Consider the following 45121-nt stretch of genomic DNA (forward strand, 5'->3'; position numbering starts at 1 on the left):
CCCTCCGCCCGAGCCCGCCGGCCCCCGGGCCTCGCTGCACGCCCGCGGCGGCGGCCACGGCCCGGGCCGCGCCGGCGCGGCCGGCGGTCACACCGTGCAGGTCACCCAGCCCCCCGCGCTCGGCGACCCGCTCGCCCTGGCCCGGGCGCTGCGTCCGCTGCGGAGGCTGACCGAAGCCCCCGGCGAGCCGGTCCTGGACGAGGAGGCGACCGCCGAGGCCACCGCCGAGACGGGCATCGTGTTCCCGGTCCGCAGGCCCGCCCGGCAGCCGCACTTCTCGCTCGACCTGCTGGTGGACACCGGTGCCACCATGGCCGTCTGGCACCGCCTCGGCGGCGAGCTGAGCGCCCTGCTGGAACGCCACGGGGCCTTCGCCGACGTGCGCGGCTGGGCGCTCGGGACGGATGCGGAGGTACCGACGCTCGCACCGTTGCGCCGCTCGCACCGCCGCCGTCCGGCCGCCTCCCCCACCGCCCGGACCGGCTGGGACCGGCCGCTCAAGGACCCGACCGGCCGCCGCATCCTGCTCGTCCTCACCGACGGCGTCGGCCCGGCCTGGTACGGGGACGAACTGCCCGCCTTCCTGGCCGCCGCCGCGGCCGTCCGCCCGACGGCGGCGCTCCAGGTGCTGCCCCGGCGGCTGTGGCACCGCACCGCGCTGCGCACCGCCCCCGTGGAGGCGCGGGCGTCCGGCGCGGGCCGGCCGGTCCCGGCCTTCCGCTCGGAGGCCGCGCTGCCCGGCATCCCGCGCGGCGCCCGGGGCGCCGACCGGCGGGTCCGGGTCCGCTGGCTGCCCGTCCTGGAGGTCGACGCCGACTGGCTCGCCCCCTGGGCCGGACTCACCGCCGGCCGCACCTCCGGCTGGACCCCGATGCTGGCCGCCCCGCTCGACGCCGAGCTCCGCCCGCAGCGGCCGGCCGGCCCCGCCGAGGACCCGGCCACGCCCGCCGAGCGCGTCGCCCGCTTCCGGGCCGGCGGCTCGCCGACGGCGTACCGGCTGGCCTGCCACCTGTCGGCGGCGCCGCTGAGCCTGCCGGTGATGCGGCTGGTGCAGCAGGCCACCGTCCCGGAGTCCAGGCAGAGGGACCTGGCGGAGCTGTTCGTCTCCGGCCTCCTCGAACCGCGCGGGGAGGCCGCCGCGGACCCGGACGAGCAGGTCTACGACTTCCGGCCCGGCGTGCGCGAGGAGCTGCTCGCCGAGCTGACCCGCACCGAGTCCGTGCACGTACTGGCGGACATCGTCGCCAAGGTGTCCGGCCGGGTCGCCGCGACCTTCGGCGGGACGCTCGACTTCCGCGCCCTGGCCACGGTCGGCGGGGACGGCGCGGCGCTGCCGGAACAGAGCCTGCCGTTCGCCGAGGTGGCGGTGGCGGTCCTGGCCGGCGCGGGCGGCCGGCACGCGGAGGTCGCGGCGCGGCTGGCCGGGGCACTGGAACGCGCGCCGCGCGGCGGACCGGCGGCCCCTCCGGCCCCTCCGGCCCTCAGGATGGACGTGCTGACCCCGGTGCCGCCCGTCCAGAGCCCGCCCGATCCCCCGGCCATGATCGGCCGCCGCCGCGAGCTGGCCGCGCTGGTGACGGCGTTCTCGCCCGACCGGGCCGTTTCGGCGCCGGAACGCCCCGCTGTGGTGGTCCTCGCCGGGAGCCCCGGCATGGGGCGCCGTCGGCTCGTCCAGGAATACCTCCGCGCCCACGGCGGACGGCACTCGTTCGTCCACCGGATCGACGCCCGTCGGCCCGGGACGCTCCAGGAGGGGCTGGACCGGCTCTGGCAGGCCGTCGCCCCGTCCGGCGCCCTGTTCGACGAGTCCTCCCTCGACCCGTTGTGGGAGCGGCTGGCGCTGCACCGGGACTGGCTCGTCGTCCTCGACGGCGTCCCCAGGGGCGCCTGGTCGAACGACGCCCGGCTGCCGTTCTTCCTGCCCCAACACGGCCGGGGCTGCGTCATCGTCACGACCGAGGCCGTCGGCGCCCGGCAGAACCGGGCCGCCGCGACCGTCCCGGTGCTCGCGCTCAGCGAGGAGGAGGTGTGGGAGGAGCTGACGGGGCGGCTGGGCGGGTCCTACGACCCCGACGACCACCGGCAGGAGCGGGCGCTCCGGCGCCTGGCCCGACGGCTGCCCCGCGTCCCGAGCCAGCTCGCCGCACGCAACCTGGAGGCGGAGCTGGCGTCCGCGCTGGTGGAGGCCGGCTCCCCGTACGACGAGGGAGTCTTCTCCGGACCCGTGATCCAGGCCGATCAGGTGCGCATCTACGCTCCGGAGCCCCCGTCCATGGCCGGTCTGCCCGCGAGGTCCGGCGCCTTCACCGGTCGCGAGGAGGAAGTCGACGAGCTGATCCGGTTCCTGACACCCGTCGAACCGGGCGCCCGCCCTTTCCGGACGGCTCTGGTCTCCGGTCTGCCCGGCGTCGGAAAGTCGGAGCTCGCCGTCCAGGCCGCGAGCGAGGTCCTGCACCGCGGGTGGTACCCCGGCGGAGTCCTGTACCTCGATCTGGCCGGCAACCGGAGCGATTCGGCGCTCACCACCGAGCAGGCCCTGGACGCCCTGATCCGCTCCCTCAGTGTCGCCCCCTCGGGTGCCAGGGCGAACCTCCAGTACGAGATCGCCCGCTACCAGACCGGTCTCGCCTCGCACGCGCGGCGGTACGGGCCCGTCCTCATGGTCCTCGACAACGCGGCGAGCGCCGCCCAGGTCGCGCCGCTGCTTCCGGTCGACGGCCATGTCACCACCCTCGTCACCTCGCGGAGCACCCTCCCGCTGGACGCCCGGCTGATCGACGTGGGCGTGCTGTCCCCGGACGCCTCGCTCCGACTCCTGGGGAACCGCCTGCGGTGGCTGCGGGGGAACGACACGCGGATCACCGACGCCCCCGACCAGGCCGAGGCCCTGGCCGCGCTGTGCGGCGGACTGCCACTCGCCCTCGCCATCTGCGCCGACCTGCTGGCCGACACCCCCACCCGTCCGCTGAGGTCCCTGGTCGAGCGCCTGAGCGATCCCCGCGTGCGGCTCGATGTCCTCAGCCGCGACGGCCGAAGCGTGCGGGCGGCGCTCGACCTGCACTTCCGGGACCTCCCGGACGACCAGGCCCGGCTCTTCCGGCTGCTCGCCGTGTTCCCCCACCCCGAGGTGACCACGGAGGCCGCCGCCAGCCTCGCGAGCCTCGATGTCCGGCGAACCGAGGACCTGCTCGCCGAACTCGCCCGCACCCACCTCATCGACGCCCCGACCTGGGGCCGCTGGTCCGTCCACCCGCTGGTCACGCTCTACGCCATCGGCCTGCGCCCGGCGCACGACGACAACCCGGACCACGCCGTCGAGCGCCTGGTGGCGCACTACCGCTCGACGACGGAGGCCGCCGTCCACTACCTCGACCACGGGTTCACCGGCCGCTTCCGAGCGGTCGAGGAGATCGTCGCCTGGCTGGAGGCGGAGCGTCCCGTCCTGCTCCCGCTGGTCCGCTTCGCCGCCTTCACCCTCGCGATGCCGCTGACCACGCTCCTGACCCGGGTACGCCGGTTCGACAACCTGGCCGTCGTGGTGGACACCATGCTGGACCTCCTCCGCCGGGACGGCGATCGAGACGACGAGGCATGGTTCCTGGCGCATCTCCGGTTCGAACTGGACGGTGTCCGGCGATGGCCCGACGAGGTTCCCGAGGACCAACGCCCCGCTTTCGACCGGCTGGTCCGGCTCGGCGACGAGGCGCGGACGTCCGAGGCGCTGCACGTGTCCCTGCACCTGGCGGGAGGCAACGCCGGAGCGGCGCGCCGGATGGTGGCGGAGGTGCTGCTGGACATCGTGGGCGACCTCGCCGCCATCGACCTCGGCGCCGGTCTCCGGTTCACGGTCTCCGATTCGCCCGACCCCCTGAAGACGGCCGCCACCGTCGTCATGGAGCTGTGGCAGCGCCTGCGCGCGCTTCCTCCCGTCAGAAGGGCGCTCGGCCTGGCCATCTCCTCGGGCCCCCATCGCGGCGAGGCCCCCGGGGTGCGGGAACTGACCGCCCGGCTCGACGGCACGCCGTACTCCCCGAACACGCCCATCGCCGCGCTCGTCGTCTCCAAGGGCGTCATGGAGATGGTGCGCCGGCGGATCACAGCCGCCCAGGCCGTCTTCACGCCGGTCGCCGACGGGGAGGCGTACCTGTACACCGGCGGTGTCCGCCTCCTCCTCCTGCACCTCGCCCGCTCCGCGGCCGGGAACGCCGGCGGCCCCCGGCCGGGGCGGGACGGACCAACCGATGTCAGTGGCGTCTGATCCACTGTCCCTGCACCGGAACCACCGAGCAGACAGGAGCCGCCGGCCATGGGCGTGCTGACCGACTACTTCCGCGCGGCCGACGACCGCGCCGTCCTCGCCGCACTCGACGACGCCGAGGGCGGGCCGCTGGTCGGGGGCGCACGGGCGGCGTTCGACGGGGTCGAGACCAAGGGCGTCGACCCGGTCGTCGTGCTGGGGCAGCTGATAGCCGTCGCCCGGCGGGTGGAGTGGGGGGTCGGCCTGGTCGGCGAGACGCCGGTGTGGCCGACCACGCCGCCACCCGGCCGGGAGGGGCCTGCGGACGAGGACGACCCCTGGGCGACCGGGCCGTGGGTGATGCGCCTCGACCGGCCGGCTCGGGACACCCTCGCGGACCTGCCCGCGGAGGAGGTCCCGGACGTCAGCGCCCGGTGGGCGGCGGCGGCCGAGGAACTCCCGGACGCGGACGGCGATGACCTGCGGCCGCTGATCGAGCAGCTGTCCGGACTCGCCCGCCGGGCCCGCGAGGCGGGTGAGGACCTCTACTGCTGGACGTGCCTGTAGGGCGCCCGATACTTCACCAGGAGAAATATTCAGGTCCGCGCAGGCGCTGTCCCCGGAATGCGCGCGGGAAGGGCCCGCGCGGTCGAGGAACGGTCGAGAACAGGAGCTGCCCCGTGCGCGTCGAGGTCTGGAGCGACATCAACTGCCCGTGGTGCTACATCGGCAAGGCGCGGTTCGAGAAGGCCCTGGAGGCGTTCCCCCACCGGGAGGACGTCGAGGTGGTCCACCGGTCGTTCGAGCTCGACACCCGGGCCCCGTACCAGGCGCGGGCGGTGCTGCCGGTGATCGCCGCCAAGTACGGGATCGGGCTGGAACAGGCGGCGGCCGCCGAGCGGCGGATCGCCGACACCGCGCGGGCGGAGGGCCTCGCCTACCACGGCGAGGGGCGCGACGGCGCGAACACCTTCGACATGCACCGGATGCTCCACTTCGCCGCCGGGCACGGACGGCAGGCGGCGCTGCTGGACCTGCTCTACCGGGCCAACTTCGCCGAGGAGGCCTCGGCCTTCGCACCGGGGCGGCTGCTGGAACTGGCCGTCGAGGCCGGGCTGGGCGGCGCGGAGGCGGCGCGGGTGCTGGCCGACCGGTCGGCGTACGCGGACGCGGTGCGCGAGGACGAGGCGACGGCGAGCGCGATGGGCGCCACCGGTGTGCCGTTCTTCGTGTTCGACCGCCGCCTCGGGGTCTCGGGCGCCCAGCCGGCCGAGACCTTCACGGCGGCGCTGACGCAGGCCTGGGACAGCCGGACGGTCCTGCCGCTGGTCGGCATCGGGGAGGCCACCGGAGAGGCCTGCGGCCCGGACGGTTGCGAGGTGCCGCAGCACTGAGGGCGGGCGGATGCGCCATGCTGGCCCCATGAGTACCGCGACAGTGGTGGGCGGCGGGCCCAACGGCCTGGCCGCCGCCGTACGGCTGGCGCGGGCCGGGGTGCGGGTGACCGTGCTGGAGGCCGCCGGGGAGGTGGGCGGCGGGGCGCGCAGCGGCGAGGCGATCGTGCCCGGGCTGCTGCACGACCACTGCTCGGCCGTGCACCCGATGACCGTCGGCTCGCCGTTCCTGCGCGGCCTCGGACTGGAGCGCTTCGGGCTGGAGTTCCGGCTGCCGGAGGTCGACTGCGCGCACCCGCTGGACGACGGCACGGCCGGCGTCCTCCACCGCTCCGTCGCGGACACCGCCGCCGGGCTGGGCGGGGCGGACGGCGCGCGGTGGCGGCGGCTGTTCGAGGGGCCGGTCGCGGGGTACGACCGGCTCGCCGACGACATCATGGGCCCGCTGCTGCGCCTCCCCCGCCATCCACTGCGGCTCACCCGGTTCGGGCTGCCCGCCCTGCTCCCGGCCGCCGCCCTGGCCCGGACGTTCTCGGGCGAGCAGGCGCGGGCCCTGTTCGGCGGGGCGGCGGCGCACGCGTTCCAGCCCCTGCACCGGCCGCTGAGCGCCGCGATCGGACTGGGGCTGCTGACCTCGGGGCACCGGTACGGCTGGGCCGTGGCCGCCGGCGGTTCGGGGGCGATCACCCGGGCGCTGGTCGCGCTGCTCACCGAGTCGGGCGGCACGGTCGAGACCGGGGTGCGGGTCCGCTCGGCCGACCGGCTCCCGCCGGCCGACCTCGTCCTGTACGACCTCGCGCCCGGCGCCGTCGCCGACATCCTCGGCGACCGGCTTCCGCCCCGGACCGCCCGCGCCTACCGCCGCTTCCGGCACGGTCCCGGCGCGTTCAAGGTCGACTTCGCGGTGGAGGGCGGTGTGCCGTGGAGGTCCGAACCCGCCCGCCGCGCCGGCACCGTCCACCTCGGCGGGACCTTCCCCGAACTCGCGGCCACCGAGCGTGCCGTCGCCGCCGGGCGGATGCCGCGGCGCCCGTTCGTCCTGGTCGGCCAGCAGTACCTGGCCGACCCGCAGCGCTCCGTCGGCGACGTCCACCCGCTGTGGACCTACGCCCATGTGCCGAACGGCTTCACCGGCGACGCCACCGAGGCGATCACCGCCCAGATCGAACGCTTCGCCCCCGGCTTCCGCGACCGGATCATCGGCCTGGCCGTCCGCCGCCCGGCCGACTTCGCCGCCGACAACCCCAACTTCGTCGGCGGCGACATCATGACCGGTGCCAAGGACGTCCCCCAACTCCTGTTCGGCCCCCGCCCCACCCTCCACCCCTATGCCACCGGGCTCCCCGGCCACTACCTCTGCTCCGCCGCGACCCCACCCGGCCCCGGCGTCCACGGCATGTGCGGCGCCAACGCCGCCGAAGCGGCCCTGCGGTGGCTGCGCCGCACGAGCTGACGAGGGCCGACGAGAGTTGACGAGGGCTGTCAGGGCCTGACGGACAGCGGCCGGGGCAGCAGCCCCAGTACCGGCTCCGCCGCCGGCCCGGGCCGTGCCCGACCTCGTCGGGCGCCGTCGCCGACCGCGCATCGAACCGTGCCTCACGCCCCCGAGGACCTCACTGCCCACGCGCCCCCCGCGGCGGGGGCTGGGCCGAATGCGTGTATCGGTCTCTTGACTGGCGTCATGGAAGCGCGATACTTGCCTCACTCCCGCTCGCCCGATGAGGTGGCCCGCCCATGGAGCTCTCTCCCTCTGCGCATGTGGACACGTTCTGTCGCGACAACCTTCCGCCGCTCGACGAGTGGCCCGAATTCCTCTTCGAACTACCGGAGTTGGCATATCCGGACCGGCTGAACTGCGCGCACGAGCTGCTCGACGCGACGATCGAGCGGTACGGGCCGGAGCGCCGGTGCCTGGTGACACCGGACGGGCAGTGGACGTACGGCGAGCTGCGCGAGCGCGCGGACGCGGTGGCCCGGCTGCTGGTCGGGCGGCTCGGGGTGGTCCCCGGGAACCGGGTGCTGCTGCGCGGACCCAACGCGCCGTGGCTGGTGGCCTGTTGGCTCGGGGTGCTGAAGGCCGGCGGGGTGGCGGTGACCACCATGCCGCTGCTGCGGGCGGGCGAGCTCACCGCGATGTGCCAGATCGCCCGGCCGGTGGTGGCGCTCTGTGACCACCGGTTCCTGGTGGAACTGGAGCGGGCCGAGACCCCGGGACTGGTCGTGGTGCCCTACGACGGCGCCGGGCCCGAGGGGCTGGACCGCGGCGACCGCTTCACCGCCGTGCCGACGGCCGCCGACGACGTCGCGCTGATCGCCTTCACCTCCGGCACCACCGGCCGCCCCAAGGCGACGATGCACTTCCACCGGGACGTGCTCGCCAACGCCGACACCTTCTCCCGCCATCTGCTGCGACCCACCCCCGAGGACCTGTTCGGCGGCACCCCGCCGCTCGCCTTCACCTTCGGGCTCGGCGGCCTGGTGGTCTTCCCCCTGCGGGCCGGCGCCGCGGCGCTGCTGCTGGAGCAGACCACGCCCGAACAGCTCGCCGAGCAGGTCCACCGGCACGGGGTGAGCGTGCTGTTCACCGCGCCGACCGCCTACCGGGCGATCCTCGCCGCCGGGCTGGCCGAGCGGCTGACGGGGGTGCGGCGCTGCGTGTCGGCGGGCGAGCACCTGCCGGCGGGCGTCTGGCGGGCGTTCCGGGCGGCCACCGGGCAGCGCCTGATCGACGGCATCGGGGCGACCGAGCTGCTGCACGTGTTCATCTCCGCCGCCGACGCCGACATCCGCCCCGGCGCGACCGGCCTGCCGGTGCCCGGCTACCGGGCGGCGATACTGGACGACCGGGGCCGGCCGGTGCCCGACGGCAAGCCCGGGCGGCTCGCCGTGAAGGGGCCGACCGGCTGCCGCTACCTGCACGACCGGCGCCAGCGCGAGTACGTCCGGGGCGGCTGGAACCTCACCGGTGACACCTATGTGCGCGACGCCGACGGCTACTTCTGGTACCAGGCGCGCAATGACGACATGATCGTCTCGGCCGGCTACAACATCGCCGGGCCCGAGGTCGAGCAGGTGCTCGCCGAGCACCCGGACGTCGCCGACTGCGCGGTGGTCGGCGCGCCGGACGAGCGGCGCGGCACCGTGGTCACGGCGTTCGTGGTGCTGCGCGCGGGGGCGACGGCCGGCCCGGGGGCGGTCCGGGCGCTCCAGGAGCACGTCAAGCGGACCATCGCACCGTACAAGTACCCGCGCCGGGTGGAGTTCGTCGAGGCGCTGCCGCGGACCGCGACCGGGAAGCTGGCGCGCGCCGAGCTGCGCCGCCGGGCGGCGGCCGCGCCCACGCCGGCCCCGGTCCCGGCCAGCGTGACCACCGAGCGGCGGGTCGAGTGGTCGGACACCGACGCGGCCGGGCACTACCACTTCTCGGCCGTCCAGCGCTGGGCCGAGGCGGCCGAGGCGACGCTGCTGCGCCGGCTCGGCCTCGACGGACTGTTCGGGCGGATCCCCCGGGTGCACTTCGAGGCGGACTACCGCGAGCGGCTCTGGTTCGGCGACGTGGTCCGCACCGAGCTGCGGGTCGAACGCGTCGGCGGCTCCTCGCTGCACTACGCGTTCGAGGTGCACGGGCCGCACGGCCTGGCCGCCAGCGGGCGGATGTCGGTGGTGCACGCCGCCCCGCACGCCGAGGGCACCGAGCCCTGGCCGGAGCCGGTGCGCCACGCGCTGGCCGGCGCCGGGCGCCAGGAGCCGGAGGTGATCCGGTGACCGGTGGCGCCGGCCGCGTCGCGGTGATCGGCGCCGGCCCCGGCGGGCTGTACTTCGCCGCGCTGGCCCGGCAGTCGGCGCCCGGGCGGGAGATCACCGTCTTCGAACGGGACGGCCGCGACGACGAGTTCGGCTTCGGGGTGGTCTTCTCCGACGAGACGCTGGACGGCATCGCCCAGGCCGACCCCCGGGTGTTCGCCGCGATGAGCGCGGAGTTCGCCCGCTGGAGCGACATCGACGTCCGCCACGCCGGGCAGGTGCGCACCTGCGGCGGGCACGGCTTCGCCGCCCTGGACCGCAACCGGCTGCGCGCGATCCTGCAGCGCCGCTGCGCCGAACTGGCGGTGGACGTGCGCTACCGCACCCCCGCCCCGCCGGTCGGGCGGCTCGCCGAGGAGTACGACCTGGTGGTCGCGGCCGACGGCGTCAACTCGGCGACCAGGACGGCGTACCCGGACGCCTTCCGGCCGGAGCTGGACGAGCGGCCCAGCCGCTACATGTGGCTCGCCACCGACAAGGTCTTCGACGCCTTCACCTTCATCGTCGAGCGCTTCGACTTCGGCGTGCTCCAGGTGCACGCCTACCCGTACAGCGCCGAGCGCTCGACGTTCATCGTGGAGCTGGCCGAGGAGCCCTGGCGGCGGGCGGGCTTCGAGGCCCTGGCCGCACGGGGGTTCGCGCGCGGCGAGAGCGACACGGCGAGCGTGCGGCGCTGCGCGGAGCTGCTCGCCGGACACCTGGAGGGGCACCGGCTGATCCCGAACGCCTCCCGCTGGATCCGGTTCACCACGGTGCGCAACGCCCGCTGGCGGCACCGGAACCTGGTGCTGCTCGGCGACGCGGCGCACACCGCGCACTTCTCGATCGGCTCGGGCACCAAGCTGGCCCTGGAGGACGCCCTGGCGCTCGCCGCGAGCCTTGGCGAACAGCCCACCCTGGAGGGCGCGTTGGCGGCGTACGAGGCGGAGCGCCGACCGGTGGTGGAGTCCGCCCAGCGGGCCGCGCAGGCGAGCCTGGAGTGGTTCGAGACGATCGGGCGGCGCACCGGCCAGGGCCCGGACCAGTTCGCGTTCAACCTGCTCACCCGCAGCCGCCGGGTCACCTACGGGAACCTGCGGGCGCGCGACCCCGGCTTCGTCGCGGCGGTGGATACGGCGGTCACGGGCGCACCGGAGGCGATCGGCACCCCGCCCATGTTCCGGCCGCTGAAGCTGGCGGCGCTGGAGCTGCGCAACCGGGTGGTGGTGCCGCCGCTGGCCACCTTCACCGCCGTCGACGCGCTGCCGAGCGCCTTCGACCGGGCGCAGCTGACCGCGCACGCGCTCGGCGGCGCCGGGCTGGTGATCGCCGGGATGACCGCCGTCACCCCGGAGGGCCGGGCCACCGACCGCTGCCCGGGCCTGTGGAGCGATCCGCAGGAGGCGGCCTGGCGCGAACTCGTCGACGCGGTGCGGGCGGTGAGCGACACCCCGCTCGGCATCCAGCTGACCCACGCCGGCCGCCGGGCCTCGCGGGCGGTGCCGGGGCCGGACGGCACCGGGCCGCCGCTCGCCGAGGGCGGCTGGCCGGTGCTCGCCGCCTCGCCGCTGCCGTGGGACGCCGGCGGCCCGCTGCCGCACGAGGCGAACGCCGTCCAACTCGATTCCGTCACGGCCGACTTCGCGGCTTCGGCGGAGCGCGCCGCGCGGGCCGGCTTCGACGTGCTGGAGCTCCAGTTCGGCCACGGCCACTTGCTCTCCGGCTTCCTGTCACCGCTCACCAACCGGCGCACCGACGGCTACGGCGGGCCGCTCGCCCAGCGGCTTCGGCTGCCGCTGGAGGTGCTGGCGGCGGTCCGCGCGGTCTGGCCGGCCGGGCGGCCGCTGCTGGTGCGGATCTCGGCGTGCGACTGGGCGCCGGGCGGCACCGGCGAGGCGGAGGCCGTCGCGATCTGCCGGGCGCTCGCCGACGGCGGCGCGGACGCGGTGGACGTCTCCACCGGCGAGGTGGTGGCGCACCAGCGGCCGCCGTACGGGCGCGGCTACCAGACGCCGTTCGCCGAACTGGTGCGTGCCGCCACCGGCCTGCCGACCGTAGCGGTCGGCGCGATCTCCCACCACGACGACGCCGACTCGGTGCTGCTGGCCGGGCGGGCGGACCTGGTGGCGGTCGGCCGGGCCCACCTGTACGACCCGCTGTGGACGCTGCACGCCGCCGCCGAGCAGGGCTACGCGGGCCCCGGCGCGCACCGGCCCGAGCCGTGGGCGGCGGGCAGCCGCCGGCCGCCCGGGCCGGGGAGCGACCGGGTGGCGCCCCGGCTGCGGCTGGTGCGCGAGCCCGCCCCGCCCGTCCACCGCCGCTGGCGCCCCGGACCCGCCGACCGGCCCGTCCCCGCCAGGAACCCCGAGGAGGAGCGATGACCGAGCCCGTGGCCGCCGCGCTGCGGCTGCCCCGCTTCACCGCCGCCGCCGTCCAGGCCGCGCCCGTCTTCCTGGACACCGCCGCCACCGTCGACAAGGCGGTCGCGCTGATCCACGAGGCGGCCGGCCACGGCGCCTCCCTGGTCGTCTTCCCCGAGGTGTTCGTCCCCGGCTACCCGTACTGGAACTGGACGATGAACCCGGTGCAGGGCTCGCCCTGGTTCGAGCGGCTCTACCGCGCCTCGGTGGACGTGCCCGGCCCGTACGTGGACACGCTGCGCGTCGCCGCCCGACGGGCCGGGGTGGTGCTGGTGATCGGCGTCAACGAACGCGGCCCGCACAGCCTGGGGGCGCTGTACAACACCCTGCTGGTGATCGACGCCGACGGCGAACTGATCGGCAAGCACCGCAAGCTGGTACCGACCTGGGCCGAGAAGCTGACCTGGACGCCCGGGGACGGCAGCACCCTGCGCGTGCACCGCACGGCCCTCGGCCCGCTCGGCGCGCTCGCCTGCGGCGAGAACACCAACCCGCTCGCCCGCTTCGCCCTCCTCGCCCAGGGCGAACTCGTGCACGCCGCGGCCTACATCGCCCTGCCCGTCGCCCCCGCGGACTACGACATGGCGGAGGCGATCGCGCTGCGCGCCGCCGCGCACTGCTTCGAGGGCAAGGTGTTCACAGTGGTCGCCTGTTCCGCCCTCTCCCCCGGGATCGCCGAGGCGATCGCCGGCGACGACCCCCGGGTGCGCGAGCAACTCGCCCGCCCGCGCAGCGCGTTGTCCGGCGTCTTCGGACCCGACGGACGCCCGGTGACCGAGCCGCTGGTCGACGAGGAGGGCATCGTCTACGCCGGGATCGACCTCGGCCGCTGCGTCCAGCCCAAGCAGATGCACGACATCGTCGGCCACTACAACCGCTTCGACGTCTTCCGGCTGCACGTGGACAACCGCCCGCTGCGCCCGCTCACGCTCGACGACCAGCACCCCCCGAAGGAGGAGGAATGACCGGCAGGAACGACCACGACGACGCCCGGATCGGCCGGGCCAGGGTCACCGACAACCCCGAACTCGCCGCCTACTACGAGGAGCTGGCCAAGGTCGACGCGGGCGCGCTGTGGACCGTGGCCAATGAGATCGAGCCCTGGTACCCGCAGCCGAGGTCGGTGCCGGTGCTCTGGCGCTACGCCGACCTGCGCCCGCTGGTCCGCAAGGCCCTCCCGCTGGTCAGGGCGGACGACGCCGGACGCCGGGTGGTCATGCTGGTCAACCCCGGCCGCCGCGAACTCAGCGCCGCCGTCGGCCTGCTGTACACCGGCCTGCAGATCATGGGCCCCGGCGAGGCGATGACCGCACACCGCCACCAGGCCTCCGCGCTGCGCTTCGTCCACGAGGGCACCGGCGCCTGGACGATCGTCGACGGCCAGAAGCTCAAGGTCGGCCCGCGCGACTTCGCCATCACGCCCAACGGCACCTGGCACGAGCACGGCAACGAGTCCGGCGACGCCCCGGTGATCTGGCAGGACGGCCTGGACATCCCGCTGGTCAACATGCTCGACGCCAACTTCTACGAAGTGCACCCGGAGCTGTACCAGCGGCCCGGCGAGGTCGCCAACTCCTCGCTGCTCACCTACGGCGGCAACCTGCTGCCGTACGGCGTCGAGAAGTGGACCCGCCCCTACTCCCCGCTGCTCGGCTGGCCCTGGGAGCCCAGCTACCACGCGCTCACCCGGCTCGCCCGCGCCACCGAGGGGTCGCCCTGGGACGGGGTGATCATGGAGTACACCAACCCGGTCACCGGCGGACCGGTGATGCCCACCATGGGCGCCCACCTCCAGCTGCTGCGCCCCGGCCAGGCCACCCGCGCCCACCGGCACACCGGCTCCGTGGTCTACACGGCGGCCAAGGGGCGCGGCGTCTCGGTGATCGCCGGACGGAGCTTCACCTGGCGGCAGGGCGACATCTTCGTGGTGCCGTCCTGGGCCTGGCACGAGCACGCGAACCTCGACCCCGGCGACGACGCCTGCCTGTTCTCCTTCAACGACTTCCCGGTGATGCACTCGCTCGGCCTGTACCGCGAGGAGGCCTACCCGGACGACGACGGCCACCAGCCCACCCCCGCCCCGTGACCAGGAGCCCGTTCCCATGCGCCTGTTGACCTACCACGCCCCCGGCACCGACCGCCCGCGCCTCGGCGCCCTGCTCGACGGGGACCGCGTCGCCGACCTGTCCGGGCTCGCCGAGGCCGCCGGCGCCGACCTGCCCGGCGACCTGCTGGGGCTGATCCGCGCCGGGGACCGGGCCCTGGCCACCGCCGGCGCGCTGGTCGCCGGGGCCGCCGAGGACCCGGCCGCACTGCCCGGGCTCGCCCGGCTCACGCTGGCGGCGCCGCTGCGCCCCGGCAAGATCATCGGCGTCGGCCTCAACTACGTCGAGCACGTCGCCGAGTCGCACCGCACCCTGGACACCGACCGCGAACTGCCGGACCGCCCGGTGCTGTTCAGCAAGCCCTCCACCGCCGTCACCGGCCCCGGCGGCCCGATCCCGCACAACGCCGACCTCACCGAGCAGCTCGACTGGGAGTGCGAACTCGCCGTGGTCATCGGCGCGCCCGCCTTCCGGGTCGCCGAGGCCGACGCCTGGCGGCACGTCTTCGGCTACAGCATCGTCAACGACATCAGCGCCCGCGACCAGCGCCGCTCCGGCCAGTGGTTCTTCTCCAAGGGCCAGGACGGCTACGCGCCGTTCGGCCCGGTCGTGGTGACCGCCGACGAGATCCCCGACCCGCAGCGGCTCGACCTCTCGCTGCGCGTCAACGGCGAACTGCGGCAGTCCTCCAACACCCGCCACATGCTGTTCGGCATCGCCCGGCTGATCGCCGACATCTCCTCCGGCGTCACCCTGGAGCCCGGGGACGTGATCGCCACCGGCTCGCCCTCCGGCGTCGGCGCGGGGATGGTGCCGCCGCAGTTCCTCCAGCCGGGTGACGTCGTCGAGGCCACCATCGAGGGCATCGGCACCCTCGCCAACCCGGTGATCGACTCCCGCTGAGCCCTCACCCACCCCACGGAAGGACCGCCCCGCCATGGCCACCAGCTACCGGATCGGCCAGATCGTCCCGAGCTCCAACGTCACCATGGAAACCGAGGTGCCCGCCCTGCTGCGGGCCCGCGAACGGGTCGCGCCCGAGCGGTTCACCTTCCACTCCAGCCGGATGCGGATGACCAGGGTCACGCCCGAGCAGCTGCGCACCATGGACGCCGAGTCCGACCGGTGCGCGGCCGAACTCGCCGACGCCCGGGTCGACGTGCTCGGCTACGCCTGCCTGGTCGCGGTGATGAGCGCCGGCACCGGCTACCACCGGGAGGCCGAACAGCGGCTGCACCGGCGCACCGTGGAGAACGGCGCGCCCGCACCGGTCGTCACCAGCGCCGGCGCCCTGGTGGCCGGGCTGCACGCGCTCGGCGCCCGCCGGGTCGCCCTGGTCACCCCCTACCTGCGGCCGCTGGCCCGCACGGTCGTCGACTACCTAGGCCAGGAGGGCATCGAGGTGGTCGACCACGCGGCGCTGGAGATCGCCGACAACCTGGACGTCGCCGCCCACGACCCGGCGAAGCTCCCGGCGATCGCCGCCGGGCTCGCCCACGCCCGGGCCGACGCGGTGGTGCTGTCGGCGTGCGTGCAGATGCCCTCCCTGTCGGCCGTCGAGGAAGCCGAGCAGCGGCTGGGCAAGCCGGTCGTCTCCGCCGCGATCTGCACCGCCCACCAGCTGCTGCGCGCCCTCGGCCTGCCGGCCCACGCCCCCGGCGCGGGCCACCTGCTCTCCGGCGCCTTCGCAGAGGCCTGACCCAGGGCCTGACCCGAGCCCGGCCCAGGACGCGGAAGGGCGCGCCGCCGCTATGATCACCACGAGTTGCCGGGGAGGAGGCCCACATGCCCACCGTGTCGGAGAACGCGCCCCGGCCGAGCTCGCTGATCCACACCGTCTACGGCGAGTTCGTCCGCCGCCTCGGCGGCTGGATATCGATCGCCGACCTGATCGCCCTGATGGCCGAGCTGGACGTCGACGCCCCCGCCGTCCGCTCGGCCATCTCGCGTCTCAAGAAGGCCGGCACCCTCCTCCAGGAGCGCCGCGACGGCACCGGCTACCGGCTCTCCCCCGCGATGGAGCCGGTGTTCGAAGAGGGCGACCGGCGGATCTTCCACAGCCTGGAGCCCGCCGCGCTCGCCGACGGCTGGGTGGTGGCGGTCTTCTCGGTGCCCGAGTCCGAGCGCGCCCACCGCCACACCCTGCGCTCCCGGCTCAGCTGGCTCGGCTTCGGCAACGCCGCCCCCGGTGTCTGGCTGGCCCCCGCCCGGCTGCTGCCGGACGCCCGTCGGCTGCTGTCCCGGCTCGGCCTCGACGGCTACGTCCACCTGTTCCTGTCCGCCGAGTACGCGGGCTTCACCGATCTGCGCACGGCCGTCGCCGCCTGGTGGGACTTCCCCGCCATCGAGGCCCAGTACGCGGCGTTCACCGACGCCTGGCGGCCGGCCGCCGCCCGTCTTCGCGAGCGCGGCGGCGCACCCGACCCGGCCGAGGCGTTCCGCGCCTACGTCCCGATGCTCACCCAGTGGCGCCGGCTGCCCTACCTCGACCCCGGCCTGCCCGAGCCGCTGCTGCCCGCCGACTGGAACGCCGTCGCGGCGCGGGCCGTCTTCACCGAGCTGCACGACCGGCTGGCCGGCCCCGGTCTGCGACACGTCGAGAAGGTCACCGGCCTGCCGGCCGCCGCCCACCACCAGGAGCCGTGATGACCCCTCCGCCCGCCGACCTGCTGGTGCGCGCCGCCGCCGTGCACACCCTCGTCCCCGGCGAGCCGCCGCAGCGGGCGATCGCCGTCACCGGCGACCGGGTCACCGCCCTGTCCCCCGACCCGCACGGCCTGGACGCGCTGGCCGGACCGGCCACCGAGGTCGTCGACGCGCCGCGCGCCACCGTGCTGCCGGCCTTCGACGACACCCACACCCATCTGGTCCTGGCCGGCCACAGCGTGCACGGCGTCCCCGTCCACCGGGCCGCCGACCTGCCCGGCTTCCTCGCCCTGATCCGCGAGCGCGCCGCCCGCACCCCCGCCGGGGAGTGGATCCGCACCACCGTCAACTGGCAGGAGGTGAACCTGGCCGAGCAGCGGATGCCCACCACCGGCGAGCTGGACGCCGCCACCGCCGACCACCCGGTGCTGGTCCGCCGCGGTGCCTACAACATGGTGCTCAACTCGGCGGCGCTGCGGCTCGCCGGGATCACCGCCGACACCCCCGAGCCGCCCGGCGGGGTGATCGAGCGCGACGCGGACGGCCGCCTCACCGGGCGGCTGATCAACCTGGCCACCGGACTCGTCGAGCGCGTCCTGCCGCGGCCCGGGCTCGCCGAGCGGATCGACGGCCTGCGCGCCGCCTCCGCCGACTACGCGGCCACCGGGATCGGCACCGTCCGCGACTGCCTGGTCCCGGTCGAGGACCTGGACGTGCTGCGCGCCGCCCGCGACGAGGGCGCGCTCGCCGTCCGGGTCCGGGCGCTGGTCTCCGGCTTCGCCGTCCGCACCCCGGAGGAGGTGGACGGCCTGCTCGACCGGATCGGCGCCTGGCGCGCGGCCGGCCACGAGGACGACCGGCTCTCCGTCTGGGGCGTCAAGTTCGGCATCGACGGCGGCTTCGAGGCGGGCGCGCTGGAGGAGCCGTACGAGGGCCGGCCCTGCTACCACGGGCGGCTGCTGTGGGAGGCGAAGGAACTGGCCGACGCCGTCGACCGGGTCGTCGGGCGCGGGCTGCGGGTCGGCGTGCACGCCTGGGGCGACCGCGGGCTGCGCACCCTGCTCGACGTGTACCAGGACGTGCTCGCGCGCCGCCCCGGGCTGCCCGAGGGCACCCTCGTGGTCGAGCACGGCGGCCTCGCCCGTCCGGAGCAGCGGGCCCGGGCCGTCGCCCTCGGCGTGCCGGTGACCGTCCAGCACCCGCTGCTGCACGACGGCGCGCTCACCCAGCAGCGGGCCTGGGGCGCGGAGCGCACCGCCGCGCTGTTCCCGCTGCGCGAATGGCTCGACGAGGGCGCGCGGCTCTCCGCGGGCTCGGACTTCCCGGTCGGCCCGTACGGCGCGATGCTCTCGGTCTGGGGCATGACCACCCGCCGGACGGTGGCCGGGGTGCTCGGCGCCGAGCACGCGATCGGGCGGGCCGAGGCGATCGCCCTGCACACCGTGAACGCCGCCCGGCTGACGGGCGAGAGCGCCGGGCGCGGCGCGCTGCGCCCGGGCGCGCTCGCCGATCTGACGCTGTGGCCCGCCGACCCGCTGAGCTGCCCGGTCGACGAGCTGCGGGACCTGCTGCCCGAGCGCACCGTGGTCGGCGGCCGGACGGTGCACCGGCGCCGCGCTCAGGCCTGAGCGGGGCGCACCTCCTGGAGCAGCCCCCAAGTGAAGTCCGCCGTGCAGGCGCGGGGGCGGCCGTCGGAACCCGGCGCGGTGAAGTCCAGCCGGAACCGGGTCGGCGCGCTGCCCTCACGCGGCACGGCGGGCGGGAACGCCTCCCCCACGTCGGCCACCACGCAGCTCCACGGCGTCAGGTCGGCGAGCGTGCGCAGCACGGGCGGCGGGCTGCCGGGCGCCCGTACCAGCCAGGCGTTCAGCTCGGCGCCGCCCGGACCGGTGAGCACCTCGAAGCGCAGTCCGGGCCAGAGCGGCAGGCTCCACTGCCGCGCGGTGCAGGCCAGGTCCCCGATCCGCCGCGCCGCTCGCGCCGCCGGTGCGCCGAGCACGGCGGTGTAGCGCCGCCCGCCGGACGGGAACCCCGGCGCGCGCACCATCGCCTGCCACCGCTTGTTCGCCTCCCGCAGGTCCGCCCGGGTCGCTCCCAGCCGCCGCACCGCGTCCTCGACCGACTCCGGTCGGAAGTCCGCCATCCGCCGCAGCAGCACCAGCTGGAACTCCCTCGCTCCGAACCCTTGGACCACCCCGGCAGGCTACCCCGCCCGGCGGCACCCCGCGCGGCGCGAGAGGGTGTACGGGGGCGCCGCCCCCGGGCGTGCGAAACGGTGCGTGAGCGCCCTTTCGCCACCGCTCCGGCGGTCGTACGGTCGCAACCGGCCGACCGTTTCCGACCGCCGCTCCCCCTCCAGGAGGGCCCATGGAACCCCGCTGCCCCTACACCCACGCCCTCGACACCCTCGGCACCGATCTGCACGCCGAGGCCGCCCACCTGCGCACCCACGGCCCGGCGGTCCGGGTCGGGCTCCCGGGCGGCGTGCTCGCCTGGTCGGTGACCCGAGCCGACGTCGCCAAGCGGCTGCTCACCGACCCCCGGATCGCCAAGAACGCCCGCCGGCACTGGCCCGACTGGATCGAGGGCCGGGTCGGCCCGGACTGGCCGCTGGCCAGTTGGGTCGCCGTGGAGTCGATGTTCACCAGCGACGGCGCGGACCACCACCGCCTGCGCGCCCTGACCGCGCCCGCGTTCGGCCCCCGCCGGGTGGAGGCGCTGCGCCCCCGGGTGCGGGCGATCACCGCCGCCCTGGTCGAGGGGCTGCGCGGGGCCGCGCCCGGCGAGACCGTCGACCTGCACGCCCGCCTCTCCTACCCGTTGCCGACCACGCTGATCTGCGACCTGTTCGGCGTCCCCGAGGAGCAGCGGCCGGAGGTGCGGCGGGTGGTCGACGGCGTGCTGGCGACCGACGCCACCCCCGAGCACGCCAAGGCGGTGCTCGACGACCTGTTCGCCGCCATGGCGCGGCTGGCCGCCACCAAGCGGGCGGAGCCGGGCGAGGACATGACCAGCGAACTGATCGCCACCCGCGACGCCCAGGGCTCCCGGCTCAGCGAGCACGAACTGGTCTCCACCCTGATCCTGATGATCGGCGCCGGGTCGGAGACCACCGTCAACCTCATCGACCACGCGGTGGCGCTGCTGCTGTCCCACCCCGGGCAGCTGGCGCTGATCCGCTCCGGCGAGGCGGCCTGGCGCGACGCCATCGAGGAGACACTGCGCCTGGAGGCACCGGTGATGCACCTGCCGCTGTACTTCGCCGCCGAGGACGTCGACCTGGGCGAGGGCGTGCTGATCCGGGCCGGCGAGCCGGTGCTCTTCGCCTTCGGCGCGGCCGGGCGCGACCCGGGGCTGCACCCCGACCGGCCGGAGGAGTTCGACCTCACCCGGCCCGACAAGGCCCACCTGGCGTTCGGCCACGGCCGCCACTACTGCCTGGGCGCGGTGCTCGGCACGATGGAGGCCGAGGAAGCCCTCGATGCCCTGTTCGCCGCCTTCCCCGACGTCGAACTCGCGGTACGCCCCGAGGAGTTGCTCCCCCAGGAGTCGTTCATCGTGAACGCCCTGCGGTCGCTGCCGGTCCGGCTCGCCCCGGCGGGCGGATAGGAGCGGCGGACGGTCGGGACCGGCGGACGGTCGGGACCGGCGGACAGGCCGGTGTCAGTGGCGCCGTCTACCGTACGCCCATGGACGACCGCATCCCTTCCGTACGCCTGGAGCCCTGGTCCGAGCGGGACGCCGCCCTGCTGCGCGCCCTCAACGCGCCGGAGCTGATGGCGCACCTCGGCGGCCCGGAGACCGAGGAGCAGTTGGACCGCCGCCACCGGCGGTACGTCGAGCTCGGTGCCCGGCCGGCGTCCGCGGGGCGGATGTTCCGGATCGTGCTGCTGCCGGAGGGCGCGGCGGCGGGCAGCATCGGCTTCTGGGAGCGCGAGGAGGAGGGCGGGACGGTGTACGAGACGGGCTGGACGGTGCTGCCGGGCTTCCAGGGCCGGGGGGTGGCGAAGGCCGCCACCCGCGCGGTGGTGGCCGAGGCGCGCGCCGCCGGGCTCCACCGCCATCTGCACGCCTTCCCGTCGGTGGACAACGCCGCGTCCAACGCGGTGTGCCGCGGCGCGGGCTTCGAACTGCTGGGCGCACGGGACTTCGAGTACCCGCCGGGCCGTCCGATGCGCTGCAACGACTGGCGGTTCGACCTCCGGCGGCCCTGACCCGGGGCCGGCCCGGCCCGGAGCCGACCGGGAGCGCCGGGGCGCCCCGGGCCCGGTGGGCGGGCCGGGGCGCCCGGGTGGGGCGGGGATCAGACGGTGCCGTTGCGGCGACGCAGCAGGACGACGCCGGCGGCGGTGGCCAGGGCCGCCGCTCCGCCGACGGCGGCGACCTGCGGGTTGATCATCGACACGGCCTCGGCCGGCTCGGCGCCGCCGCACTCGGCGTGGCCGATGGTCAGGTCCGCGGCGTTGAGGATCGGCAGCAGGCTGATCCGGACGGCGTTGACGCTCAGCACGCCGTTGGCGTCGGTGGTCTGCTCGTTGAGCAGGACGGTGCCGACGCCGGGGATGTCGATCCCGGTGTTGGGCGCGGCTCCGGCCTGGAGGTTGATCGCGGGGAGCAGCGGGAGCTTGACGCTGCCGCCCGCGATGAGGCCGGAGCCGGTGGCACCGGCCGGGGTGGCGGTGCAGGTCGAGTTGACGCCGGTGAGCGAGACGGTGGCGACGCCCAGGTCTATGCCGAGCGAGTCGATCGTGGCGGAGGCGCCCGAGGTACCGGCCTGCGGGTCGCCCGAGGTGGTGGCGGTGAGCAGCGCGTTGCTGGCGAAGGGCCCGATGTTGATGCCGGCCAGGGTCTCGGTGCCGCCCGTGGGGTAGGTGGAGGCGGGCGTCGGGGCGACGGCCACCATGCCGGCGACGGCGTCGGCGGCGACGACGTAGGCCTTGGCCTCGGGCGCGGAGAGGGCGGCCCAGGCCGGGCTCGCGGTGCAGACCAACGCGGCGGTGACGGCCGCGCCGGCGAGCAGCCGGGTGCGGGTACGACGAGAGGTCATGGTGGTGGGGCCTTTCGTGGGACGGGCAGGGAGGTGAGGTGGGGACGGGGCTCACCGGACCCGGCGGGCCGCGGGCGGACCGGCGGGCGCTCATGCGGCCGGCTCGCCGACGACGGCCGGGACGGGCCCGGCGGGTGCGGCGGGTGCGGCGGGTGCCAGGCCGGGAGCGGGTGCCGGGGCGGCGGCAACCCGGGCCGTCTTGTGCCAGGAGTTGCGCCGGAGCAGCACCCGCCAGGCGGCGCGGACGGCGACCAGGTAGGTCGTGGCGGCGTACAGGGCCAGTGCGAGCCCGTACCCGAACGCGGCCCGCCGGCCGATGCCCGGCTCGCAGCGCCGCCGGTACAGCGGCCCCCAGACGGCGAACTCGCCGACGCCCAGCAGCAGGTAGAGCGCCAGGAGCAGGGCGCCGCCCTGCCGCAGGAAGGCGAGCACGAACTCCGGGTAGAGCACGAGGTTGTAGCCGAAGGCCGCGATCGGCACGGTGTACACCACCAGGCCGACCAGTTGCAGCCACGGCTGGCTCATGAAGTACAGCACCTCCAGGAAGCCCGCGGTGCCGAAGGCCCGTGAGCCCCAGATCTCCCGGAGGTAGCGGGTGCACTGCATCGAGCCCTGTGCCCAGCGCACCCGCTGGGTGACCAGCTGCCGGGTGCTCCACAGCGCCTCCTGGTCGACCCAGGCGTCGGTGGTGTAGCCGTTGCGCCAGCCGGCCAGCATCAGCCGCAGGCCCAGTTCGTAGTCCTCCAGCAGGGCCTTGCCCCACGGCCGCCCGCCGCCGCGGTCCACCGCGCGCAGGGCGGAGAGCCGGGTGAACTGGCCGTTGCCGCCGACGTTGACGGTCCCGGTGCGGCGCCGGGTGATCTGCATGGCGGATATCGGTCCGCGGAACTCGATGTCCTGGAGGCGGGCCAGCAGCCGGGCCCGCCGGTTGGCGAACGCGCCTCGGCCGGGCAGCGGCCGGGCCACGTCGCGGTTGGACATCCGCACCTCGACCTGGACCGCCCCGATGCCGGGGTCGCCGAAGAGGGCCGGTCCGGCGCACACGGCGAGCGCGCCGGGCGAGGGGCGGCCGTCGGCGTCGAGCACGCAGACCACCACCCGCGCGGGGTCGGTGCCCGGGGGCAGCGCGGCCTCCAGCGCCCGGTAGCCGGCGTTCAGCGCGTCGCCCTTGCCGGTCCGCGCCTCGGGCCGCCGCCGGGACACCAGGTGGACGGTGAGGCGGTCGGAGGTGGCGGGCCAGGTACGGACGAGTTCGGCCGTGCGGTCCTCGGAGGCGTCGTCGACGACCCAGACGGTGGCGCCGGCGAAGTGCTCTCCGAGGTAGTCCAGGGTGGTGGCGATGACGGCCTCCTCGTCCCGGCAGGGGATCAGGAAGTGCCAGCCGAAGCCGTCCGGGTCGCCGGGCGGCGCCGGCCGGTCCCGCAGGTAGCCGCGCACGATCACCACGACGTAGGCGAGGAAGCCGACGCCCAGGACGAAGGAGAGCGAGACGGAGGTGTCGAGCAGGGTCACGGCGTGCCCTCCCCGCCGGCGGGGCCGGGCTCGGCCGCGGCCGTGACGATGGGGGTGGCGGTGGCGGTGGCGCTACGGGGCAGCAGCCGGAGGAAGAGCAGGGCCGCGACCAGGGCGGCGGCCATCATCAGCACCGAGCCGAACAGGACGTGCGTCCAGCCGAACCCCTCGGCCCCGTAGCGGTGTTGCATCACCAGGACGAGGGTGAGCCGGGCGAGGTTGGTGGCCACGACCAGGGCGGCGGGGACGGCGAAGGCCAGCAGGACGCGGCCGGGCCGGCGGTTGCCGAAGAGCAGCAGCAGCGCCGTCACCAGGGCGAGCGGGGCGATCAGCAGCGCGCTGCTGCACCCCGTGGTCAGGGCGACGCCCCGGTCCAGGCCGGTGTGGTCGCCGGCGTACAGGACGGGGGCGGTCGGCCCTTCGAGCAGCAGGGTGCGCATCCCCAGGAGGTGCTCGACGAGCCACGCCGTGCTGCGGCTCTCCTGGGAACGGTAGGCGCGTTCGCCGGCCACCAGCGAGCCGCACACGCCGAGCAGCACGGCGCCGCACAGCATCCCGACCGGGGAGCGCCCGGCCCGGGCCGCGGCGTGCGGGCGGGGCGCGAGCGGGTGCGACAGGGATTCCGTCATGGCGTGGCTCAGTCCTCGCCCGGGCCCTCGCTCCGGCGCAGCCTGCTGCGGCGGAGCAGGCCGAGGCCCACCAGTACCAGGGCCACCGCGGCCGTCGCCGTGACACCTATGCCCATCGATCCGGTCGCGGCCAGGGCGCCGCCACCGGCTGCCGGCGGCAGTCCGCCGGCCACAGGTCCGTACATGGGGGAATTCCTCTCGTCGGAAAAACGGGTCGCGAAAAGGGGTGTTGCGGAGGGGGGGATGCCGCGCGGCGGATAGGCGTGAGCGACGACGGTGCGGCCCGCAACGGCACGGGGCGGCGCCGGACACGGCGGAACCACCCGGGCGGGGACGAACGGTAGTCGACCCCGCCACGGATCGAACTCCCGTGCTGCTGGCACATCATGGACTGAAAATCGGACTTTCGATGGTCCGTGTTCGCACGATGCCTTCCACATCTGCGCTGATCGGCGTGGCGTGGGCGTGTCACCGGCATGCCGCGGCCGCCGCCATTCCTCCATTCGGGGGACATTGATCACCACCGGTTGCCGCGGCTCCCCGCCGACGGCCATGTTGTGACGCGTAGTTCGAACACCTCGATCGTTCGATCGGATGCACCGTCAAGGGAGCCCGAATGCCCTCCGCCGACATCGCCGTGGTCCTCGGCACCCGACCGGAAATCGTCAAACTCGCCGGTGTGGTGCGGCTCCTGGAGGACTCCGCCCGCATCGTCTGGACCGGTCAGCACTGGGATCCCGGCCTCACCACCGCGTTCTTCCGGCAGTACGCGCTCCCCGATCCGCACATCACGCTCAGCGGCGTCGCCGGCGAGGCCCGGGGCCGGCAGATCGGCCGCATGGTCAGCGCGCTCAGCGACCACTTCACCAAGCACCCGCCCGCCGCCGTCGTGGTCCAGGGCGACACCAACTCCGCCGCCGCCGGCGCGCTCGCCGCCCACTGCGCGGGCGCGCCGGTCGTCCACGTCGAGGCCGGACTGCGCTCCTTCGACCCGGACATGCCCGAGGAGGCCAACCGCCGCCTGATCGCCCCGCTCGCCGACCTGCACTGCGCCCCGACCGCGACCGCCGCCGCCCACCTGCTGCGCGAGGGCATCGAGGCGGACCAGGTGGTGGTCACCGGCAACACCGTCGTCGAGGCCACCCTGGAGTCACTGCCCGGACCGACCGAGGCCCGCCGGGTGCTGGACGGCTACGGGCTGCGCCCCGACCGCTATCTGCTGGCCACCCTGCACCGGCCCGAGAACACCGACGACCCGGCCAGGCTCGGCCGGATCCTCGGCCAACTCGCCGCACTGGAGCTGCCGGTGGTACTGCCCCTGCACCCGCGCACCCGGGCGGCGATCGAGCGCTACGGGCTCTCCGGCGCGCTCGCCGGGCTGCGTCCGGTACCCCCGGTCGACCACCGCACCTTCCTCGCCCTGGCCGCCGGCTGCCGGCTGCTGGTCTCGGACTCCGGCGGGGTCCAGGAGGAGTGCACGGTGCTCAAGCGGCCGCTGATCGTGGTGCGCAACTCCACCGAACGGCCCGAGGCGGTCCGGGCCGGCTTCGCCCGACTCGTGCGGCCCGGCGCCCAGCTCGACCTCGCCCTGCGGGAGGTGCTCGCGGACCCGGATTCGATCGGCTCGCTCGCCGGACGGCCCTCCCCGTACGGCAGCGGCACCGCGAGCGCCGAGATCGTCTCCGCCATCCGCTCCCGCTACCTCGTGGAGGACCGCGCGCGCCTGCTCTGCGCGAGCTGAACACTCCCTCCGGCCAGGTGCCGACCCCGCCGGAAGCGCTCCGGCGGGGTCGGCGCGCGGGCGTGGGCGACGGCGGGGGTTTGGCGGCGGTACCCCCGGACAGACGCCGTGCGACGGAACGTCCCCCACCGAAGGAGGGCACGGCCGATGCGCGGCAGAGACGACCTGGCCGGACGCACCGCCCTGGTGACCGGCTCCTCGCGCGGGCTCGGCCTGCTGATCGCGGGCGAGCTCGCCGACCGCGGCTGCCGGGTGATGCTCTGCGGCCGCGACGAACTCGCCCTCGAACGGGCCGTCCGCGGGCTGCGGGGCCGCCGGGGCGAGGTGGCCGCCACCGCGGGCGACCTGACCGCCGCCGACACCCCCGCCCGGCTGCTCGCCGCGGTCCGGGAGCACTTCGACGCCGAGGTGGACCTGCTGGTCAACAACGCCGGCCTGATCCAGGTCGGCCCGCTCACCACCATGCAGGAACAGGACTTCCGGCGGGCGCACGAGCTGATGGTGATGGCGCCGCTGCGGCTGGTCCAGGCGGTGCTGCCCGCGATGCGGGCGCGCGGCGCGGGCTCGATCGTCACCATCGGGTCGATCGGCGGCAAGGTCCCGGCGCCGCACCTGCTGCCCTACGTCACCGCCAAGTTCGCGCTCACCGGCCTCTCCGAGGGGCTGGCGGCGGAGCTGGCGCCGTACGGGATCCGGGTCACCACCGTCGTCCCCGGGCTGATGCGCACCGGTTCGCAGACCGCCGCCGAGTTCGCCGGACAGCCCGGGCGCGAGTTCGCCTGGTTCGCCACCGCCGCCTCGCTGCCGCTGCTGTCGACGGACGCGCGACGGGCGGCCCGCCGGATCGTCCGGGCGGTCGAGACCGGCCGCCGGGAGCTGGTGCTCACCCCGCTCGCCAAGGCCGCGGCACGCGCCCACGGACTCGCGCCGGCCACCACCGGCCGGCTGCTCACCCTCACCGCGCGGCTGCTGCCGCCCGCCGGCTCCGCCCCCGAGCACGGCGTGCCGGGTGTCCGGGCGGCGGCCCGCCACCGGCGCGGCGGCCCGGTCGACCGGCTCACCGCCCTCGGCCGCCGGGCCGCCCGGTCCCACAACGAACCGACGGCGTCCTGAGCCGCCCCAGGACGCGCCCCGTCCCACCGGAGGAGCACACCATGAAAGCCGTGACCTGGCACGGGCGCCGTGACGTCCGGGTCGACTCCGTCCCCGACCCGGTGCTCCGGGAACCCACCGACGTCCTGGTCGAGGTCACCACCACCGGGCTGTGCGGATCGGACCTGCACCTGTACGAGGTGCTCGGCGCCTTCCTCGACGAGGGCGACGTCCTCGGCCACGAGGCGATGGGCGTGGTGCGCGAGACCGGCAGCGCCGTGCACGCGGTCGGAGTCGGCGAGCGCGTGGTGGTGCCGTTCAACATCTCCTGCGGCACCTGCTTCATGTGCGTGAAGGGCCTGCACTCCCAGTGCGAGACCACCCAGGTGCACGACTACGGGACGGGCGCGGCCCTGTTCGGCTACACCAAGCTGTACGGGCAGGTCCCCGGCGGGCAGGCGGAGCTGCTTCGGGTGCCGTTCGGCAACACCCTGCCGATGGTGGTCCCGCACGGCCCGCCGGACGACCGCTACGTGCTGCTGTCCGACGTGCTGCCGACCGCCTGGCAGGCGGTGGAGTACGCCGAGGTGCCGCCCGGCGGCAGCGTCGCCGTGCTCGGGCTCGGCCCGGTCGGCGACATGTGCGCCCGGATCGCCCTGCACCGCGGCGCGGCCACCGTGATCGGGGTGGACCTGGTGCCCGAACGGCTGGAGCGCGCCCGGGAGCGCGGCGTCGAGGTGCTCGACCTCGCCCGGCTCGGCAACCGGGTCGTCGACGCCGCCAAGGACCTCACCGACGGGCGCGGCCCGCACGCCGTGATCGACGCCGTCGGCATGGAGGCGCACGGCTCCCCCGCCGCCACCGCGGCGCAGCGGATGACCTCGCTGCTGCCGGACGTGCTGGCCGCCCGGCTGATGAGCCGGGTGGGCGTGGACCGGCTGCACGCCCTGCACCTGGCCGTGGACATGGTGCGGCGCGGCGGCACCGTCTCGCTGTCCGGCGTGTACGGCGGCATGACGGACCCGCTGCCGGTGCTGACCATGTTCGACAAGCAGCTGCGGCTGCGGATGGGCCAGGCCAACGTGCGGCGCTGGACGGACGACCTGCTGCCGCTGCTCGGCGACGGCGATCCGCTCGGCGTGGACGGCTTCGCGACCCACCACCTGCCGCTGGCGGAGGCGCCGGCCGCGTACGAGATGTTCCAGCGCAAGCAGGACGGGGTGGTCAAGGTGCTGTTCCGGCCCTGAGCCGCTGCGCCCTGGCCCGGCGCCGCGAGGACGGGCACCGCCCCCTGGCGTGGGCGTACGCCGAGGCCTGCCGGGCCACGGTCGCCGGGCGGCCGGGCGCCGCCGGCCCGGTCACCAGCGGAGGGCCAGACTCTTCAGTCCGTTCTGGAAGTTGGAGACCAGCCTGCTCGGCTCCGCCCCCGGTACGGGCCGCAGGCCCGGCAGTTCGGTGACGATGCGGCGCAGCACGGCCGACATCTGGATCCTGGCGAGCTGCGCCCCCACGCAGAAGTGCGGGCCGAAGCCGAAGCTCACGTGGTCGTTGGGCGAGCGGGTGATGTCCAGGCGGTCGGGGTCGGGGAACACGGTCTCGTCGCGGTTGGCGGAGGCGTGGTAGACCACCACCTTGTCGCCCCGGCGGATCGTCGATCCGGCCAGTTCGACGTCCTGGGTGGCGGTGCGCCGGAACTCCAGCACCGGCGGCCAGAAGCGCAGCAGCTCCTCCACCGCCGAGGCCGTCAACTCCGGCCGTTCGCGCAGCAGTCGGTACTGGTCGGGGTGGGCGAGGAGGGAGTGCAGACCGCCGGGCAGACCGTTGCGCAGGGTCTCGTTCCCGGCGACCGCGAAGAGGAAGAACATCGTCTCGAACTCGGCGGTGCCCAGTCCGGCGTCCCGCATCCGGGCCACGATGCTGCCGGGCGGCGGCTGTTCGGCGAGCGCGTGGGCGTAGGCGAACATGTCGGCGAGCGCGGCGCGGGAGCGCGGGTTGACGGGGCGGCCGTCCGGGGTGGTGAGCGCCGTCGGGCGGTGGGCGAGCGCTGCGCGTCCGAGGCCGGTGAGGCCGGACGGGTCGGCGGTGCTGGAGCCGGCCCGGTCGGCGTCCTGGTAGCCGATGACCCGGTTCGACCAGTCGACCAGCAACCGGCGGTCCTGGTCCGGCACGCCGAGGATCCGGGCCAGGGTCCAGACCGGCAGGTCGGCGGCGAGCGGCACGAAGTCGGCCTCGCCCAGCGGGCGGACCGCGTCGACGAGCCGGGCGGCCCGCGCCTCGATGGCGGCGGTCAGCTCCCGCAGGGCGCGGGGGGTGAAGGCCGCCGCGACGATGCGGCGCAGCCGGGAGTGGTCGGGCGGGTCCTGGTTGAGCATCATGGTGCGGGCGAAGTCCAGGTCCGCGGTGGTGTCGGGGTCGCGGATCTGGGTGGCGCCCAGGTGCGAGGAGAACAGCCCGGGCGTGCGCAGGACGTGCTTGACGTCTGCGTGCCGCAGCACCGCCCAGTAGCCGGGGCCGGCCGGCCACTCCCCCACCGGCGGCTCCTCGACCCAGCAGACCGGGGACGCCGCCCGCAGTTCCCGGAACAGCTCGTGGGGCACGCCCCCGGCGTAGGTGGCGGGCAGGAAGATCCGGTTCACGCGAGCCTGGTCGACGCCCATGCCGTGCGACCGTACGCCACCGAGCGGCGGCCCACCAGAACGCGGCTGCGCCCGTCCGCCGCCGGGATGCCGTAGGGTCGGCCAATGGCGAAGTACTTCGACGTGCATCCGGAATCCCCGCAGCCGCGCACCATCGGCACCGTGGCCGACAGCCTCCGGTCCGGGGCCCTCATCGCGTATCCGACCGACTCCTGTTTCGCGCTCGGCTGCCGGTTGGACAACCGTGACGGCCTGGAGCGGATCCGGTCGATCCGGCGGCTGGACGATCGGCACCACTTCACCCTGATGTGCGAGGACTTCGCACAGCTGGGGCAGTTCGTGCAGCTCGACAACAACGTCTTCCGGGCCGTCAAGGCCGCCACCCCCGGCAGTTACACCTTCATCCTCCCCGCCACCAAGGAGGTCCCGCGCCGGCTGATGCACCCGAAGAAGAAGACGGTGGGGGTCCGAATCCCCGACCACGCCGTCACCAGGGCCCTGCTCGCCGAACTCGGCGAGCCGCTGGTCTCCAGCACGCTGCTCCTGCCGGGTGACGACGAGCCGATGACCCAGGGGTGGGAGATCAAGGAGCGCCTCGACCACGTGCTGGACGCGGTGGTGGACTCCGGCGACTGCGGCACGGTGCCGACGACGGTGGTCGACTTCTCCGGGGGCGAGCCGGAGATCGTCCGCCGGGGGGCCGGCGACGTCACCCGCTTCGAGTGACGCCGCCGGGCACGAGCCGGCTCAGGCGGCGACGAGGTCGCTGAGTTCGCGCAGGTCGACGCCGCGGCGCAGGGCGCGCAGGTCGGCCTGGAGGTCGGACAGCGGAACGGCGAGCACGGTGCAGCGGGCGTGGGCCAGGCAGTAGCGGCTCACCGAGCCGCCCTGGAACAGGCGGCGGACCGTGGTGCGCAGCGCGCCGTGCCGGCCCGCGCCGACCACCAGCAGGTCGCCCGGCCGGCCGGCCATCGCGGTCAGGACCGGGCCGGGCTCGCCGCGCACCACGTGGGGCTCGACGCGGACCCCGGCCGGGAGGCCGCCGAACGCCTGGTCCAGGGCCCGGGCCAGGCGCGCGTCGGCCATGTCCTGCCAGGCGCGGAGCAGCGACGGGCAGGGGCGCAGCCGGTAGTTGTACTCGCCGCCGGCCGGCGTCCAGGCGAGCACCGGCACCAGGACGGCGCCCCGGTCACGCGCCTCGTCCGCCGCCCGGTGCAGGGCGGTCAGGCTGTGCAACGATCCGCTGACTCCGACGATGACGCGCGCGCCGTCCGACATGATCCTTCACTTTCCGGTGTTCGATCCACTGAATGCTTAGGGATTATGCTTCCACAGGGGCCATAGGCCTGCAAATCGAAGGCTTTAACTGTATATGGCCTTGCATCGCCCATGCCCTTCCGACCGCCGGGCGGAAATCGGTGGCGGCCCCCGCCGGCCCCGGTCCACCCTGGGCGGCGTGACAGCACAGCAGACCCCGAACGGCACCGCTCCGGATGCGCCCGAGCCCGGGTACCGCATCCGCGCCCTCCACACGGCCGCCACCGTGACCGTCTACCAGGCGTACGGCCCGGAGATCGGGCCGGCGGCGGCGCGGGACGGACGCTTCCCCGCGCAGTGGGAGCGCGACCGGATGACGTGGATCAAGCCCTCGTTCCTCTGGATGATGTACCGCTGCGGATGGGCGACCAAGGAGGGGCAGGAGACCGTCCTCGCCGTGGAGATCGACCGGGCGGGCTTCGCATGGGCGCTGGAGCACGCCTGCCTCTCGGGCTACCGACGCGGGCTGCACCCGGACCGGGCGACCTGGCAGCGCCGGCTGAAGCGGGCACCCGCCCGGGTGCAGTGGGACCCCGAACGCGACCTGCACCTGCGTCCGCTGCCGTACCGCTCGCTGCAACTCGGCCTGACGGGCGAGGCCGCGCGCCGGTACGCGGACGAGTGGACGGTGTCCATCACCGACGTCACCCCGCTGGTGCGGCGGATCCACGGCCATCTGCGCGACGGCGGGACGGACGCCGCCCGGCTGCTGCTGCCGGACGAGCGGCCCTACCCGGTGGCGGAGGGCGCGCTGGCCCACCTCGGCGGGTGACCGACCGGGGCCGGCGGCATACGATCACAGGGTGTCCAAGTCCTGTGATCGCTCGTCGACGGCCGCCGCGGCGGCCTGCTCCGCCGCGTGGGCGGCCTGCTCCATGGAGTCCGTGCTGTCGATCGGGTCGGTGGGGTCGGTCCTGTCGATCGGCTCGGCCGGGTCGGTGCTCTCGATCGGGTCGGCCGGCAGCGTCCTGTCGATCGGCTCGGCCGGCTCGGTGCTGTCCGTGCTGTCCGCCGGGTCGTGGCTGAGCGTCGGCTCGGTGCTCTCCGCCGACTCGCGCTGGTCGGTGCTGTCCTGGCGCTCCCGGGGCGGGCTGCTGGCGGCCGGCGCGGTGGCGCTCACCGCGGGCGCGCTGCTCGCCGGCGGGGCGCGTCCGCGACGCCGCCCCCGGTAGGGGCGCGGGTGGTGCCACGGCCGGCCGGCGCGCTCCGGCCACTGCTGCTCCTGCGCAATCCGGCGTTCTGGTACGTGAGCGCGCTGGCCGCGATGTGGCCGGTGCTGCGGCTGCTGCCCGCCGAGCGGGTACGGGCGCTGCGGGAGTGGGCGTCGACCGACCTGGACAATCTGCGCCCCTGGCCGGACGGCCACCCGATCGGGTCACTGACGGTGTCGGCGTTCGTCCCGCAGGACACCGTGTGGGTCTGGCCGGTGTTCGCGCTGTCCGTCTTCGCCGTGGTCGGGGCGCTCGGCGCCCGGCGGGCGGTGGCGGTGCTGGCCCTCGTGCACGTGGCGGCGACCGTGCTGACCGAGGGACTGGTGTGGTGGCGGATCGAGCACGGCGCGCTGCCCGCCGAGGCGGCGCACGCCCTGGACACCGGCCCCTCCTACGTGGTGGTCGCAGCGCTGGCGGTGGCGGCCTGCCGGGCCCGGCCGGTGTGGTCGCGGGCGGTGTGGCTGGTGATGCTCGCGGTGGCGGCGCCCAACCTGCTCGGCGGGGTCGCGGACGGCGAGGTCGCCGCCGTGGGACACCTGGTCTCGCTGCTCGCCGGGCTCGCCGTCGCGGCCGCGCACCGGCTGGGGCTGCCGCCGGTCGCCCGGCGCGCCGCCTCGCCGGCGCCGCCTCAGACCGAGCGGGTGCCGTCGAGGTAGGCGAGCACGGCCAGCACCCGGCGGTTGTCGTCGTCGGAGGCGCCGAGTCCCAGCTTGGCGAAGATGCCGGAGGTGTGCTTGCTGACCGCGCCCTCGCTGAAGTGCAGCCGCTGGGCGATCGCGGCGTTCGAGCGCCCCTCGGCCATCATCGCCAGCACCTCGCGCTCGCGCGGGGTGAGCAGCGCCAGCGGGCGGTCGTCGGCGTTGCGGGCGAGCAGCCGGGTGATCACCTGCGGGTCCATCACGGTGCCGCCGGAGGCGACGGTGCGCAGCGCGTCCATGAACTGCCCGGCGTTGGCGACCCGGTCCTTGAGCAGGTAGCCGACCGCCCCGGCGCCGTCGGCGATCAGCTCCCGCGCGTACAGCTGCTCGACGTGCTGGGAGAGCACCAGCACGGGCAGGCCCGGCCGCTCCCGGCGGGCCGCGAGGGCGACCTGGAGGCCCTCGTCGGTGAAGGTGGGCGGCAGCCGGACGTCGACCACCGCGATGTCCGGTCGGTGCTCGGCGAGCGCGGCGGCGAGTTCGGGGCCGCTGCCCACCGCCGCGACGATCTCGTGCCCGTGGGCGCCGAGCAGGAGGGACAGGCCGTCCCTCAGGAGGTAGAGGTCCTCGGCGAGGACAACGCGCACGGTAGCTCCATGGTCAGCCGGGTCGGTCCGCCCGGGGGGCTGACCAGCGTGAGCGTACCGTCGAACGCGGCCAGCCTGCGTTGGATTCCGCGCAGGCCGGTGCCGCGCCCGGGGTCCGCTCCGCCCCGCCCGTCGTCGGTGACCTCGGCGCGCAGCCGCCCGTCCGCGTGGACCAGGTCCACGGCGGCGTGCCGCGCCCCGGCGTGCTTGACCGCGTTGGTCAGGGCCTCGCTGACCGCGTAGTAGAGCGCCGACTCGACCGGGGCCTCGGCCCTGCCCGGCAGCTCGGCCCGGACGTCGACGCGCAGCGGCACGTCCAGGGCCAGGGCGCGCAGCCCCTCGGCCAGGCCGCGCTCGGCGAGCACCGGCGGGTGGATGCCGCGGACCAGGTCGCGCAGCTCCTGGAGCGCCTGGGCGACGTTCTCCTGCGTCTCCGTCACCACCGTCTTCGCCCGCGCCGGGTCACGGTCGATCAGCGCGGCCACCGCGCCCAGCCGCAGGCTCACCGCGACCAGGCGGGCCTGGGCGCCGTCGTGCAGATCGCGCTCGATCCGGCGCAGCTCGGCGGCCTGCGCCTCGGTGACCTCCAGCCGGGTCTCGGTCAGCTGCTCGACCCGGAGGGCCAGGCGGGAGCGCTCGGTGGGGCCGAGCAGCAGCCGCGTCCACCGGCCGTGCAGGCGCAGCGCCGGGCGGGCCAGCGCCGGACCGGCGACGGCCAGCGCGAGACCGAGCGGAAGGGCGGGGGTCGTTCCGAGGCCGAGGCCGAAGTCGGGGCCGAGGCCAGGGACGGGGAAGGGCAGCGGCAGGACGGTGCGGGCGAGGGTGTGGACGCCGGTGGCGAGCAGCAGCGGCGGCGTGGCGGCGAGGACGCCGCCGACCACCGGGTTCAGCACCACCCAGAGGAGGTCGCGCCACGTCGCCGGGTCCTTCCAGAGCCAGCGCAGGGTGCGGGAGACGTTCGCGAACCAGCGGTTCTTCTGGTAGTCGTGGCCGGTCCAGAACCAGCCGTGGAGGGTGCGTTCCAGCGCCGGACGCGGCAGGTACGGCGGCGGCACCGGCACGCCCGACCAGCGGCCGGCACAGGCCCTGGCGAGGCCGGCCGCCGTGCGGGCGAGCCGGGTCGTGGCGGGGAAGAGGAAGAAGATCCCGAGGCCGAACCAGAGCGCGAAGCTGCCCAGGACGACCGCCAGCAGCAACAGTTCGGCGGGAACGACCGCCGTCAGCACCAGCAGCCGGCCGAGCGCGGCGGCGCGGCCGCGCAGGGCGCCGTGGGCGGCGGGCATCGTGCTGTTCACCGGGCCTCCGGTCGGTGGTCGGACGTCCTGGGCCCGGGCGGGCCCGCCGGGGTGACGGAGCGTCGCCCGGTCATGGTCCCAGCTCCGCCGGCGGGGACGGGCGGTCGGGTCCTGCCGGACGATGCGGCCCGGGTGGCCCGTTCAGCCGGTGCGCCGCCCGCAGGCAGAACGCGCCGAGCACGACGAACGCCACCGCCAGCGGTATCCCCACCGCCCCGGGCAGGTGGAGCGCCAGGAACCAGCCGCGCGCGGAGGGCGTGAACAGTGCCAGGGCCAGCGCCACCAGGCCCTGGGGCGCGACCAGCAGAATGCCGACGGTGGTCAGCAGGCCGACCGCCACCGAACGTCCGCGCGGTAGCCCGCCCGCCCGCGCAGGCCCTGGCGTGCGGCGGAGCCCCTTGTGCAGCAGGTCCAGCAGCTCCGGTCCGCGCGCCTCCAGCCTGCGCCGGGCGGCCCGGCCCAGCGCCCACGCGTACAGCGCGCCCGTGAGCAGGCCCGCCGGTGCCCCCGCCCAGCGCAGTGGCGCGCTGTCCAGCAAGGCCCCGGCCAGCACCACCCCGGCTGCGGGCAGGGCGGCGAGCAACTGCAGCCAGAACGCCGCCAGCCCCTGGGCACGAACGTGCTCGGCGCTCTCGTCGACGAGGTCGTCGAGCGGGCCGCCGCCGGGACGGTCCGGCGACGGGGCCGCACCGGTCACCGACATCAGCGGAACCAGCCCGGCCGCGGCGCCGAGGACGGCCGGCAGCACCGCGAACACCCACGGCCGGACGGCTGCCGGGGCGAGCGGCAGGGCGGCGACCGTCAGCAGCAGCGCCACCGGGGCGGTGACCAGCAGCCAGGCGGCCTGCCGGGCCCGGACGTCGGCCCGCTCCGCGCCCGGCACCACCAGGGTCAGCCAGAGCGCACCCGCGTCCAGGCCGTACAGGTTGACGCAGAACGCGCCCGCGAACAGCGCGGCGACCACGCCCGCCCACGGCACCAGCACGTCGTAGCCGTCGAGCAGCGGGAGCAGGGCGGTGAACACGCCCGTCCAGAACGCGGTCCGCAGGAACCGCACCCGGCGGGGGTCGCGCCGCCAGAGCAGCAGTTCCTTGCCCAGGACCGCGCCCGCCGGGGTGTCCGGGAGCAGCCGGGAACGGGGCCGGGCGCGGGCCGCGGCCGGGCGGGGGCGGTGCCCGTCGCCGCGCACCGGCTGCCGGGAGAGCAGCGCCGCCCAGGCCGCCAGGAGGAGTCCGCAGACGGCGGCCAGCCCGCCGAGCGCGGCGGCGGCCGTCACCCGGTCCGCCCGGCGGGCCGCGTCCACCGCGACCACCGCCCAGCCCGAGGGCAGCACCCGCAGCGCGGCGGCCGTCCCGGCCGCCCGGTCGCCGCTGCCGAGCCGGGCCAGGAAGCCGAGCGCGAACCAGCCGGAGTTGAGGCAGGCCATCACCAGCCCCACCAGCAGGGCGGACAGCTCCCGGCCGAGCCGGAAGCGCAGCACACCGCCCAGCGCCGACGGGGTGAGCCTCGCCAGCAGCACCACGAAGAGCAGTTGGAGCAGCACGGCGGGCACCGCGACCAGCGCCGCCGCCGGGCCCTGGCGGACGCCGTAGAGGAACAGCCCGCCGAAGGCGACCAGCGCCAGCAGCGGGGTGACGCCGACGAAGGCTGCGCCGAGCAGCCCGAGAGCCAGGCTGCGCGGGCGGATCGGCACCATGGCGAACCAGGCCGGACGCAGGGCAGCGTCGCCGCCGGTGACCAGCGGCCCGAGCGCCCACCCCAGGCTCCACAGCAGCTGCGCGAGCGCCAGCACGCCGAACCCGGCCTCGGGCGTGGCGTAGTGCGCCAGGCCGAGCAGCGCGGTGCCGACCGCACCCGCTCCGCCGCACACGGCGGCCACGGCCAGCCCGGCGGCGCGGGGACCGGTCATCGACCGCCGCAGGACGGTCGCCTTCATCCCCGCGAGCGCGGTGACCGCGACGCGGCCGCCCGCGGTCCGCGGGACCGTCAGGACGCCAGCCATTCCAGCCCCTCCGCTCCCCCGGTCCGGGCGCCGACCAGCTCGACGAACACGTCCTCCAGCGCACGACCGCCCCGCACCTCGGCCACCGGCCCGGCGGCCGCCACCCGGCCCCCGGCGATCACCGCGACGTGGTCGCAGAGGCTCTCGACCAGGGCCATCACGTGGCTGGAGAACACCACCGAACCGCCGGCCGCGACGAACCGCCGCAGGATCGTCCGCACGGTCGCCGCCGACACCGGGTCGACCGCCTCGAACGGCTCGTCCAGCACCAGCAGCCAGGGCGCGTGCAGCATCGCGACGGCCAGGCCGATCTTCTTGCGCATCCCGGTGGAGTAGTCGATCACCGGCGTGCGCGCCGCGTCGGCCAACTCCAGCACGACCAGCAGTTCCTCGGCGCGGGAGTCCACCGTCCGCCCGTCCATGCCGCGCAGCCGGCCCAGGTACCGCAGCAGCTCCAGGCCGGTCAGCCGCTCCGGCAGCGCCAGGCCGTCGGGCAGCACGCCCAGCAGCGCCTTGGCGCGCAGCGGGTCGGCCCACACGTCGACGCCGAACACCTCCGCCCGACCGGCGTCCGGCCGCAGCAGCCCGACCGCCATCGACAGGGAGGTGGTCTTGCCCGCCCCGTTCGGCCCGACCAGCCCGTAGAACGAGCCGCTCGGCACGGTGAGCTCCACCCCGTCCACCGCCCGGTGATCCCCGAACCGCTTGCTCAGCCCCACCAACCGCAACGCCGCCACGCCCTCGCCCTCCTGCCCATGCCCGGCCCACCCACGCCGGGCGACCCCTGCAAACGCTAGGACGGACACGATCGAGGCGGAATCCACCCCACTTCACACTTCAAGGTGGGTCCAGCCCCACCCCGGGCCGGAGCGCGGACGGGTACTCGCCATGGGTGACACGCCGTCGGCGGCAGGGATCTGGACACGGTGTCCCCCTTGTTGCGGTGGGTTTGGTTTGGCCAGTGGAGTGGGAAGCCGGCTGCGTCGACTCCCCACTCCACGCCCCGCCCTCGGCCGCAGAGCCCGCCCCACCCCGGCGTGCCAAAGCCCGGCGGGACCGACCGCCGGAGTGAAAGGTCGATCAGGCCGACTTTCCACTCCACACCCCACCCCCCTCAGGCCGCGAGGATCCCGGCCAGGCGGGTTGCCTCCGCGCGGACACGGCGGGGGGTTGTGGGGGTTGTGGGGGTGGTGAGGGTGGCCAGGGCGGGGATGGGGGTGTGGAGGGCCTCGGCGGCGGCGCAGTCGGCGGCGAGGGTGAGGAGGGCCGGCAGGCCGCGGTGGGTGGGGTCGGGGGCGAGGTCGGTGAGCATCGTGGCGAGCACGGCGAACACCGGGCGGCCCGCGCCGCCCCGGGCGGCGTCGGCGAGGACGGGCAGGAACCGGTTCGGCTTGGCGACGGACAGCCGCCACAGCGCCGCGAGCCACCCGCCGAGCGCCTCGGGCCGCAGCCGTCCTCCGGCGGTCAGCGCCAGCAGGGCGTCCAGGGCGGCGGTGCGGTGCTCGGCCCGGGCGGCGGTGAGCCCGTAGGCGAGCAGCAGGTGGCTCACCGGCCCGGGCTCGCCCGGGAGCTCCGCGAGCCGGGGCAGCAGGGAGCCCGGTTCGCGGGGGCCGGGGTCCGCCGCCTGGATCGCCAGGGCGGGCAGGCCGTGCGCGGCGACGGTCTCCGGGTGCCAGGGCGCCGTCCAGGGCAGCTGGGCGAGCTGGCCGGCCGACGGCCGGAAGGCGGACGAGAACCAGTCGGCGCCGGTGGGGTCGGGCAGCGCGTGCAGCAGCCCGGTGACGCCCTCGGACACGGCCGGGACGGGCGCGAGCGGGCCGATGCGCGGGGCGTCACCAGGGGACCCGTCCGGGGGCCGGACGTGGAACTCCTCGGGTGCGGGCGGGGGTATGTCGGGCGGCAGCTCGCAACCGAGCCCGGCAGCCGCCGCGCGGGCGGCCGGCAGCGCGTGCGGCGGCACCCGGAGCAGTGCCTGGGCCAGATCGGCGGGCCAGGGGCGGGCACCGGCCGCCCGGTGGGCCGCGAGCCGCTCGGCGAGCACGGCCGGGTCGAGGCTGCCGTCCCCGGCGGTGGGAGTGGCGAGCAGCACCGGTACCGGCGCGTCGGTGACCCCGCACGCCGCTTCGAGCACGCGCAGCGCGGGGACCAGGGCGGCCGCGCGCAGCGGGTCCCGGAGGGCGAGCAGTTCGTCGGTGAGCGCGGCCGACCGGTGCCCGCGGCCGGTCAGGGCGTCGAGCAGGCAGCCCAGCGTGCCCCCGACGGTGCCGATGCCCGCGAACAGGAGCGGGTTCTCGCCGCGGCCCGGGGCGACCGGCGCGAGCGCGGCGGCGAGGGCGGCCGCGTCGTGCCGGTGTTCGGCGACCAGGGCGGCCAGCACCACCTCGAACTCGCCGGGGTCGGGCACCGCGTCGGCCAGCACGGCGGACAGCCGCTCGGCGAGCTCGAACGGCCCGGCGGGAGCGGCCGGGAGCGCGGCGGGCGGCGCGGGCCGCAGCACCGGGGCGGGTTCCCCGGTCCTTGGCGGCGCGGTGGCCAGCAGCTCGTGCGCCTCCGACCGCAGGGCGGGGCCGAGCGCTTCGGCGGCGGCGCGCACGGCCTCGGCCGTGGCCGGGTCGGCGGCGTCGGGCAGTTGCCGGGCGGCCAGCCGCAGCGCGCGCTCCTGGACCGCGGCCGCCGGGTGCCCGAAGGCCACCGCGAGGGCGGGCAGCAGGTCGTCGGCCCGGGCCGGGTCCGCGCGCAGCACGGCCTCGGCCCAGCCCAGCTGGACGGTGGCGAGCGCCTTCTCCGGGCGGGCCAGGACGGCGGCCGTGAGCTCGGTGAACAGTTCGGCGGAGAGCCGGGCGTCCAGGGACCGCAGCGCCGCCTGGGCGGCCTTGGCGGCGGTCGGCGCGCCGTCGGCGGCCAGCCGGACGTGGTCGCGGGCCCGGGCGGCGACCTCCTCCGGGTCGGGGGCCAGCTCCGCGTACAGCCGCAGGAACCCGCGCAGATTGCCGGGCCGGTCGCCGCGCAGCAGCCGGCCGACGCAGCGGTCGAGCAGTTCGGCGCGGTCCAGCAGACCCTCGCCCGCCAGGGCGGTGAGCGCCTTGGGCCACTCGTTCTCCGGCCCGAAGCGGTCGGCGTACGGGTCGGCGAACGCGGAGCCGGCGTCCGGGACGTCGAACAGCCGGCGGACGAACTCGGCGAGCCTGGGCTGGGCGCGCAGCCAGGAGAGCAGGGTGTCGTGGTGCGGCACCGGCGGGCGCAGCCCCTGGTCGGCGAACCACTCGCCGATCCCGCGGTGGTGGCCGTAGCGCACCAGGCTCCCCTCGCGCACCCAGCCGGTCAGATAGCCGTCGGTGGCCGGGACCTCGGCGCCGGTCCACGCGTCGAGGCCGTGGGCGATCAGCCAGCGGATGTGGTCGCCGCGCGCGGGCAGCCACTCGGCGAGCCGGACCGCGAGTTCACGCTGGAACGCCGGGTCGCGGTGCGGCGGCAGCAGGGCCGCCAGCAGGGTGCGGGCGTCCGCGTTGGTGGAACCGCCGCCGGGCAGCGGCCAGGTGAACGAGAGCATCCGCCGCGCGGTCAGCCAGTCCAGGGCCTCCGCCGGCGTGGCGGCGGCGAACAGCCCGGAGAACTGCAGCGCGGCGAGCTGGTCGTACGCGGCGGAGTAGCGCCGCATGTCACCGGAGGAGAGCTCGCGCAGCAGCTCGGTGCGGAACCTCCGCAACGGGGCCCGCAGATGTCCCAGTTCGGTGGCGGGGACCCCGGACAGCCGGTCGATCACCCCCTGCGGCACCCGGGCGGCGATGAGCGCCCGCACCTCGTCCCAGGTGATCGTCCCACTCGTGGGATCGGTCATGACACCCCTCCTCCGCCCGTCCGCTTGTCGATCACGAAGCTAGCGGACCCCACCGACAATCCGGATCGGCCGGGGAACGGTGCGGGAGCGCGGCGGCCGGGGCGCCCCGACCGCCGCCGGTGTCACGCCCGGGCGCGGCGGGCGGTGAGGACGGTGTGGACGAGGACTCCGACGAGGAGGAAGAGGACGCCCTGGTAGACGGCGGCGTAGCCGGCGCCGGCGACCAGCCAGGCGGAGAAGGCGAAGGCGCCGAGGGCGACGGTGAGGTCGCGGGCGAGGCGGGCGGGGGCGACGCGGTCGCGGTCGCCGCGCAGCAGCCAGTACAGCTGGGCGGCGCTGGAGAGCAGGTAGGGAACGGTCGCGGTGAAGGTGGTGACCAGCACCAGGGTGTCGAAGGCGGCCTTGGCCCCGGAGGCGAAGTCGAGGACGGTGAGCAGCGAGGCGAGGGTGACGCCGGTCAGGACGCCGAAGACGGGCACGCCGCGGCGCTCGGTGGCGAAGACGGCGGGGAACAGGCCGTCCTTGGCGGCGGCGTAGGGGGCCTGGGCGGACAGCAGGGTCCAGCCGTTGAGCGCGCCGGTCATCGAGACGAGGGCGGCGACGGCGACGGCCGTGCCGCCCCAGGAGCCGCCGAAGACGGCGTTCACGGAGTCGGAGAACGGCGCGGTGGAGTGGACCAGCCGCTCGTGGGCGACGGTGCCGAACACGGCGACCGTGCCGAGCAGGTAGACCACGGCCGCGCCCACGGTGCCGAGCACGCTGGCCCGGCCGACGTTGCGCTCCGGGTCGCGGACCTGGCCAGCGCTCATCGCGGCCGACTCCACGCCGAGGTAGCTGAAGAGCAGCAGCGCGGCGGCGGCCGTCATCCCGCCGAGCCACCCCTCCCCGGTCGCGTCGAAGGGGCCGAGGTTCGCCGGGTCGAACGAGCCGAGGCCGGCCACCGCGACCACCGCCAGGGGGATGAACTTGAGCACGGTGGCGATGAGTTGGACGGCGCCGACGTAGCGGGTGCCGGCCAGGTTGGCGAGCGCGGGCAGCCACTGGACGGCCAGCGCGCAGCCGAGGGCGAGGCCGGTGGAGCGGCCGACGGCCGGCCACAGGACGGTGAGGTAGCCGACGGCGGCGACGGCGAGGGCGGCGTTGCTGACCCAGGTGGTGATCCAGTAGGACCAGGCCGCCATGAAGCCGGCGAAGTCGCCGAAGGCCTCGCGGGCGTAGACGTAGGGGCCGCCGGTACGCGGGTCGCGGCGGGCGAGCCGTCCGAAGACCAGGGCCAGGGCGATGGCTCCGGCGGTGAGCACGGCGAAGGCGAGCAGGCTGACCGTTCCGTACGGAGCGACCGCGGCGGGGATCATGAAGATGCCGCCGCCGATGATGTTGCCCATCACCAGGGCGGTCGCGGTCGGCAGACCGAAGCGGCGGACGGCGGACGGCCGGGGCGACGACGGTGCCGGGACCGGTGCCGGTTCGCGTGCCGGTGCCGGTGCCGGGGGCGACGGCTCGGGGGGTGCCTGCCGGGTCGCGGCCGGGCTGCTGTGCATGGGGGTGTGGTGCCTTTCCTGCGTCCTGCGCGCTCGGTGGAGCGGACGCCCATGCTCATGCAGGCGGCACCTTGTACCAAATCGGCGGGATTTGTCCTCCGGACCGGCCCGCCCACCGGAAAACCTCCGGTCCCGCGACGGCCGGACGGGCACTCGTCCGGCACCCTCCCACCGCGGTCACCCGGGTCGCCCGGGCCGACGGGATCACCCGGGTCGCCGGGGGTGCGGGGGCCCGCCCGCACGGCCCCCGGTACCCCCGGCGGACGTCACTCGGCCACGAAGGTACTGCCGCTCCACTCGAAGACGTCCAATGGGACGCCCTCGTGCACGGCCGTTCGGCCGGTGCGCCGGAAGTGCTCGTACCGGTTTCCGGTGAGGACCTTGACCACGCTCTCACCGGCCGCGACCTCACGCACGCGCGCGAAGTCCGATCCGGCCGCTCCGCCTTCGAGCAGGATGTTCGCCTTCGGCTCCGTCATCGTGATACCTCCCGGGGTGGCTCCGCCATCGATACCTGACTGGGCCCCGAACCCTACGCAGCCACCCGCCGCCGGATAACCCCTATTCGCTTCTTTCCCGGGTCGGTTAGGGGGGTCGGTCCCACGGATCGGCGCATCCCCGGCAGGCTCCGCGCACCGGCGCTCGGAACGGCGCGACCTTCCGCGAGGGCCCGCGCGGGCCTTCGCGGGCCTTCGCGAGCCCTCGCGGAAGTCGCCGGGGACGGCGAAGGCCGGCCCGGTCGCGCCCCTCCGTCAGCCTGCCGTGTGCCGCAGGATCTCCAGGACCTCGCCGGCGATCGCCGCCTCGTTCTGCTCGAACACCGGCCCGGTCAGCTGGTCGGTCTCCGCCGGCAGGCCGGTGAGCACGGGGGTGTGCAGGTGCCCGCCGGGCAGTTGCGGGGCCAGTTCCAGGCGCAGCCGGTTGGTGCGGTACGCGACCTCGTTGGAGAGGTAGCCCCCGCCGCCGCCGGCGACCGCGCGCGAGCCGGGGGTCGGGCCGTCCGCCCGGTCGACCGGGGCGGACGCTCCGGCGGGGATCTCGGTGACGGTGGTGTTCAGCTTGACCGGGAAGGGCTGCTGAACGGCCGTCATCGGCCCGGCCGGCAGGGTGGTGGCGATGAACTCCGCGCCGGGGCCGAGACCGGGGGCGGTGACGGGGTGGTCCCGGGTGCCGCCGGAGAGGGCGCCGACGTTGTCCGGGTAGGGGTCGGCGGAGCGGGCGCGGCCGGCCCAGGCCTCCAGGGTGAACAGGCCGGGGTAGCCCTGGCTGATGGTGGTGATGAGGTCGGCGGAGCGGTGGCCGGGGGCGAGCCGCGGGGCGAAGGCCCGCTCGACCATGCCGCGGTCGAAGTCGCCGTAGCGGACCGGGAGGACCACCGCCTGGACCTCGGCGCGGGTGCCGTCGGCGAGGGTGATCCGCCGGCCGTCCAGTTGCAGGACCGCCGAGCCCGAGGGATTGGCGCGACGCGGCTCGGCGTCCAGGCCGAACGGGTCGAAGCCGCTCACGAAGATCCGGCGCACGCCGTGCCGGGCACCGAACCCGCTGTCGGCCAGCCCGCGCGAGGCGTCCTCGAAGCGTTGCCGCAGGGCCGCCTGGTCGACGGTGAAGCCCGGCTGCCAGCGGGCGAGTTGGACGGTCATGGCGACCCTGGTCCAGTACAGCGGGCGGTCGTCGCCGGCCGGCAGGTCGCCGCCGGGGCGGTGGCCCTGGGCGCGGTCGACACCGGCCCGCCAGAGCGCCCGGCCCCACGCGTCGACGATCCGGCCGGCGCCGGCGGCGTTGCGAGCGGCGCAGAGCGCGGCGGGGAAGCCTCGGACGAAGTCGCCGAGGCCCCCGCGTTCGGTCAGCGCGGCGGTCCGCGGGTCCGCGGTGCGCGCCTGCTCCCGGTCGAGCGGCGCGGAGTCGACGGTCCGACAGGACGGGCGGCCCGTCCGGCCGTCGTCGGCACCGGCGGTACCGGCGGGGAGGATGGTGGCGGCGAGAGCGCCGATGAGGGTCGCGGTGAGGGCGACCCGGCGCCGGGCGGTCGTCATGGCGTGGACACTACAGTCGGGCGCCCGCGCTTCACCAGAGCGCCTACCGGCCGCCACGGACGGTGAGCACGGACAACGCCGTGCCGTGGGAGATCCGCAGCAGAACGGCCCTCGACCCCCCCTGGCGGGTCACGCCCCGTAGCGGTTTACTGGGAGTGAGCAGGGCAGAGGACGGAGGCCCGGCGATGGAATGTCCCCACCCACCCGGATTCCACGCTGAGGTCCGCGCACAGTACGCGGCCGCCGGAGCCGAAACGGCCCGGCTGCTGCGCTCGGTGTCCGAGGACCTCTGGACAGCGCCCACCCCGTGCCGCGACTGGGATGTGCGCGCGCTGGTGAACCACCTGGCGGCGCAGCACCTGTGGGTGTGCCAGGCGGTCGCCGGATACACCCCGGAACAGATCGGCCACCGCTTCGAGGGCGACGTACTCGGACGCAACCCGCTGGGCGTGTGGGCGATGGCGGTGCGCGGCGCGTCGCGCGCGCTCAACCGCCCCGGTGCGCCCGACCTCCTGGTGCACCTGCCGTACGGCCTGCGGGACGCCGGCGGGTACGCCCGGGAGCTGACGGCCGAGACCGTCGTGCACGGCTGGGACCTCTCCCGGGCGCTGGGCGAGCGCGTCCGGATGCCGCCCGGCGCCGCCCGCTACGCGCTCGACGAGTTCCGCGGCTACCGCGACCTGGCGGGCACGGGCCGCTTCGACCCGCCGCGCGCCGCGCCGCCGGGCGCCGATGCCGAGGACGTGCTGCTGGCCCTCACCGGCCGCGACCCGGCCTGGTCCGCCGACCGGATCTGACGACCCGCGGCGCCGGCCCGCGGGTCGCCACCCCGGACGAACGCACCGCCACCCCGGACGAACGGATCGCCGCCCCGGGCGAACGGATCGCCGAGAGGCTGCCGGAGCACCCGATCGTGCCGCTCCCTCTCCTAGGCTCGCGGCGCACGGGCAGGCCGTCGCGGTCACGCCTGCCGGACCCGTGCTGCCCCGGGCCGTGTGTCGTGGACGAGAGTAGAGCGAGGAAGAGATGGGTACACCCAGCGAGCCGTTCGGGACCGTTGTCAGCGAGATCGGAGTCAACATCCGGGAGTTCCCCAGCACCGACTCCTCCGTCGTCGGCTCCCTCCCCTTCGGCACCAAGGTCGGCCTGCGCTCGAAGGTGCGGGCGCAGAACATCGACGGCAACGACATCTGGTACCTGCTGCGCGACCGCAACGCATGGGTCGCGGCCCGGCACGTCGACAACACCGGCGTCGTGAAGTTCGCCAAGGACGTGTCGGGCGGCTCGGGGGTGGCCGCGGAACAGGGCGCCCAGGGCTGACCGACCCCGCGCCGACGGCGCCTCCGGGCGAGGCCGG

General features: G+C 75.8%; 37 protein-coding genes and 2 pseudogenes. 24 read left to right on the plus strand and 15 right to left on the minus strand.

Features of this window, described 5'->3' with window-relative positions; all coding sequences use genetic code 11:
- Positions 1 to 34 precede the first annotated feature (34 nt).
- The 13 genes and pseudogenes from ACFU74_RS12265 (at position 35) to ACFU74_RS12325 (ending at position 18213) form a co-directional block, all read left to right on the plus strand.
- Complete coding sequence (locus ACFU74_RS12265; RefSeq protein WP_380755547.1) at positions 35 to 4258, plus strand: SAV_2336 N-terminal domain-related protein; 4224 nt, start codon at positions 35 to 37, stop codon at positions 4256 to 4258.
- A 48-nt stretch (positions 4259 to 4306) separates the two neighbouring features.
- On the plus strand, positions 4307 to 4804 hold the full coding sequence (locus ACFU74_RS12270) for a hypothetical protein (protein ID WP_380755486.1): 498 nt from the start codon (positions 4307 to 4309) through the stop codon (positions 4802 to 4804).
- A 113-nt stretch (positions 4805 to 4917) separates the two neighbouring features.
- Positions 4918 to 5631, plus strand: a complete 714-nt coding sequence (locus ACFU74_RS12275; protein WP_380755488.1) for a DsbA family oxidoreductase — start codon at positions 4918 to 4920, stop codon at positions 5629 to 5631.
- A 28-nt stretch (positions 5632 to 5659) separates the two neighbouring features.
- On the plus strand, positions 5660 to 7084 hold the full coding sequence (locus tag ACFU74_RS12280) for a phytoene desaturase family protein (protein WP_380755490.1): 1425 nt from the start codon (positions 5660 to 5662) through the stop codon (positions 7082 to 7084).
- A gap of 281 nt (positions 7085 to 7365) precedes the next feature.
- Positions 7366 to 8961 (plus strand): annotated as a pseudogene (locus ACFU74_RS12285) (AMP-binding protein); the annotation flags it as partial.
- A gap of 90 nt (positions 8962 to 9051) precedes the next feature.
- Positions 9052 to 9396, plus strand: a pseudogene (locus ACFU74_RS12290) (acyl-CoA thioesterase); the annotation flags it as partial.
- On the plus strand, positions 9393 to 11795 hold the full coding sequence (locus ACFU74_RS12295; protein ID WP_380755492.1) for an FAD-dependent monooxygenase: 2403 nt from the start codon (positions 9393 to 9395) through the stop codon (positions 11793 to 11795). The pseudogene ACFU74_RS12290 and the gene ACFU74_RS12295, both read left to right, overlap by 4 nt.
- Entirely contained in the window at positions 11792 to 12799 is a 1008-nt protein-coding gene (locus ACFU74_RS12300; protein ID WP_380755494.1) for a carbon-nitrogen hydrolase family protein, read from the plus strand. Before ACFU74_RS12295 ends, ACFU74_RS12300 begins: the two co-directional genes overlap by 4 nt.
- The gene (locus ACFU74_RS12305; RefSeq protein ID WP_380755496.1) at positions 12796 to 13920 is read left to right on the plus strand and encodes a cupin domain-containing protein; all 1125 of its coding nucleotides are present in this window, start codon (positions 12796 to 12798) and stop codon (positions 13918 to 13920) included. The genes ACFU74_RS12300 and ACFU74_RS12305 overlap by 4 nt, the downstream gene beginning before the upstream one ends.
- Before the next feature lie 16 nt (positions 13921 to 13936).
- Positions 13937 to 14842: a fumarylacetoacetate hydrolase family protein gene (locus ACFU74_RS12310; RefSeq protein WP_380755498.1), complete on the plus strand. Its 906-nt coding sequence runs from the start codon at positions 13937 to 13939 to the stop codon at positions 14840 to 14842.
- A gap of 34 nt (positions 14843 to 14876) precedes the next feature.
- Positions 14877 to 15638: an Asp/Glu racemase gene (locus ACFU74_RS12315; RefSeq protein WP_380755500.1), complete on the plus strand. Its 762-nt coding sequence runs from the start codon at positions 14877 to 14879 to the stop codon at positions 15636 to 15638.
- Between the two features lie 86 nt (positions 15639 to 15724).
- Positions 15725 to 16585, plus strand: a complete 861-nt coding sequence (locus ACFU74_RS12320; RefSeq protein ID WP_380755502.1) for a PaaX family transcriptional regulator C-terminal domain-containing protein — start codon at positions 15725 to 15727, stop codon at positions 16583 to 16585.
- A complete protein-coding gene (locus ACFU74_RS12325; protein WP_380755504.1) occupies positions 16585 to 18213 on the plus strand; it encodes an amidohydrolase in 1629 nt (542 codons plus the stop codon). The genes ACFU74_RS12320 and ACFU74_RS12325 overlap by 1 nt, the downstream gene beginning before the upstream one ends.
- Here ACFU74_RS12325 and ACFU74_RS12330 read toward each other — a convergent pair.
- Positions 18204 to 18728 carry a hypothetical protein gene (locus ACFU74_RS12330; RefSeq protein ID WP_380755549.1) on the minus strand — a complete coding sequence of 175 codons (525 nt, stop codon included), beginning with the start codon at positions 18726 to 18728 and terminating at the stop codon, positions 18204 to 18206. The genes ACFU74_RS12325 and ACFU74_RS12330 overlap by 10 nt on opposite strands.
- A gap of 224 nt (positions 18729 to 18952) precedes the next feature.
- Here ACFU74_RS12330 and ACFU74_RS12335 point away from each other — a divergent pair, with 224 nt between their 5' ends.
- On the plus strand, positions 18953 to 20194 hold the full coding sequence (locus tag ACFU74_RS12335) for a cytochrome P450 (RefSeq protein WP_380755506.1): 1242 nt from the start codon (positions 18953 to 18955) through the stop codon (positions 20192 to 20194).
- A gap of 80 nt (positions 20195 to 20274) precedes the next feature.
- Positions 20275 to 20799: a GNAT family N-acetyltransferase gene (locus ACFU74_RS12340; RefSeq protein ID WP_380755508.1), complete on the plus strand. Its 525-nt coding sequence runs from the start codon at positions 20275 to 20277 to the stop codon at positions 20797 to 20799.
- 89 nt (positions 20800 to 20888) lie between these two features.
- Here ACFU74_RS12340 and ACFU74_RS12345 read toward each other — a convergent pair whose 3' ends face one another.
- From ACFU74_RS12345 to ACFU74_RS12360, 4 genes are all read right to left on the minus strand, one after another.
- Positions 20889 to 21632 (minus strand): choice-of-anchor P family protein, encoded by a 744-nt coding sequence (locus tag ACFU74_RS12345; protein ID WP_380755510.1) that lies wholly within the window; start codon positions 21630 to 21632, stop codon positions 20889 to 20891.
- 90 nt (positions 21633 to 21722) lie between these two features.
- Positions 21723 to 23144: a glycosyltransferase gene (locus ACFU74_RS12350; RefSeq protein WP_380755512.1), complete on the minus strand. Its 1422-nt coding sequence runs from the start codon at positions 23142 to 23144 to the stop codon at positions 21723 to 21725.
- Positions 23141 to 23773, minus strand: a complete 633-nt coding sequence (locus ACFU74_RS12355; RefSeq protein WP_380755514.1) for an archaeosortase/exosortase family protein — start codon at positions 23771 to 23773, stop codon at positions 23141 to 23143. The genes ACFU74_RS12350 and ACFU74_RS12355 overlap by 4 nt, the downstream gene beginning before the upstream one ends.
- A gap of 8 nt (positions 23774 to 23781) precedes the next feature.
- Positions 23782 to 23958 (minus strand): hypothetical protein, encoded by a 177-nt coding sequence (locus ACFU74_RS12360; RefSeq protein WP_380755516.1) that lies wholly within the window; start codon positions 23956 to 23958, stop codon positions 23782 to 23784.
- A 431-nt stretch (positions 23959 to 24389) separates the two neighbouring features.
- On the opposite strand from ACFU74_RS12360, the gene wecB reads away from it, so the two are divergent.
- The 3 genes from wecB to ACFU74_RS12375 all read left to right on the plus strand — a co-directional run bounded on the left by wecB (position 24390) and on the right by ACFU74_RS12375 (position 27853).
- The gene (gene wecB / locus ACFU74_RS12365; protein ID WP_380755518.1) at positions 24390 to 25514 is read left to right on the plus strand and encodes a non-hydrolyzing UDP-N-acetylglucosamine 2-epimerase; all 1125 of its coding nucleotides are present in this window, start codon (positions 24390 to 24392) and stop codon (positions 25512 to 25514) included.
- Positions 25515 to 25661: 147 nt separating this feature from the next.
- Positions 25662 to 26627: an SDR family NAD(P)-dependent oxidoreductase gene (locus tag ACFU74_RS12370; protein ID WP_380755520.1), complete on the plus strand. Its 966-nt coding sequence runs from the start codon at positions 25662 to 25664 to the stop codon at positions 26625 to 26627.
- A 41-nt stretch (positions 26628 to 26668) separates the two neighbouring features.
- The gene (locus ACFU74_RS12375; RefSeq protein WP_380755522.1) at positions 26669 to 27853 is read left to right on the plus strand and encodes an alcohol dehydrogenase catalytic domain-containing protein; all 1185 of its coding nucleotides are present in this window, start codon (positions 26669 to 26671) and stop codon (positions 27851 to 27853) included.
- A 111-nt stretch (positions 27854 to 27964) separates the two neighbouring features.
- Here the strand turns inward: ACFU74_RS12375 and ACFU74_RS12380 are convergent, their stop codons facing one another.
- Positions 27965 to 29263 (minus strand): cytochrome P450, encoded by a 1299-nt coding sequence (locus tag ACFU74_RS12380; protein WP_380755524.1) that lies wholly within the window; start codon positions 29261 to 29263, stop codon positions 27965 to 27967.
- 84 nt (positions 29264 to 29347) lie between these two features.
- On the opposite strand from ACFU74_RS12380, the gene ACFU74_RS12385 reads away from it, so the two are divergent.
- Positions 29348 to 29968 (plus strand): L-threonylcarbamoyladenylate synthase, encoded by a 621-nt coding sequence (locus ACFU74_RS12385; RefSeq protein ID WP_380755526.1) that lies wholly within the window; start codon positions 29348 to 29350, stop codon positions 29966 to 29968.
- Between the two features lie 21 nt (positions 29969 to 29989).
- Here the strand turns inward: ACFU74_RS12385 and ACFU74_RS12390 are convergent, their stop codons facing one another.
- Positions 29990 to 30520 carry a universal stress protein gene (locus tag ACFU74_RS12390; RefSeq protein ID WP_380755528.1) on the minus strand — a complete coding sequence of 177 codons (531 nt, stop codon included), beginning with the start codon at positions 30518 to 30520 and terminating at the stop codon, positions 29990 to 29992.
- A 178-nt stretch (positions 30521 to 30698) separates the two neighbouring features.
- On the opposite strand from ACFU74_RS12390, the gene ACFU74_RS12395 reads away from it, so the two are divergent.
- From ACFU74_RS12395 to ACFU74_RS12405, 3 genes are all read left to right on the plus strand, one after another.
- Positions 30699 to 31331: a DUF4291 domain-containing protein gene (locus ACFU74_RS12395; RefSeq protein WP_380755529.1), complete on the plus strand. Its 633-nt coding sequence runs from the start codon at positions 30699 to 30701 to the stop codon at positions 31329 to 31331.
- Between the two features lie 103 nt (positions 31332 to 31434).
- Positions 31435 to 31731, plus strand: coding sequence for a hypothetical protein (locus tag ACFU74_RS12400; RefSeq protein ID WP_380755551.1), 297 nt, complete (start codon positions 31435 to 31437; stop codon positions 31729 to 31731).
- A gap of 8 nt (positions 31732 to 31739) precedes the next feature.
- Positions 31740 to 32426 carry a rhomboid-like protein gene (locus ACFU74_RS12405; RefSeq protein WP_380755530.1) on the plus strand — a complete coding sequence of 229 codons (687 nt, stop codon included), beginning with the start codon at positions 31740 to 31742 and terminating at the stop codon, positions 32424 to 32426.
- Here the strand turns inward: ACFU74_RS12405 and ACFU74_RS12410 are convergent.
- From ACFU74_RS12410 to ACFU74_RS12445, 8 genes are all read right to left on the minus strand, one after another.
- A complete protein-coding gene (locus ACFU74_RS12410; RefSeq protein ID WP_380755532.1) occupies positions 32399 to 33055 on the minus strand; it encodes a LuxR C-terminal-related transcriptional regulator in 657 nt (218 codons plus the stop codon). The two genes, ACFU74_RS12405 and ACFU74_RS12410, sit on opposite strands and share 28 nt — an antisense overlap.
- Positions 33019 to 34350, minus strand: coding sequence for a histidine kinase (locus ACFU74_RS12415; protein ID WP_380755533.1), 1332 nt, complete (start codon positions 34348 to 34350; stop codon positions 33019 to 33021). Before ACFU74_RS12415 ends, ACFU74_RS12410 begins: the two co-directional genes overlap by 37 nt.
- 70 nt (positions 34351 to 34420) lie before the next feature.
- Complete coding sequence (locus tag ACFU74_RS12420; RefSeq protein ID WP_380755534.1) at positions 34421 to 36352, minus strand: hypothetical protein; 1932 nt, start codon at positions 36350 to 36352, stop codon at positions 34421 to 34423.
- Complete coding sequence (locus ACFU74_RS12425; RefSeq protein WP_380755535.1) at positions 36337 to 37089, minus strand: ABC transporter ATP-binding protein; 753 nt, start codon at positions 37087 to 37089, stop codon at positions 36337 to 36339. The genes ACFU74_RS12420 and ACFU74_RS12425 overlap by 16 nt, the downstream gene beginning before the upstream one ends.
- A gap of 377 nt (positions 37090 to 37466) precedes the next feature.
- A complete protein-coding gene (locus ACFU74_RS12430) occupies positions 37467 to 40190 on the minus strand; it encodes a DUF6493 family protein (protein ID WP_380755537.1) in 2724 nt (907 codons plus the stop codon).
- 122 nt (positions 40191 to 40312) lie between these two features.
- Positions 40313 to 41731, minus strand: coding sequence for an amino acid permease (locus tag ACFU74_RS12435; protein ID WP_380755538.1), 1419 nt, complete (start codon positions 41729 to 41731; stop codon positions 40313 to 40315).
- Positions 41732 to 41997: 266 nt separating this feature from the next.
- Positions 41998 to 42210, minus strand: coding sequence for a DUF5988 family protein (locus ACFU74_RS12440; RefSeq protein WP_380755539.1), 213 nt, complete (start codon positions 42208 to 42210; stop codon positions 41998 to 42000).
- Between the two features lie 273 nt (positions 42211 to 42483).
- On the minus strand, positions 42484 to 43764 hold the full coding sequence (locus tag ACFU74_RS12445; RefSeq protein WP_380755541.1) for a pyroglutamyl peptidase: 1281 nt from the start codon (positions 43762 to 43764) through the stop codon (positions 42484 to 42486).
- Between the two features lie 185 nt (positions 43765 to 43949).
- On the opposite strand from ACFU74_RS12445, the gene ACFU74_RS12450 reads away from it, so the two are divergent.
- Together ACFU74_RS12450 and ACFU74_RS12455 are read left to right on the plus strand one after the other, a co-directional pair.
- Complete coding sequence (locus tag ACFU74_RS12450; RefSeq protein WP_380755543.1) at positions 43950 to 44561, plus strand: TIGR03086 family metal-binding protein; 612 nt, start codon at positions 43950 to 43952, stop codon at positions 44559 to 44561.
- 229 nt (positions 44562 to 44790) lie between these two features.
- A complete protein-coding gene (locus ACFU74_RS12455; protein WP_380755545.1) occupies positions 44791 to 45084 on the plus strand; it encodes an SH3 domain-containing protein in 294 nt (97 codons plus the stop codon).
- Positions 45085 to 45121 lie beyond the last annotated feature (37 nt).

The sequence above is a fragment of the Kitasatospora sp. NPDC057500 genome (genome assembly GCF_042802195.1).
Lineage (GTDB): Bacteria > Actinomycetota > Actinomycetes > Streptomycetales > Streptomycetaceae > Kitasatospora.

Excerpts from the sequence above, each read along its gene's own strand:
- ACFU74_RS12450 (WP_380755543.1), top strand. The coding sequence starts at position 43,950 with ATGGAATGTCCCCACCCACCCGGATTCCACGCTGAGGTCCGCGCACAG.
- ACFU74_RS12325 (WP_380755504.1), top strand. The coding sequence starts at position 16,585 with ATGACCCCTCCGCCCGCCGACCTGCTGGTGCGCGCCGCCGCCGTGCAC.
- ACFU74_RS12320 (WP_380755502.1), top strand. The coding sequence starts at position 15,725 with ATGCCCACCGTGTCGGAGAACGCGCCCCGGCCGAGCTCGCTGATCCAC.
- ACFU74_RS12330 (WP_380755549.1), bottom strand. The coding sequence starts at position 18,728 with ATGGCGGACTTCCGACCGGAGTCGGTCGAGGACGCGGTGCGGCGGCTG.
- ACFU74_RS12360 (WP_380755516.1), bottom strand. The coding sequence starts at position 23,958 with ATGTACGGACCTGTGGCCGGCGGACTGCCGCCGGCAGCCGGTGGCGGC.
- ACFU74_RS12280 (WP_380755490.1), top strand. The coding sequence starts at position 5,660 with ATGAGTACCGCGACAGTGGTGGGCGGCGGGCCCAACGGCCTGGCCGCC.
- ACFU74_RS12455 (WP_380755545.1), top strand. The coding sequence starts at position 44,791 with ATGGGTACACCCAGCGAGCCGTTCGGGACCGTTGTCAGCGAGATCGGA.
- ACFU74_RS12375 (WP_380755522.1), top strand. The coding sequence starts at position 26,669 with ATGAAAGCCGTGACCTGGCACGGGCGCCGTGACGTCCGGGTCGACTCC.
- ACFU74_RS12440 (WP_380755539.1), bottom strand. The coding sequence starts at position 42,210 with ATGACGGAGCCGAAGGCGAACATCCTGCTCGAAGGCGGAGCGGCCGGA.
- ACFU74_RS12390 (WP_380755528.1), bottom strand. The coding sequence starts at position 30,520 with ATGTCGGACGGCGCGCGCGTCATCGTCGGAGTCAGCGGATCGTTGCAC.
- ACFU74_RS12270 (WP_380755486.1), top strand. The coding sequence starts at position 4,307 with ATGGGCGTGCTGACCGACTACTTCCGCGCGGCCGACGACCGCGCCGTC.
- ACFU74_RS12300 (WP_380755494.1), top strand. The coding sequence starts at position 11,792 with ATGACCGAGCCCGTGGCCGCCGCGCTGCGGCTGCCCCGCTTCACCGCC.
- wecB (WP_380755518.1), top strand. The coding sequence starts at position 24,390 with ATGCCCTCCGCCGACATCGCCGTGGTCCTCGGCACCCGACCGGAAATC.
- ACFU74_RS12340 (WP_380755508.1), top strand. The coding sequence starts at position 20,275 with ATGGACGACCGCATCCCTTCCGTACGCCTGGAGCCCTGGTCCGAGCGG.
- ACFU74_RS12435 (WP_380755538.1), bottom strand. The coding sequence starts at position 41,731 with ATGCACAGCAGCCCGGCCGCGACCCGGCAGGCACCCCCCGAGCCGTCG.
- ACFU74_RS12310 (WP_380755498.1), top strand. The coding sequence starts at position 13,937 with ATGCGCCTGTTGACCTACCACGCCCCCGGCACCGACCGCCCGCGCCTC.
- ACFU74_RS12430 (WP_380755537.1), bottom strand. The coding sequence starts at position 40,190 with ATGACCGATCCCACGAGTGGGACGATCACCTGGGACGAGGTGCGGGCG.
- ACFU74_RS12315 (WP_380755500.1), top strand. The coding sequence starts at position 14,877 with ATGGCCACCAGCTACCGGATCGGCCAGATCGTCCCGAGCTCCAACGTC.
- ACFU74_RS12420 (WP_380755534.1), bottom strand. The coding sequence starts at position 36,352 with ATGGCTGGCGTCCTGACGGTCCCGCGGACCGCGGGCGGCCGCGTCGCG.
- ACFU74_RS12400 (WP_380755551.1), top strand. The coding sequence starts at position 31,435 with ATGGAGTCCGTGCTGTCGATCGGGTCGGTGGGGTCGGTCCTGTCGATC.
- ACFU74_RS12380 (WP_380755524.1), bottom strand. The coding sequence starts at position 29,263 with ATGGGCGTCGACCAGGCTCGCGTGAACCGGATCTTCCTGCCCGCCACC.
- ACFU74_RS12445 (WP_380755541.1), bottom strand. The coding sequence starts at position 43,764 with ATGACGACCGCCCGGCGCCGGGTCGCCCTCACCGCGACCCTCATCGGC.
- ACFU74_RS12370 (WP_380755520.1), top strand. The coding sequence starts at position 25,662 with ATGCGCGGCAGAGACGACCTGGCCGGACGCACCGCCCTGGTGACCGGC.
- ACFU74_RS12305 (WP_380755496.1), top strand. The coding sequence starts at position 12,796 with ATGACCGGCAGGAACGACCACGACGACGCCCGGATCGGCCGGGCCAGG.
- ACFU74_RS12355 (WP_380755514.1), bottom strand. The coding sequence starts at position 23,773 with ATGACGGAATCCCTGTCGCACCCGCTCGCGCCCCGCCCGCACGCCGCG.
- ACFU74_RS12345 (WP_380755510.1), bottom strand. The coding sequence starts at position 21,632 with ATGACCTCTCGTCGTACCCGCACCCGGCTGCTCGCCGGCGCGGCCGTC.
- ACFU74_RS12385 (WP_380755526.1), top strand. The coding sequence starts at position 29,348 with ATGGCGAAGTACTTCGACGTGCATCCGGAATCCCCGCAGCCGCGCACC.
- ACFU74_RS12335 (WP_380755506.1), top strand. The coding sequence starts at position 18,953 with ATGGAACCCCGCTGCCCCTACACCCACGCCCTCGACACCCTCGGCACC.